This is a genomic window from Archaeoglobus neptunius (genome assembly GCF_016757965.1).
Taxonomy (GTDB): domain Archaea; phylum Halobacteriota; class Archaeoglobi; order Archaeoglobales; family Archaeoglobaceae; genus Archaeoglobus; species Archaeoglobus neptunius.
The window spans coordinates 1-55,124 of record NZ_JAEKIW010000010.1; the positions used below are offsets into that span (position 1 = coordinate 1).

The window sequence follows — 55,124 nt, forward strand, 5'->3', positions numbered from 1 at the left end:
CACAGCGGCTATTTCCTTTACTGGAGTCCCCTTGTCGAGTTGTCTGATTATCCATCTGATCTTCTTGTTCGTTAGCTTTCTCACAAGAGTTGGATGTTGGGTTGTGAAATAATTTTGGGATACTACAACTCGAACCACGTATCAGAAGAAAAAGAGATAGACACGCATTAAATGCCGTCAGAACTTACCTGAGATTCCTTGTGAAGACAGGGAGGATGAAAGCCTCGGAGGTTGAAGACTTCCGAGACGTAATTCCGAGCATAAGAACAAAAGCCAAGAGTGAAACGGAGAAAGCCATCACACCTGTGGAAATCGTGAAAGTCTTTCTTAACGACAATGCCTTTTCCGTGGAAGGTGTTCCGGCCGATGTTTACAGGATCATTGAATTCATGCAGGGAACTACAGGGCCAATGTTCAAGCTGTAAGGCTGTATTATGGCTTTCTGGATAAGTTCAGGGAGACTGTCCACATCCTGTGAGTTGAGATGGTTCAGTGCAGTAAACACCAGAACTGAACCTGAATGACTCTCCTCACTCTTCCAGAAAACCCTCCATTTCACCCTTAGAACTGCTAAGGGTTTTGGTGCAAAACATTTTAAGGTTTCAGACATCAATGGATGTTATGCAAACAATAAAGGAGATAATCTTTCTCGTTGAGGAGACCGATGATGGTTATATAGCCCAAGCTCTTGGACACTCAATATTCACCCAAGCAGATACTCTTGATGAGCTCAAAGAGATGGTAAAGGATGCTGTAGAATGCCATTTCGACGAAGAAGAGAGACCGAAGATAATCCGTCTCCACATCGTCAGGCAAGAGGTCATAACCGTATGAAGCTTCCGAGAGACCTGAGCGGTGAGAAGCTTGCCAAGTTGCTGAGAAAATACGGTTATGAGGTTACGAGGCAGACAGGGAGCCACATTAGACTCACAACCACTTTGAAGGGAGAACATAACATAACAATACCCAGACACAAGGCTTTGAAGCCCGGAACTCTCAACTCCATTCTTAAAGACGTTGCAGAACACCTCGGAATCGATAAAAGGAGGCTGATGGAGGAATTGTTTGGCTGAGTTTATCGTTACAACCCTTAAAGACTTCGTCAAAAATTCGCCACCGTTTAGTTAGACTTCTTTTTGTGGGTAAATTTCTGGAAATACAGTTCAGGCAGTATTTAGCAGTGCTAAAAAACGGAAAGAGGAGTGCGGGGGGAGGGATTCGAACCCTCGAACCCCTACGGGACGGGACCCTGAATCCCGCGCCTTTGTCCGCTCGGCAACCCCCGCCTGAAGGTTCATCGCAAACTGGATTTATGAGGTTTGTGGTTTCCAAAAGTAATAAATTCCACCGGTTCTATGGCTCGGAAGTGAAGGCCGTTGAATGCAGGGATGTATGGATGGTTTACAGGACATTTATGGAGAGGGGAGTCACGGCACTCAAAGGTGTAAGTCTTGAGGTTGATGAAGGGGAGATTTTTGGCATTCTTGGCCCAAATGGGGCTGGAAAAACGACCCTTATATCTGTCCTTTCAACAATACTTATTCCCACCAAAGGTGAGGTCAGAATTGCGGGTATGGATGCATTCAAAAATACAAAAAAAGTTAGAGAGCGGATAAACATCTCCAGCGGTGTCAGGCTCCCGTGGGGCCTGAAAGTCTACGAGTGTCTTAGATTCTACTCTCTCTGCTACGGGATAACCGAGAAAAATGTAATTGAGAGGCTGATAGCAGAATTTGAGCTTGAAGAGCACAGGAACAAGAGGTTTGATGACCTCTCAGCAGGAAACAAACAAAAGCTGAATCTGGCCAGAGCTTTTCTAAATGATCCGGATGTTGTTTTTCTGGATGAGCCGACAGCCAACCTTGATCCGGATATGGCAAAAAAGATCAGGGATATGATCCTGAGGATTCAGCAGGAGAAAAATGTTACCATAATCCTAACTACACACAATATGAGGGAAGCTGAGATGCTCTGTGATAGAATTGCATTTATCAAAGATGGCAGAATCATTGCAGTTGGCACCTCAGAGGAGCTAAAACGTCGCATCAGGGCTAGAGAACGGATAGTGGTAAAGTCTAAGAATGCTGATGTGGATTCGCAGGTATTTTATGTGGATGATGCTGAGAGGGAATTGCCCAGAGTGCTTCTCGAACTGGCAGGGAGGGGAATTGAGATTGAATCCGTCAAGGTGGAGGAGGTTACCCTTGAAGACGTATTCATCGAGCTTGCTGAAGGTTCTCAGTGAGACGATCGCCTTTGCGTACAGGAATTATGCTGTGACCAAGAATGAGTTTTATGCGATATTCGAAATGCTCTTCTGGCCGGTTGTCAGCTTAATTTCCGTTGGTCTGCTTGGAGAATTTCTCTACCTGTCTAAAAACGAAATTGCATTCATTATGATCGGAGTCATTGCCCTGAGCGTCATTCAGATCATCCAGATCGACGTTACCTACGTTATGCTGCTTGATATGTGGAGCATGAGTTTGAAGTACATAATTGTGACACCCATGCCGTTCTACAGGATGGTAATAGGAGCGTGGCTTTTTGGGTCGATGAGAGGCCTTGTTTCATTGGTTCTGCTGGTCATACTCAGTGCGAGACTGTTCGGCTTCACATTCTCGCTTCCATTACTGCCAGCCATTCTTTTTATTGCAGGAATGTTACTCAGTGCGATGCTGATCGGGATTTTCAATTGTGTTTTGATTCTCGTATTTGGGAGAAGGGCTGAGATTTTTGCATGGACTCTGACCGCTATTGTTATGCTTTTCTGCGGAATTTACTACCCTGTTTCAATTCTTCCGGAACCCTTCAAAACAGCCGGTCTTCTGATACCCATAACCCACTACCTGGAGTATTTCAGAACATTTTATGGCTTTCCATCAACTTTTCCAAATCCTTTCCTGATTGGAATTGCTGAAACAGTCGTCTATCTCGCAGTATTGTTAATAGTAGCTGAGTTAAGCATGAAAAGAGCGAGAAAAACCGGGCTGGTGCTTAAGCTCTCAGAGTGATACATCGAAAACATTTTAAATGCATTTTTTGAAAACCACCCAATGAAATTCAAGTGCATTCTCTATACATGGGAGGACATTCATAGGCTGTGTCGAAAACTGTCAGAGGAGATAAGGAAGAGTGGGTTCGAACCGGACGTGGTTGTGGCGATAGCTAGGGGTGGATGGGTACCGGCAAGGATAGTCTGTGACTATCTCGACATCAAAGAACTTTACAGCGTTATGACCGAGCACTGGGGTGTGGCTACGAGAACTGGGGAGGCGAGGATAGTCCAGCCGTTGAACGTTGATATACGTGGTAAAAAAGTTCTGATTGTCGATGACGTCGCAGATACCGGGGATACGATTAACATTGTCTCAAAGCATGTGAGAGAATACTCACCGGCAGAGCTAAAGGTTGCAGTTGTTGATTACAAGAAAACATCCAAGTACGTCCCAGACTTTTATGCTGCCAAGATGGAGGGGTGGAAGTGGATAGTGTACCCGTGGAGCATGAAGGAGGAGCTTAGAGATCTCATTAACAGAACCGGAGCCAAGACTGCCAAGGAGGCAGTGGTAGCTTTGAAGGAAGAATTCGATGTAGACGTTAGTGAGGATATTGTGAGAGATGTCCTCTCTGACTGTTAGCAAGCTGCGGAGAGTTATTGAGGTCGCGAGGGGTGAGAGGAGAGCGGATCTTGTTATTAAAAACGCTCAAATTGTGAACGTTATAACCGAGGAGATTCTGGAGGGGGACATTGCGATATGTGACGATCTGATTGCTGGTGTGGGAAGTTATTCCGGCATCAGGGAGATTAATGCGGACGGCCTTTTTGCAGTGCCGGGACTGATTGATGCGCACACACATATCGAGATGTCAATGCTGACAGTTTCTGAGTTTGCCAGAATAGTTGTACCAGCGGGAACAACCTGCGTTGTTGCCGATCCGCATGAAATTGCGAATGTTCTGGGGAGGAAAGGAGTTGAGTTGATGCTTGAAGAGGCAAAAAGGACACCTTTAAGGCTTTATTGCCAGGTCCCATCCAGCGTTCCGTCTTCACATCTTGAAACGTCGGGAGCTGAAATCAACGTTGAGGATGTGGTATATCTGCAAAAACTTGAAGGTGTGATAGGTCTGGCGGAAATGATGAATTTTCCGGGCGTAATCAATGCTGAAGAGGAAGTTCTTCAGAAAATCGTCTCATCGAGGAGAACTGTTGATGGACACGCTCCCGGTTTGAGAGGAAAAGAACTCAACGCCTACATCTCTGCCGGGATAGGTTCCGACCATGAATGCACCAGTCTTGAAGAGGCCGAGGAGAAGCTGAGGCTTGGGATGTGGGTTATGATACGAGAAGGATCTGCTGCCAGAAATCTGAATTCTCTAAAGGGAATAGCCGGGAACAGACACACAATGCTTGTTACTGATGGCGACAGGAGCGTCAGAGACATTATCGAGCAGGGCTATCTTGACCACGTCTTTAGAAGGGCTGTTGAAGAGGGAATCGATGAGATTAAAGCACTTCAGATGCTGACCATCAATCCTGCAGAATATTTCGGGATAAAAGCTGGAGCAATCACACCATCCAGGTATGCCGACATCATCCTCGTTGAGAATCTGAGGGAATTTAGAGTTAAGAGGGTAATTTCGGGTGGTAAAGAGCCGAAATTCGAGCATTTCAAGTATCCGGAATTTGCAAAAAATACCGTAAGGGCAAGTCGAGTAACCGAGGATGACTTGAGGATTTCCGGTACAGGTTATGCGAGAATTATAGAGGTTTACGATGGGGAGATAGTTACTGGGGAAAGCGTTGAACGTGTGGATGGGGTGGATGTTTCAAGAGACGTTCTCAAGGCAGTTGTTGTGGAAAGGCACAGGGGGAGTGGCCGGATAGGGAAAGCTTACGTGAGGGGGTTTGGATTCAAAAGAGGGGCTGTAGCGCAGACAATAGCTCACGATGCCCACAACATTGTGGCGGTAGGTGCGGAAGATAGGGATATTTGCACGGCGGTAAACAGGGTCATTGAGTTGCAGGGCGGGATAGTTGTCGTCGACGAGCACGTAAAGGCTGAACTGCCGTTACCTGTTGCAGGGATAATGAGTGATGAAAGAGCAGAGATCGTTGCAGAAAAACTTCAGATGGTGGAAGAGGCGATATGGAATCTGGGATGCGAACTCAGAAGCCCCATCATAACCCTTTCCTTCATAGCCCTCCCCGTAATTCCCAAGCTGAAGGTGACGGATTTGGGCCTAATAGATGTTGAAAAGTTTACCGTTGCTGAGGTATACAGTCGATCTCGGGCGAGTACTTCTTGATGTCCAGCACCGGGGAGTTATTCAGGGCATCTAGCCATCTCACCACCAGGATGTTTTCCCTGATTTCGAGTATCTCCACAACGCACAGTCCAACGGGATTTGGTCTGCTTGGCGATCTCGTTGAGAAAACTCCCCTCTCTTTCTTCTCTCCCGGAGGAACCACTTTAAGCTTTTCTCTACTCGCCCTGTCCATCCAGTAAAGAACAATGGCGTATCTGCAGTTTTCAAGGCCATCAAGTCCATCCTTAAATTCACCATAGATGACTATCTCAGATATCCTATCGGAATACCTGCCCTGTCTGGGTGCGTCGCTCATACTTTTGTAGGGAGATCTTACGAATCCGATTGGCCTCAGGACGACCTGCATACAGTCTCTCCACTCAAAAATTTTTTATTCTTGCTGTCCAACAAGCTGTGATGAAAACAATAATAATGGCGGGAGGCTACGCTACGAGGCTTTGGCCGATAACAAAAACAAAAGCGAAGCCTTTGCTTCCCATAGGGACGAAAAAGATAGTGGATGTTGTATATGAGAAAGTTTCAAAGTTTGATGCTGAAATTTTACTCTCCACAAACAAGAGATTTGAGGAGGATTTTAGGAAATGGGCAGAGGGAAAGAACGTAAAAATTATTGTTGAGAACACTACAAGGGAGGAGGAGAAACTTGGTGCAGTTAGAGCGCTTGCGCAGATAGTGGAAAACATTGAAGATGATTTTCTGGTTATTGCTGGAGACAATATTTTCTCTTTCGATCTGGATCCTTTGATAGAGCTTTTCAACTCCAAGAAGAAGCCTGTAACAGCCCTGTATGATGTTGGCGATTTTGAACTGGCAAAGAGATACGGTGTGGCAGAAATTGAGGGAGGTATTGTCAAAAAGTTCTACGAAAAGCCGGAAAGGCCCCCGTCCACACTTGCAGGAATAGCCATTTACGTTTTCCCGTCGGAAGTTGCGGAGATTCTCCAGGAGTATGTTGGCAGCAATGAGATAAGCGATAATCTTGGAGACTTCCTCAGCCATCTCTGTCAGACCATGGATGTTTATGGCTATGCGTTTTCCAACGGCAACTGGTATGATGTTGGAAACCCCGACTCATACATCGAGGCATTCAAATTCTATACAGACAGCTACGTTGACGAGAACGTTGAGATCGCAAAAGCTGCAAAAATAATAGAACCCGTTGTTATTGAAAAAGATGTTGTTATAAGGGGGAGATCGATTATAGGACCTTATGCCTTCATCGGAGAGGGATGTGAGATAGATTCTTCCGACGTCAGTGAAAGCGTCGTTTTCTCAAAGACCGTATTAAAAAAAGTCAGACTCTGGAGGAGTATAATCGATGATGACTGTGAGATAAGGAATATCGAGCTTAGCGGATCCATAATCGGAGGTCATGCAAGGATTCAGAGAGGATGAGAGCTGCGATTATCGATGGGTACGTTGACGAGCCATCCTGTCTGGGAGTACCACCGTACATTTCTCCGTATCCACGCTACATTCATGGAATGCTGAAAGAACTGGGCTACAATCCCCTGTACATTACGATAGACAGCTTAAGGAAGAACTACAAACTGCAAAAGAATCTAAGGGGATTTGATCTGGCAATCATTATTGCGGGCATTGCCGTTCCGGGCAAGTATATTGGTGGAAATCCGATGAGTAAAAAGGAGCTGTTCTCTGCAAATTTTGCTAGAAGGAACATTCTGGTTGGACCGATAACTCTCGAACTTTCGAGAAAAGAGAAGGAAATGCTAGCCGACTGCAATATTGAGGTCGTTGACTTTCCATTCGAAAAGAAGTTGGTTTCGCTGTTCGATGAGAGTGTTGAGTTTAGCATCGACAGGTTTGCAGTAGCCGGGGCTGATGTTGTCAGGCAGCATCCGGATTTTCCAAATGTAATATGTGAGATTGAAACTTACAGGGGATGCTACTGGGGCAGATGCTCCTTCTGCATAGAAAGAATACACAGTTTATGGATCCGAGATCCAAGGTGGATTTTGAGGGAGATAAAAGCCCTTTACGATTCTGGAGTCAGATATTTCAGACTTGGGAGACAGACGGACTTCTTCACGTACCTGGCTGATTTCAGCAGGGAAATTCCGGTTCCAGATCCGGAGAGATTGAAAGGGTTTCACAGAGCGATCTGGAGACTCTGTCCCGGGATCAGAACCCTCCATCTCGACAACGTAAACCCGAAAACCATAGCTGAATATCCCGAGGAATCCAGAGAGATCGTGAAGACAGTAGTTCTGTATCAAACACCGGGGAATGTGGCTGCCATGGGTCTGGAGAGTGCAGATGAAAGAGTTATCAGGAAAAACTCGCTCTGCGCCTCACCTGAGGATGTGATGGAGGCAGTTGAGCTTGTCAACAGATACGGAAGATATCCAGGATATAACGGCCTTCCTTATTTTCTGCCCGGTTTGAACTTCGTAATTGGGCTCAGGGGTGAGACAAAGGAGACGTTTGATGCAAACTATGAATTTCTTGAGGAACTTGTGGAGAAAGGCCTTTTGCTCAGGAGAATCAACATAAGACAGGTTAAGATATTTCCCGGAACACCGATGGAAAAAGAGGGTGGAAAAAGGCTCAGGAAGCACAGAAAATACTTTTTTGCGTTCAAACACAGGGTGAGGGAAAACATTGACAGACCAATGTTCAGAAAAATTCTCCCAAAGGGTAGAAAAATCACAGATTTGAGGGTGGAGGTGGAGGGTGAGAAGGTGAGCTATGCCAGACAGCTCGCAACATATCCGGTTCTCGTGGGCCTTATTGGGAGATACCCCGGAGGTAGTTTTGTTGACGCCAGAGTTGTTGACTACGGCCAGAGAAGTGTAACCGCCATTGAGGCAGGGCTTGATGTGAATGCAGCAACCGTGGAGCAGCTTGAGTATGTGCTTGGAAAATTGAGCCGTGAGGTTTATATTCACAGACCCATTACTTCTGAAAGAGAGTTAGAGGAAATTGCAGGAAGGGAAGCACTCCTTTACTTCACTGTGGGGGCTTGGAAAAATTAGCAGTGTTGGACATTAAACCCTCAGCAGTGAATATGATTCAATTGTAAATAAAAAAAATGGTAAATGGAAAAAGCTTTAAACGGTGGGCTTTAGTAAATTACAGGTGGTTGAATGAATATCTTCGAAAATCTTTTGAGCGTTGTCAATATATTTAAAAATAGGGATGTCTTAAGGCATAGTTACAACCCAGAAAAGCTCCCGCACAGGGAAGAACAGATAAATCAACTGGCTTTGTTGCTCTCACCCCTGCTCAGGGGAGGCACTCCATCAAATATTTTTATCTATGGAAAAACAGGTACGGGAAAGACCGCTACAGTAAAATTTGTAGGGAGACAGCTTGAGGAGGCCAGTAAAAAGGCAAAACAGAATGTTGTTGTCCACTACATTAACTGCGAAATTGTTGATACTGCATATAGGGTTCTTGCAAGCATAGCGAGAAAATTCGGGAGCAACGTTCCCATGACCGGCTGGCCCACCGATCAGGTTTATGACGAGGTGAAAAAGGTTCTTGAAAGGAAGAGGGCCAGAGTTCTTATAATTCTTGACGAGATAGATAAGCTGGTTAAGAAGGCAGAAGAGGCCCTTTATGGTCTGACAAGGATAAATTCGGAGCTCGAAAACTCCAGTATAAGTCTGATCGGCATTTCAAATAATCTCAAGTTCAAAAATTTCCTCGATGCCAGAGTTTTAAGCTCGTTAAGTGAGGAGGAGATAGTTTTCCCTCCCTACAATGCGGGACAGCTTGAGGACATTCTCATGCAGAGAGCAAAAATGGCGTTCGAGGATGGTGTTCTGGAGGAGGGCGTGATACAACTGTGTGCGGCCTACGCTGCTCAGGAACATGGTGATGCCAGAAAAGCTCTGGATCTGCTCAGAGTAAGTGCTGAAATCGCTGAAAGGGAGCGGGATACAAAGGTAAGGGTTGAGCACGTGAAAAAGGCTCGAAGGAAAATTGAAACCGATTATGTGATTGAGACGGTCAGAACCCTTCCGATACACAGCAAGATACTTCTTTACAGTATGGCTTTGATCTCAGAAACGAGCGAGAAGTTCACGACAGGAGAGGTGTACTGTGTTTACAAGAAGCTCTGCAACAGGGTGGGCGTGGATTCACTGACTCAGCGAAGGATCAGTGATCTGATATCAGAATTGGATATGCTCGGTGTTGTGAACTCAGTAATAATCTCAAAGGGAAGATATGGTAGAACAAGGGAAATGAAGCTCGAAACTGATGATAAAGCGCTGAGAAGGGTACTGGAAGAAGACTACAGATTGCAGTCTCTGAAAAATTATGAGGGTGAGCTGAGGAAGTTTGCAAGCCTGAAATTTTTTGAATAACGAAACATTTTTATCTCTTTTAATTAATCTTCATTCACCCGGCGTGCCCGCCAGCCATGCGTCCTCTGATGGGTGATGAGGATTCCACTAGGCGGGCCACACTTTTTTGTGTTTTCCGAAAATTATTTCATGTATCTGTCTCGGCCAATTTAAATTGGGCCGCCAATCTTGAGTAGTCCCTTTCAAGAAAACCACCTATGCTGTGGACCCAAAAGAGAAGGATAAAGAGTCATTCCCTCACTGGGTTCCTCTCCACCCTGTGGTTGTTGAGTGGCTCAGTCCAGTTCTGAAGTTCCGCCATGTTCAGCCTCAGGCACCGGAGAACTCGGTATTTCCATACTGGAAGAAAGATCACTTACTCTCACCTTTTGTTGAGTGTAGCAAAACGGGAGTATATAAATTTGTTCAGTTTAACTTTTTTGCTTCACCCCCCTGCCTCGATATTATCCAGTTTCAAAACTAGTCTCGACCTTCCGTAGGGTCAGAACTTCTCTATATATGAACTCCTTGATTTCTGATAGTCAGGAAAGGCAATGGGTAATATTCCTCTTAGTCCCTTTCAAAATTACCAAAAAAGCTGACCTTCCACATTCAGGACAAGTTATAAAATCTAGTCAGCCTGTTAAACCTGGTCGTTCGAGAAATATTGATAATCCAAAACAGCCATTCACTTGGACTGAATGAAAAAAGAGACACAAAGGCGGGGGTGTACTAAGCTTTATATACTATGCCCCATAAGAGCCTATAGGAGTATAGCAAAATATTAATGGTGTCACTATGAAAAGAGAAGATAAAAGATTGTTAAAGCTGGCAAAATTTGTAAAACTTTTAAAGGAGGCTAAAATTCATGATTTCAAAATAAAGTCATTTGAAAGTAGGCTAAGACTCCAAAAATACGTCTATATAGCCAAAGAATTGTTTGGAATGAGTCTAGACTACCCGTTCAATTTATATTTAAGAGGTCCTTATTCTCCGACCTTAGCTGACGACTATTACAGACTTCCAACATTCGAAGGAGATTTGAGCAAAGTTAGATACGGTAAAGAAAAATTCGAGAAGTTCAAGGAGTTCGTTAAAGATAAGACTTCAACCGAGTTAGAGATCATTGCAACAACACATTTTGTGTGGAAAAGCAATAAACATTTACTTAATTCGGGGACTTACTCCAAAGAGAGACTTGAGGAACTTGTAATCAGGAAAGTCCTTAATTTAAAAGGGGATTTAATTGTAGGATTTAAGAGACCCAGTGAAGATTTGGTGAGAGAGATCCTTAAAGAGATCCAAAACATCTAAGTTTTACCCAACCTTTAGCGGATGCAATCGTTCTCCAGTACTTCGTAGATTTTCTTCAATCTCTTGCAGTAGAGCAGAATTAATTAAAACACTATCAAAAGTATATAATCTTACAGAGTTTTTGTCACATACCGCTTGGGCAAATATAACTGCGTCGGTAGGGTTGAGATAGTTCTCGATCTCTAAACACTTTTTGGCCATCATTAAAGCTTCTTTTGTTGCAGGTTTGATATCTGCACCTATTTTTTTAATTAGCTGTAATAAATTAGCGGTTTTGTCGTAAACTCCGTCAGTATTGTCCTTCTCTTTTTCAAATATCTTATTTATCACCTCGCCGATGACAATAAACGGAATAACTATATTATATGGGACAGAACGTATTTCTTTGGCCACGTAGTATTTGTCCTTTTCTTTGTATATGTATGCAAGCAAGTAATCTGAATCTACATACACTGTGGGTTGCTCAAGGTTCTTTTCTTTTTTCTTTCTCTTTTTCTTGGGCACATAAAATCAGTTTCCATACTAATTATAAATTTTACCAATATTGTAACACACTGCAAAACTCTCTATTAGCATGGTTTAGAAATATATGTATCAAATTAACACCTATTAATGGCAAAACTCATACAGAGAGGTCAAAGACCACGGGGATATAATCCAGATCAGAATCTGGAGGGCACCAAAAGTTTCTGGAGTTCCTGTCCTACGTCCAGCACCCCTTAGCGGCCGAACTAAGGTGGGGCCGCCGAGATTTGAACTCGGGTCACCGGCGCCCCAGGCCGAGAGGCTACCAGGCTACCCCACGGCCCCTGCAAGTTAAATTAAACCGATGGTTTTAAAGGTTTTTGGCATTCTAAAAATCCGAAAGGTTTTGGGTGAATTCCGTAAATTATTTATGCGTAGATGGGAAAGCACTCTAAGACGGAGGTGACGTAATGCCAGAACTAGAGGTAAAGGGAAAGAAGCTCAGGCTTGACGAGGATGGTTTTCTGCAGGATTGGGAAGAATGGGATGAAGAGGTAGCAGAGGCTTTGGCAAAGGACACCAGGTTCAGTCCGGCACCAATTGAGCTGACAGAGGAGCACTGGAAGATTATCAAATATCTGAGAGATTACTTTATAAAATATGGTGTTGCTCCACCTGTGAGAATGCTTGTAAAGCAGTGCAAGAAGGAAGTAAAACCTGACTGCAATCTGCAGTACATCTACAAGCTCTTCCCGCAGGGACCTGCAAAGGATGCCTGTAGAATTGCAGGCCTGCCAAAGCCAACCGGATGTGTCTAATCTCTTCTATATTTTTTAGCCTGCTGAACAAATCTTTTTGCCAGGCTCCTGTCTGAGAGAAAGTGTACGTGAATGTAGTTTCCCATAACGTTTTTTACCATTATTCCGTCTCTTTTTCCGTCTATACCGAAACCCCTCTTCACAGCAAATGCAAAATCTGCTTTTCCGGTAAGAATCGCCTTGGAATAGTGAAACTCGTGCCCGACGACTTTTCTCCCCCGTGTGGTTATTGGGTTACTCTTTACTGCACTGTAAACGGAGTAACCCTGTGCCTGAAATTTCTTGAACATTACTGTTTTTAGTGGTAGAAATCCGACCATTTCGTACTCTGCACTTCCCGTATCTATTTTTTCTCCCAGATACATCAACCCACCGCACTCGGCATATACCGGTCTTCCGGAATCACAGAAACTGTAAATTTCGTCTCTCAGTCTTCTGTTCCTCTCTAACTGTTCCGCAAACACTTCTGGAAAGCCACCACCAATGTAAAGCGCATCCACATCTGGTAGCCTTCTATCTCTAATGGAGTCAATGGTGACGATTTCGGCGTATCTCGAAAGCTGGTCCAGATTATCCTGATAGTAGAAAGAGAAAACTTCATCCCTCAGCACACCTATTTTAATCCCACTTTTTTTATCTTTCTCTTCAAAAAGTTTCACATCGATTGGAGGCGCCTTGTAGGCGAGATCAACAATCTTTTCCACGTCAACATGTTCTTCAATAATCCTAGCAACATTGTCAATTAATTCATCAAAATCTCCTCTCTCGTATGCGGTAACGAGACCGAGATGTCTGTATGGCATCCTGATATCTTTCCTTGGGATCACTCCGTAAACTCTAACTTTGGCGAGCTTTTCCACAGCCTTTCTAACCTTACCTGCATGCCTGTCACTCCCCACCCTGTTGAGAATTACACCTTTCAGATCTACTTCTGGATCAAAGACTTTGTATCCGAGAATTATGGCTGCTGAGGTCCTGTTCAGCCTTTCCACATTTGCAACAAGCAGAACAGGGGCTCTGAGGATCTTACTGACTTCTGCCACACTTCCCCTTTCACTTACAGCGTCTGAAGAGTCGTAGAGTCCGGTTTTACCCTCAATTACGGCTATGTCAGCCCCCTTAAAGTTTCTGACAAAAGTTTCCAGCAGGGCGTCTCTGCTCAGCATGAAACTGTCAAGGTTTCTCGAATATCTCCCGGTGGCGAGGTGGTGAAAGCCAGGATCGATGAAGTCAGGACCAACTTTGTAGGGCTGAACTGTGTAACCTTTGTTCACCAGAACCCTCATTAAACCAATTGCGACCATCGTTTTTCCGACTTTACTGCTTGTTCCTGCGATTACGACCCTTGGGACCTCCATTGATGAAATTTTCACTTCGGAAATTTATCTTTTTACAGAAAAGCTTAAATTAAGCTGCGTGGTTTAGTTTTAGCATGGACGAATTTGAGTACATTATGATGGAGGATGAGGATGAAGAGGTTGAAGGCGAGGACGAAGTAAAGCTTGCCGAGATATATAAACTCGCAACGAAGCTTTTAAAGCTGCTGGATGACATTAAAAGCTTTGAACTGAGGGAATCTGCATCTTTAATGCTCATAAGAGAGATTGTGGGAGATGATAAAGTTCTTGTGGGTCTTGCGACAAAGATGCTTCAGGATATGAGTTATGGATTTGAAGATGATGAAAGCTATGTCAGTTAAAACTCCTCTTTTTTAAAATTCTCGATTTTATAATGCTGTAGTTGACAAACAGCGCCCCGAAAAATATGTTAGTGTGGTATGTGATGAGTCTCCAGAGAGCAACAAGTATCCCCAGAATGTTCGTGTCGACGAAGTTTGAGTAAAGGTAGGCCATGCTAACCTCTGCAATTCCGCTGCTGCCGGGTGTCAGGGGTATAAGGGAAACTATGACGATTATAAGCTGGGCAGTGTAGGAAAAGAGGTAATAAGGGTCATAGCCAAGCGAAATCAGTATGAATGAGGGCACCATAAAACCGGCAGACCATAGAATAAGGGTGATGACGTAAAGCACAAAGATGCTACTCAGAGAATTGGAGAGCATTTTTATTGTAGCTTCCCTGAACCTCCTAAGCTCCCGTGAAAAAGCATTTGAGTATTTTTCTGCCTTTTTTTCATTAAACTTTCGGACAAGCCTGTAAAGGACGTCTGCGAATTTTTCAATACTGCTTTCGTTCCTCAAAACCCTGAAGAGAGCGTAAAGAAAAACCAGAAGGAGAGAAATGAATATCACAGCGATTTTAAAACCAAAGCTGGTTGAAAATCCTGTGATAATCAGGAAAACCGGCAGTGCTGTTGAAAAGTACATCGAGTCGAGAACCCTCTCTGCAAGAACAATGAAGGCTGAGGTACCAACATCAACCCCCCGATCAGACAGCATCTTCACCCTGACCGGCTCTCCACCTGCGGAGGAGGGGGTTATTGCAGCCGTAAACATGCTGGCCATCGTTACCTCCACGGAATACGTGAACGCAATGCTGTACCCAAGATATTTTGAAAGAAGCTGAAGCCTGAATGCCCATAGAATCCAGAACAGGACCTGCATAAAGAAGGCGAGCAGGAGGTATCTCCAGTCAGCCCGCTTTATTACACTCCATGTTATCTCGGTTTCGGTATATTTGAAAATGATCGCAGTAACTACCACGCTTACCAGAATTCCTATCATCGCCGCTCTTGCACTTGAACCGCTACTCAACCTCTCCCCCCGTCTTGTCCAGCCTTGCGTTTAAGACACTTATTATTATCGCTACCAAACAGATTTAAATCAGAAGGAAGCTCGTGCTGATAATGGTCAGGTTTGGCATAGTTGGCGGAGGTCTGTCTGGACTGGCAGTTGGAAACTTTCTGAGAAACTCGATGGTATTTGAAGCGGAAAAAAATGCTGGAGGGTTGCTGAGGAGTGAAAATATTGGAGGATACACATTTGATACCGGAGGATCGCATATAATTTTTTCAAAGAGCAGTGATGTGCTGTCCGAGCTTTTGACACTTATCGGAGACTACGTGGAGCACAGGCGGAGGACCTTTATTTATTACAATAATAAATTTATTAAATATCCTTTTGAAAATGGTATTTCAATGCTGCCAAAGCAGGACAGGTTTGAGATATTGAAGGACTTTGTTGAAAATCTCTTGAAAGAGAAAAAACAGCCTGAAAATCTTCTCGAGTGGTTTTACTTCGTTTTTGGGAGAGAAATAACTGACAGATATCTCAGACCATACAACGAGAAGATCTGGAAAAGAAATCTTGAGGAAATCTCTCTTGAGTGGGTGGGAGGGAGAGTTCCAAACCCGCCGATTGAGGATATTTTAAAATCGGCTGTCGGAATAGAAACAGAGGGTTACATCCATCAGCTCAGATTCTTCTATCCTCTTTACGGGGGAATAGAGACAATTGCCAGAAAACTTTCCGAAAGGGTCGAACTGAGGACAGAGGAGGCTGTGGGAAGGATCAGCAGCTCTGATGGTAAGCTGTACGTTGCCACCGACAGGGGTGATTATGAGTTTGATAAGGTTGTTTACACCGCCCCCCTTACAGATCTTCCGAGAATAATGGATTGCAAAGAGATCAGGGAAGATCTGAAGTCTCTGGATTACAATTCTCTGACCGTGGTTGGTATCGGAGTTAGGGGCAGGGTTCCCAACTATCACTGGCTTTATTTCCCGCAGTCTGAAATTTTATTCCACAGGGTTGCATTTCTTAGCAACTACAGCCCTTCAATGGCTCCTGCAGGGTGTTCTACCATTATAGCCGAGATATCTAGAAAACCCGGAGAGAAACTGAAAAGAGTCTGTGATCGCGTTATCGACGACCTGCGAGAGGTTGGTTTTGAGTTCAACGTGGAGGTTTGCGGGCAGTGGGACTGGGAGCACGCTTATGTTGTTTACAATCACGACTATAGGAAGGCTGTAAGCAGGATCAGGAGCTTTCTTCTCAGAAGGGGTGTAATCCCGTTTGGAAGGTTTGGCGGATGGGAGTACCTGAACATGGATGCCGTTTTCGGCAAAGCAAGGGATCTGGCGTTGAAGGTGGAGAAGGGAATGATATGAAGACTCTGGTTGTGATACTGAACAAGGATAACGCAGAGGGATTGAAAGCCTGCGTCGACTCGCTGATCAGCCAAACGGTTAGGATTTGCGAGGATTTTGACGTTCTTGTTCTGGATGGGGGCTCAAGTGATCTCTCTGAAGAAGTGGTAAGGGAACTGTCGCTTCCGTGTGTAATCTTTAAAGTTCAGGAGAGACTTGGGGGGACGGGTTATGCGAGAGTGGAGGCATGTGATTACGCTTTGAAACGGGGCTATGATGTGGTGATATGGGGGGATTCGGAGAACGTGTATTTTCCTGATTATGTGGAAAAAATGCTTGAAGCTTTGAAATCAGCCGATGCGGTTGGTGGAAAGCCTGTTGTGAGAGGTGGATTTTTTGCCCACGCCTTTGCCTGGTATCATGCAATTCACGCAATAATACCCCGTCTGGTAGAAAAGCACATACCGGGCAACAACAAGGCAGAGAGGGTGGAGGTATTCAGAACAGTAATGTACCCTGAAAGCAGGAGGGCGGAGGATTATGGTTTCTCGCTGGTTCTGATGAAAAGGGGAATAAAACTCAGACAGAAGCTTGCCGATGCTCGAGTATTCGTATCTCTGCCGGAAAGCTGGAGGGGAATTTTTGCGTGGCAGAGAGCAAGGGCTATAGGAGCGAGTGAAGCGGCCCATGAAGCGGGAGTATTTCCTGCGGATGGTCTTATCTGGATGCCTGCCCTTATTCCATTTTTCATTCTTCCGGTCTTTCCGCTGCTTTCCCTTCTGCTCATCTCCTTCGTGTTTATTTTCTCACTTTTCATTTTTTACAGATCTCGGGATTATCTGGAGAGTCCGAAAAAAAGATACTTCTTTGCACCCTTCGTTGGAATTCTCATTCATTCCGCATACACATTTATCTCACTGCTCCACTACATCAAACTGAAAATATTTTAAACTTTTTCGGGAAGGTAAATCAAATGAGGCTACTGACAATCGGTACTGGACTCAGAGGGGCAAAGATCGTCGAGCTTTTGAACAAAAAAGGTGTTAAAGTAAATAGAGTTCCACTGTTTAAGTGTTTTGCAGTTTTGAATAATGAAGAACATCTTAAAAGCATTTCTCTACGTGATGAGAGAAAGTACTATGTGCACGGGCTTAGGGGGGACGTAAGCGGATTTGTAAACTCGATTACTTCTCTGTACGAGATTTTTGAGGGAAGTCTTGTTATAACATCTCTTGAAGATGATTTCGGATTTTTGACTTCGGTGGAGATTTGCGAGAAGCTGAAAAATGTTACTGAGGATACAGTGATCTCCCTTGCTCTTGTTCCTCAACTGGACACATCGAGCATTGGCGAGATTAAAAAGAGAATCAGAGGTTTAAGAGAGGCATCCGACATTCTGATTCTGTTCGAGGGTGGTGTTGGAGTTGAGAGGAAGATCCTTGAGGTAATGAATCTGGTTGCCCTTGCGGGGGAAATAGATCTGAAAAAAAGGATGGCAGGGGAGGTGGTTGTTGATACCTCGGATGTTTTCAACGCTTTAAAGAGTGATGGATTTGCAATAGCTGGGATAGCGGAGAGAAAAATACCTTTCAGTATCAGAAACATTCTGTTCAAGAAAGAAAGCGAATTGAAAGCCCAGAGAACGAAAAGGATGATCGAGCTTACTGAAGAGGCTCTTAATAATGTAAGCATAAACGGCGATATTGAAAACTCCAAGTCGGCTCTGCTTCTTTTTGCCGGAAAGCCTGATGAGATAACGATGGAAGGGCTGTATACTTCAATTAGCATGATTGAGAACATAAACAGGGACATAATTGTGAGGTATGGAGATTATCCCATACCCGGCTCAAGAAAACTTTCAGCCGTGCTCGTTTTTTCAGGCATCAGGAAGTTCAAGTTTGCCTGAACATCGAGAAAAGCTTGAAAAGAGTACCGTGATATATCAACCTCTTTTCTATTCTGGAATGGAGGGTTTTCAGTGCATAGTCGTCAATTTCGAATTCAACATCGTCGTACTTGACATCCTTAAGAATCAGTCCGTATGGTGGGGCCGGTTCAACCCTCTCTTTGTACTTTTCGGGGTTCAGCAGGTCTTTAAACCAGTCTATGCTTCTGTGCTGTTTCCCCACCTCCATTATGGCAGTAACAATGCATCTGACCATGTTCCACGTGAAAGCGTTACCCTCTATCTCGAAAATTATGAACTCCTTATCCGCTCGAATATCGGCCGAATATATTTCCCTAACACAGCTTTCGCCCTCACCAAACTTCTTGGTGAAGTTGGAAAAGTCGTGAACTCCAAGAAGTTCCTTAACGGCCTTTCTCATGCTTGATATGTCGTAACCCGATCCGTACATTATGTAGGTGTATACACGGCTTCTGGCACGTCTCGGATCGAAATTGTCTGGAATCTTTGCCCACGCCCATGAGGTAATGTCCTCTGGAAGTTCGGAGTTCAGAATTCTTGGGAATATCTTTTCCTCCGAATTGAATGCTATGACCTGCCCGTATGCGTGAACGCCTGTGTCGGTCCTTCCGGCACTTCTCAACCTTGGATTCTCGATTCCAAGTTTTTTCAGAGCCTTTAGTATCTCCCCTTCCACCGTTCTCTGGTTGGGCTGATACTGGCTTCCGTGAAAGTTCTCTCCAAAGTAGGCGATTTTGAATGCGAATCTCATGTTTGCAATTCCCGACCTATGAGTGAGGATACGAATTCGTTCAGGGCAGACATTTTCTTCTGCAAAATTTCTCTAACATGCCTCTGACCCTGATACAGGCCCACCGCAGTGCCCACAATGAACAGAAACTCCAGGTCATCAAGCTGGTATTTTTCCTTGATGGCCAGCAGATCGTTGACCCTGCTTTCAGGCAGTCCATCGATTGTCGGCTCCTCCTCTTTCTGTTCGAGAAACCTTTCGTCAACACTCCATTTTGTTTTCAGCTCTTCAAATGCATCCCACAGAATTGATTTTCTCGTCTGCACGTCCATGGTTTTCATTATCAAAAAATTTTAAAAAGCTTTCTGAATCTTCAGCGTTTCGTTCGTTTTCTTTATGCTCTCCTCTCTACTTGCAAGGTCAAACATGGCCCGGATGGCGTCGATATTTTCGGGTACAACAATAGCTTCCTGATGCACTGCCTGCGTGACAAAGAGGTCGCTCCCGTCAATCCCTATGGATTCTCTCCATACCACATTCTCGAACAGGTCATATCTCATTCTGAGTTCTCTGGCAAGCTCCGTTACCTTGGCTGTTGAGGTAAATCCGTCTCCGGCAGAGAGCAGCATAATTCTTGGCTCCTGATCAAGTGCACTTACGACATCTTCCACCTTTGCGTCCTCCTTAAGCTCAATGGAGAGTGAGTGGACGTGCATCAGTGTTGTTGGAAGCTTGAAGGCTGTTGTTACTATATCCACATCTGGGAGAACAGTTTTAACGTCAGGCCCGTGGTGGGATGGAATCGAAACCGGATCTGGCATTATGCCATTAACGAGTCCTTTTTTGTCCTCCTTTGGATCAACGACCCTCCTAAGCATGGTGGCCCTTATTCTCCCTATCCTGAAGTTCTCCTTAATCGTGTAGATCAATCTGGTCAGTCCGGTCGTGTTGCAGCTTACGACTCTCACATAATTCTTTCCCACGGCCTCATCGTAGTTGGCGAGTGCATTGAATGAAACCTCGGCAACATCTTTTTTCTCCCCTCCCTGAAATATTGCTTTGATTCCAGCTTTTTCGTAGTATCTTGCTTTGTTCTCTGCACCCACCTTGCTGGGGCTGCAATCGACTATTATATCCGCTTTTGAGATCAGATCCTCTATTGTTCCCTGAATTTCAATCCCGGCCTCATCAAATAAAGCGACATTTTCAGGTTTGGCAACATAAAGGGGGTACCTCTTCGCTGCAAGCCTCGCCTCAAAGTCCGGGCGGGTTTTCGTCACTCCCACAACTTCCATGTCATCCTGAAGGCTCACCGCATCAGCCACTCTCTTCCCAATTGTTCCGTAACCATTTATCGCCACCTTAACCTTCATCATATCCCTCCAGGATTATTTTGTGCCCGACAAGGTCCATCTCAACAACTCTGCCTTTAACCTCTCTGTAATCTCCAAGTATGTCCCACATTTTTATCTTTTCCCCATCAACCACAACCCTCACAACATCTTCCATCACGGGATTCTCACTCCCTGTCAGAAATACCTTCGACTCACACATGATGAGAACTTTGCTGCAAGATATTTCTGACTTCCCCTCAAAAGTTAAATTCCGGTAAAATGTCATGCTTGCTGTGCTAAAAATTGCAAGGTTTGAGGTTAAAAAGTCAGGGAAAAGGTATGGGAGGGGCAGTGCCACTCTCATCCTGATAGCCATCATCCTGTCGGCTTCGATGAGTTATCTGTCTGTTCTGACTGGTGTAGATTCGGATCGCGGGATTTACACTGTGAATGTTGCCGTCGAAAAAGGTTCCTTCAGCTATTCCGCAAAACCAGACGTTTTGCTGAAGGGAAACGCAGTGTTTGTAACCAGCAGCGACAGAAGTCTTGCTGCGGCAGATGAGCTGATAGGTTATCTCAAGGATAAATACAGAAAGGAGATCGAGGAGAGGTATGGGGAGCTGGCGCATCCTGTTAGGGTAAACGTCATTTATCTGCATCCGGCAAAGGTTTCGGGTAAAATCGAGGAAACGTCGCAAACTGCATCAAAACCTGCAAATACCCCGCCACCCACCACCACCGCTGCCGCACCAACCACCGTGACAGAAACCACACTCACCGTACCCACTTTACCCACACCCACCACCGGGAAAAACCTCAGAAACTATGTTCCTCCGCAGGATATCAGGACACCAAGTCTTGTGGACAGAATGGTGATGGCGTTCCTGTTTGTAATCCCCTCCTACTTTGCCGTTCAGGTTTTCTCATCGTCGCTTCTTGAGGACAAGATGTTGAGAAGACTGGAGGTTTTGCTTTCAGTCACAAGCAGGGTCGACCTGCTTGCCGGCAAAATTCTTCCATATCTGCTGATTTCCATCATTTCAGCAATTGCGGTCTCGGTTTACTTTAAAAGCTATGCCGCCTTCATCTTTGCCCTTCCGGTTGTCTTTCTCCTCTTCTCTGCCCAGGCGTTTGCTGTTATGATTTCGAGAACCTACAGGGAGGCAACATTTCTGCTTCTCGTTGTTTCTCTTCTCATTACAATCTATGCGTTTATCCCTGCAGTCTTCTCCAGTGCCATACCACTATCAAAGATTTCACCAATTACCCTGTTGATCGCATACATTCATAATGGGAGCGTTAATTTAATAGATGCGGCAATTTCCTTTGCCCATTTTGGAGTAATGGCGGTTATGCTGCTTTACTTCACAATGAAAGCCTTCAGCCCGGATATCGCTCAGGGCAAACAGATATTTCAGAAGCTCGTGGAGATTTCGAAGCTTAGCGTTACAAGTGACGCAAGGGCTTTCACCTTCGCTTTTCTGTCAATCTCCTTCGCATTCATGGCTGAGCTATTTGCCATATTAACAGTTTTTATCCTTCCCCGCCAGCTCATGGTTCCGGCGCTTCTGCTGTGCGTCGCTTTTGTTGAAGAATTCATCAAGGGGTTGATTGTGTTTTCCAGTTTGCATTACAGGAGGGCAATTGCCACTGCTCTCGGATTTTTTGCCGGAGAAAAAATCCTCGTGGTGCTCAACGTTCTGAGAGATTACAGCATTGCATTTCTTGGCCAGTATCTTGTTCTTCCACTGATCCTCCATGTGATCACTGTGCTTGTTATCGTGCTAACTGCCCGCAGAGGGTATTTCAGGGCTCTTGGTCTTGCAGCAGCGATTCACTTTGTCTATGATTATGCGGTGGTGGTGCTTCTTGCTTGAAATCGTTCTCAAAGACCTGAAGCTGATGTTTAGGGAAAGAACCTTTGTGAGTATTGTCTTTCTGCTGGTATTCGTGGCCAGCATTTCGTCTGTGATAACCTTTGGGTTGATAATGCTTTACAATCCGGAATACCTGGGTTATGAGGGAAAAGCCAAAGTGGCAGTCGTTGGTGAATGCTCTCTGGGCGACTGCTACGATGAGAAAACAGCAATGGAACTGTTCAGAGAGGGCAAGGTGGATGCCGTACTCATCTTTTCAGAAACTGGTAGGATGAAATACGTTGATGTGGTAGTCCCAGACGACGAGATAAAGGCCATGCAGGTTCTGACATATGTTAAAAAACTGCTAGTCAAGTATGAGGAAGAGCTGAGGAGTAAATTGGGGGTGCCCAACCTGCAAATAAAGGCGTATTACAATGGAAGGGAGATAAAAGTCCCTTCGGGATCCTCTACGGTTTTCAAGTTCATTTATTTGATTCTCATCCCGCTGCTATCTGTAACAACGGCTGTGGTGGCAGCGGGAATGACCATAGATTCTGTTTGCGAGGAAATACAAATGGGGTCTCTGGAAGTTCTGCTGTCCACACCTCTCTCACCTTTCAGGATCTCCATTGCTAAGGTTCTGTCACCGGTTATATTCTCGGCAGGGCTCATCATCCTGTGGCTCTCTCTGTTATCTCTGAACGGCGTTGAGATTCACGATCCCGTTGCCGCTTTTTTGATTTCGCTATCGATAACCGCATTTTTCATTGCAGCAGGGTACATCATGGCGGCAAAGTTGAAGGATAGGGAGAGAACGCAACTGTTTTTCTCCATCATCACCGCAGGCGCTCTCCCCCTAATGGTTACCAAGGCAGCAAGTCCCGCTGTAATGGTTGGAAGGGCTGCTGCAGGGTCGACATTCAACGTACCGATAGCAGCGGGCTTCGCTTTCGTCTCATTCGTGATCCTTGCAATTTCTCCATTTATAGCGAGAATGGACAGATGATAACAGGGGTCGGCAATGGATTTAAAAATTTAGTAGGGGGTCGCCCAGCTTTCATCATCCTTGTAGACTTTCTCGTCTATTATCATTTTTCCCTCAACCAGGGGCTTCGGATCTCTTACAGCCTCAATTCTGTAAAGGCTGGACTTGTACCAGTTGTGATCAACCTTTACATTAAGCTGCTTCACTATCGGGAGCTTTTCCTGGAACCTGAAAAAGTTCTTCTCATCCTCCGGATAGACATTGAACTTTCTTCTTATATCCGTGATTATGAATCCCATTTCGTGGATCATACTCTGTATCTCGTACCATTTCTGGCGGGAGGCTTCGAGGGTGGTTATTCCAAAATAGGCCGAACACCCAACACCTTTCAGTGTTGAAACTCCTCTTGAGAGAAAGAGTTTCAGTCCGGGTATGGTTTCAACAGGATCTGTGACAAAAACGTCGAATTTTTTGCGGAGGTTTTCAGGAAAGGCCTGCTGCACATCGTAAACGAAAGCCTCAACGTTCAGGGAATACTCTTCAGCCGTTCTGTTTATGAAATCGATCAGTCTCTCGTCTATATCTACCACCACTACTCTCTCAGGCATTCCCGTTAGGGCAGATGCTATGCTGAACAGGTCATCATCACCCACAACGAAAATGCTCCCGTTCAGGTCTCCTCTCTCGTAGACGAATTCAACCCTTCTTATAACCCCTTCCGGGCTGATGAACCCCTGATCATATATCTCGACGGTTTCTGGCCTGCTTTTTGCTATTTCTCTGTACTTTTCAAGTATCTGATAAAAATACTGGTTTATCTCATAGCCTGTTCCATCGCATCTTTCACATTTTAACTCTCCGGCATATGTGAGTCTTTCGTTCTCCGCCTCTTCTTTTCCCGCCTCGGTTAAAGAGACTGTCCCTCCGTTTATCTCAATGAACCCACTGCTTCTCAGATTGTTGAGAATTTCAAAAAATTCCCTTAGAGAAGCGTCCTGAGAGTCAATAAGCTCGTAAACACTGACCTCTCCTCCCAGAAGTTTCTGGAATATCTGCCTCTCGATTCTGTCCACTTTATCAACCCCTGTCGAGAACGTAATGGCGATATGATTCCGGTTTGAACCTCTCTAGGAACAGTTTAAAAGCTTTCTCTACCTTGCTCGTGTCGCCACACGTGAAGATATCAAGATTCACAAGCCCGTATTCGGGCCATGTGTGAAGAGAAACGTGACTTTCGGCAATCAAGACGATCCCCGTAACGCCGTGGGGATTGAACTGTTTGTAAATGCTGCCCACTTTGGTCAGTTCAGCCTGCTCCACCACCTCCTCGACAATGGAGCGTACTACCTCCTCCTTTGCGATAAGCTCCTCCTTCACCCCATATAGTTCTGCGATAATATGCCGACCGACTATCATCGCCATCACCCTCCATTTTTATCACCTCCTGACCGGAATATCCTAATTTAGAGCGTTTTCCTCAGTATATGCCAGATTCTGTCAGACCCACTCTAAATATAACGAACTTACACGAATCTGGCTGAAAAGAATTACTGGTGGATTGACTTTTAAATTTTTCGATGATTTTAAAGAGTTTTCAAAGGTGAAAAATCGATCTGAAAAGGTATGATTAAGCTGTTTTTAAAAATTTCAGATAGATTTTAATCAGTTTCACTCTAAAGAGTTGTTTTATCTTCTTTTAAGTCCACTCGGGAGAAAAATATGTATTTTTTTTCAAGATAATATTAGTAGGTCTTGGCAAGGGCAGCCAGTCTACCTCTGCCACCACAAATGATGCAGTTCCCCTCGGCATCCTCTTCGATCCACTCCGGCAACTCCTCGAACCAGCCAAGAAGACTTCCACCAGCTTCCTCTACAGTATGGCCGCATTCAGCATTGTTGCACAGGTGAAAAACAGCAACTCCAGTGCCCACCCACATCCTGACCTCCTCAGCAGATCTGGCAAATTTTATCTTTTCGCTCATGTTCTGCGCAGCTCTTTCAAAAAGTCTTTGCTTAAGTTTCTCTGCCCACATCCTGACGGTTTCCTCATTTATCTCCGAAATGGGGATCTCAAATTTTTTCTTCTCGTCCCTAAACGATACAACTGCAGTACCCTTTTCTGCATCTCTCGGCCCTATTTCAATCCTTACGGGCACTCCCCTCAATTCCCACTTGTAGTATTTTGCTCCCGGCCTTTCTTCGCCGTCGTCCAGTACAACTCTGAAGGAACTTAGGCTCTCCTGTACTTTTTTACATGCCTCCATAACAGCCTCTTCCCTGCCCTTGTACAGTATCGGTATTATTACGATTTGTACGGGTGCCACTTCGAAGGGCAGAATCAGTCCGAGGTCATCCCCATGAACGCTTATCAACGCTGCAATGCATCTCTCGGATATACCGTAGCACGTCTGATGGGCGTAGTGGTGTTCTCCGTTTGGAGCCTCGTACTTTATATCAAATGTTCTGGCGAAGTTATCCGCCAGATGATGAACGGTTCCAATTTGAAGGGTTTTGCCGTCTGGCATTATCGTGTCAAAGGCAATGGTGTATGCGGCACCCGGAAATTTGTCCCATTCCGGGCGGCGTATGATCATGTGTGGTATTGCGAGAAACTCGTAAAACTCCTTGTAAAACCCTATGGCCTTTTTTACATGTTCTGCAGCATCATCAAAGTCTTTGTGGACTGTATGCGCCTCCTTGAAAGATGTAATTTCTCTGAGCCTTATAAGAGGTCGTGTGTGCTTGGTTTCGTATCTGAAGGTGTTTACTATCTGGTAGATTTTCAGGGGCAGATCAGCGTGGTTTCTCACCCAGAGCCTGAACATTGGATACATTGCTGTTTCGCTTGTGGGTCTCAGAGCAAGCTTCACGTCCAGCGGCGTTAGACCACCGTGGGTAATCCAGTACACCTCATCTTCAAACCCTTTGATATGCTCGCCCTCTTTACCAAGCTCCGTTTCGGGAATCAGAGCGGGAAAGTAAACCTCATCATGTTCTCTGTCCATGATCTCTCTGAGCTTTGAGTAGACAAGCTGTCTTATTTTAAAACCGAACGGAAACCACACATAAAGTCCCTTCACCGGGTATCTGACATCCATGATCTCTGCAGTCTGAATGACCTCGTGGTACCATTCTGAGAAGTTCTCCTTTGAGGGAAGGCTCATCAGAATTGGGAAGGGGATGCAATATTTTTGTTTTTCGATATCCAAAAAATTTATGAGGTATCTATCTCAACCGAGTTCTGGAGTTCGTTGTACTTCCTGACGGTGGCGATATTCCTCATCATGTACGCCAGGTCGCCCTGCAGTTTAAGCTTGCCCTGCATGATCATCATGGTCGGATCGAGTTTCTTGAAGACCATCTCCTTGAAGGCCGCATAACTCCCGCTGAGCTTGAACCGCGCATCGTCCTTCTCCCCCGGAGCCACCGGCTCGGCCGCTCTCATTTCACCGTGCCAGAAGTCCAGCCAGATGTAAACAGACGCACCCTTCACGTCATCGGCAGTCAGATCTGCAACTTTGGCAGCCAGATTCTCATAGTCAAGGGACTCGGGGTCCACATCATCGTCCAGCGAGAGACCGAGCTTTGACAGGAGATCTTCAAGTGGAGAACCCTTGTACTTTGTCCTCCTGTCTTTTGGCAGGGTGTAGATCATCGAGAGAAAACCTTTCAGAACCTTTGGTTTCTGGAAGTCCTTCAGGGCCTCTTCGTCCATCTCTATAACAATAAGATAGTCCCCCTCCCAGTTTGCAGCAACCTTCTTGTATTCCTCATCGCTGTTCACGGCCTTCTTAACTTCATCCAACCACTCTTTGGACGGAAAAACAACTGCCATGTTAAATGATTCACAGAAAACGTATTTTAAATTTTTGCAATTTCGTGTCAGGGTAGTTTAAATAACCCCTCACTTACACTCTATGTGGAATTCAACCCCTTTGTCAAGAAGTACCGAAAGGGAATGAGGAGAGTGGCCTTAGTCTATCCGAACAGGTACGTGGGTGGTATAGCCAACACCGGGTTGCAGTACATCTACGCTAAAATTAACGAGCTCGATGCCGTCTGTGAACGCTTCTATTCTGACGTCTTTGACGGTCTAAGAAGTGTTGAAACAGCAACCCCCCTGTCCGAGTTCGATGTTGCCCTCTTCAGCCTTCAGTACGAGACAGACTACTTCAAAGCCGTGGAGATCTCAAGGAATTTCAGGGGTCTGAAGATTGCGGGCGGTCCATGCGTTATGGAGAACCCGAAACCCCTGTTGAGGTACTTTGACGCCTTCTTTATCGGGGAGGTTGAGGGACACGTTGAGGAAATCCTAAACGCGAAAGATGTGGAGGATCTACAGGGTCTGCCGGGCATTTACACCGGAAGGGAAGAAAGTGTTAGGAGGGTTTATGCAAAGCTGGGAAAGCACATGCAGAGGGAGATAATAGGTTACGGGGCGTATGGACGATGCTTTCTGCTCGAAATAGGTAGAGGCTGCATCAGGAGATGTAGATTTTGCATAGTGAGGCAGATCTACTTCCCACCCAGATGGAGGAAGAGGGAAATGCTTCCGGAGGTTGGTGAGGATAAGGTGGCGATAATCGCCCCCTCCCCATCCGACCATCCGGAGTTCAGGGAAATACTCCAGCAGTACGTTGATGAGGGAAAGGAAGTTTCACCATCGAGCATAAGGGCCGACACACTCGACGAGGAGCTCGTCGATCTTCTCAAGCTTGCCGGAGTTAAAACCCTTACAATCGCCCCCGAGGCAGCATCGCCAGAGTTGCAGGAGATTCTGAACAAGGGTATAGATGCTGAGGATGTGTATCATGCTGCGGAGCTTGCGAGGGGTAGATTCGACAAGATAAAATTATACTATATGATAGGATTACCGGGGGAAAATTTCTCGGACGTGGAAGCTATAGTCGAGCAGGCAGTGAAGGTGAAGGGGTACGTGAGGAAGGTTGAGGTGTCCGTCAACCCCCTCGTTCCGAAACCCCACACGCCAATGCAGTGGCTGCCCTTTGGTGGGAAAGAAAACGTAAAGGAAGGTATAAACGAGCTGCGGAAAAAACTGAGTTTAATTGCCGAGAGGTGCAGAAAAGCCGGAATTGAGACAGACGTTTCAGGGGTGAGGGAGTTTATCCTCCAGACCATACTTTCCAGAGGGGATGAGGATGTGGTAGAGGTTATGGAAGGGGCCGGTTACAGAAGGTTTGGAAAGTATCTCGAAGCCATTGACGTGAGCTCTGAGCTCCCGTGGGACTTCATAGACCATGGATACAGGAAGAGTTCGCTTTTGAGAGAGTATGAAAAAATCTTTAATCACTCGACCCAAGATTGAACGATGAAGATAGCGATCTCGGGTAAGGGTGGTGTCGGAAAGACCACACTTGCGGCAATGCTTGCCCATCTTTTCGCCCGGGATGGGTACAGGGTAACTGCGATAGACTGTGATGCTGACATCAATCTTCCATCGGCACTGGGCATCATCGAAAAGCCAAAACCACTCTCAGAGTTACATGAAATCATTGAAAAAAGGGTTGTAGGTCCAATGGGGATGTACAAGTTGAATCCAAAGGTTGACGACGTCTTTGAGGAGCATTCAGTTTACAACGAAGATGGGGTACGTGTTCTGGTACTTGGAACGATTGAAAAAGGTGGAGAGGGGTGTTTCTGTCCGGAAAATGCCTTTCTAAGGGCGATTCTCAGACATGCCATATTCAAGCAGAAGGATGTTCTGATTCTGGATATGGAGGCAGGAATAGAGCATCTGGGTAGAGGAACGGCCAGGGGTGTTGATGTGCTTGTTGCAGTTATTGAGCCCGGAACCAGGGCCGTTGAGACACTTGAGAGAATTGAGAGGTTGGGGAAGGATATTGGAATTGAGAAAATAGCCGTGGTTGTGAACAAGTTCATCGAATCGGAAAAGGCCAGAGAGCTTGTGTCCAGGATAAGATATCCAATTCTGGGGTTCATCCCTTACAGTGAGTGTTTTGTAAAGGCGGATCTGGAAAATTTACCGCCGTATAAGGTCTGCGATACAGCGCCATTTGAGGAAATCAAAAGGAAGATTGAGGCGATGGTAGAATGAAACTCGGTGTGGTGGTGAGAAAAGGGCAGAGAAAGGACGATATTAAAATGTTTTCGAGATTTTTCGACCTGGCTGTTTACGAAATTCCTGCGGATCTTCCGGAGCTAATTGAAGAGCCCGAGAAAGTCATAAAGCTTCCGGATTATTTTGATGTGAACATGATCGTATCGTATGCTGCTCATCCTGATGTGAATCTTGAACTCATAAGGCAAGCTGCGGAAAGGGGGATTGGACTGATAGTCTTTTCTGGTGGAGCGAGGGGGGGAGCCTACAGGCAGCTTAAGGAGGAGGGAGAGAGAAGAGGAGTGAGAGTTGTTTGGGAGGAGATATGCTGTGCAACGCCAAAAATTGACGATCAAAAGTATGCTGAATTCTTTGAGCATTTTGGCAGCCCTGAAATGGAGATTGTGGCGGAGAATGGGATAATTAAGGACGTGAAGGTTAAGAGATCGGCCTTTTGCGGGGCCACATACTTTGTAGCCGAGAAAATAAAGGGACTGAGCGTAGAGGAGGCGCCCACGAAGGCCGGTTACTTCACCCAGATCTTTCCGTGTCTGGCCCCCAGGGGTTTGGAAGGTGGCATTCACAAGGCTGCGAGGGCACACAAAAGGGCTGTGGAGAGAGCCATTGAGGGAAAATGAACACTGAAAAATTTAGATAGATTTATTTTCTAGAGTTCGATAAAAACAACACTGTTCTTCGTCTCCAGCATCTCCACTTCTCTCCCCTCAATGCTCCTCTCAACCTCTATATCAAACCATTCGGCTTTTATTTCTACATTTTCACCATCCAGAGATACTATGATCTTTCCTTCCCTTATGAATCTTTCCTTTTCCCCGTCAGTCAGCCCTTCAACAGCCTCTACAACTTTTCTTGCTTTGCCCCTGAACATTGGACCTAAAATGGCAAACTTGGGCTTAAGCTTCCTGACCCTGTCCCTGACCTCCGGCATCTCGCTCACGACCTCAACTGTGGAGTTCGTGGCCCCTTCAATGTCCCTCGTGTCGATGCCTTCATAGTTTGTAAACAAAACAAGCCTCTTCAATGGAGCGTTGAGGGCTATCCCCCTGTCATGCTTGTACTTTCTCACTGCTGAAACGATCTCCTTTATCTCCTCTCCGATTTTCTCTGCCTCCTCGTCGATCAGCGTTTCGTCAACAACGGGGTAGCTCTGGAGGTGCACACTTCCCTCCCTGAACCTGCTCCAGCACTCCTCTGCCAGGAACGGTGTGATTGGAGCAAGCAACCTCGTCAGCACGTCTAGAGCGTAGTAAAGCACGAACTTCGCAGCCCTCTTTTCCTCTTCGTTACCAGAATACAGTCTGTTTTTCACGATTTCGAGATAATTGTCGGCATATTCGTACCATGTGAACGTCCTGATTGCCTTAATGGCTTCATCGAATCTGTAGCTGTCCATATATCCTCTTACCTCTCCCACCAGTTTGTTGAGTTTGGAGAGTATCCACCTGTCTGCATCTCTCAGAAGTTCTCTGTCTTTGTCACTGGGTCTGTAGTCTGCAATATGCATCAGGGTGAACCTCGTTATGCTCCAGAACTTCTGCTGAAATCTGCTTGCGGCTACAACATCCTTCCAGGTGAATATGATGTCATCCCCGATCACACCACTGGCAGCCCACTGTCTCAGCGCATCCACCCCGTACTTTTCAACAACCTCTTCAGGCGCTATGACATTTCCCAGACTTTTACTCATCTTTCTGCCATCCTCACCGAAAACCATGCCATTGATGACGATCTCGTACCATGGTATCTGATTTTCCAGAGCAATGGACCTCAGAATGGTGTAAAATGCCCAGGTTCTTATTATGTCGTGTCCCTGAGGACGGAGGTGAGTCGGATACTCCCTGAGATCGGGCCAGCCGCATATCATGAGAGATGAAATGCTGGAGTCCATCCACGTGTCAAGAACGTCAGTCTCCCCCCTGAAATCGGTTGATCCGCACCTGGGGCATGGTTCTGGTGGCTGAACAGCCGTGGGGTCCACTGGCAGCCACTCCTCTTTTGCAACGATCGTTTCACCGCAGTTGTTGCAGTACCACACGGGAATGGGGGTGGCGAATATCCTCTGCCTGCTTATCACCCAGTCCCACTCCATCGACTCGACCCAGCTTTCCAGCCTTGAGAGCATGTGTTCGGGAACCCATCTGACCTTTCTCGCCGCCTCCAGAATCTTCTCCTTTTCAACCTTCACAAACCACTGTTCTGCAGGAATTATCTCCACAGGTGTTTTACATCTCCAGCAGACTCCGACACTGTGGTTTATTTCAACCTGTTTTAGCAATCTTCCCTCTTTCTTCAGATCCTCAAGAATAGCTTCTCTTGCCTCAGATATGGTCATTCCGGCATATTTTCCAGCTTTTTCATTCATTTTTCCGTCCTTACCAACAATGTTTCTCAGTTCAAGTTTGTGTTTCTTCCACCACTTCACGTCCTGTCTGTCTCCAAACGTGCAGATCATCACAACTCCCGTTCCGAACTCTGGGTCCACCTCTTCGTCCGTGATTACCTCTGCAAGGTAATCTGTTGTTGGCACCCTTACTTTCTTACCGACTATCTTTTTGTTTCTCTCATCATCCGGGTGAACAGCGATAGCCACACATGCCGGGATCAGTTCGGGCCTCGTTGTGGCGATAATGACGTCTTCGTCAAATTTTATATAGTTCAGTTTTGTTTTACCCTTCGTGTACTCGATCTCGGCCAGGGCAATCGTCGTCTCGCATCTCGGACAGAAAACAACGGGATGATGACCTCTGTAGATCAGTCCTTTGTTGTACATTCTCACGAACGAAAGCTGGGTTTTTGAGTAGTATTCTGGATACATGGTGATGTACTCCTTGCTCCAGTCTATGCTGAAACCCATTCTTCTCGCCGTCTCCCTCATCTTCTCTATGTTCTTTTCCGTGAACTCCACACACAGCCTTTTGAATTCATCCCTGGGTATGTCTCCCTTCTTGATTCCGTGGAGCTCTTCAACCTTTACCTCGGTTGGCAGTCCGTGGCAGTCCCAGCCCTGCGGGAACATAACCTCATAACCATTCATTCTCCTGTATCTTGCTATGAAGTCTATAATGCACCAGTTTAATGCATGACCCAGATGGAAAGAACCTGTCGGATATGGGGGAGGAGTGTCTATAATATAATGTGGTTTTTTGGAGTTCCAGTCAAATCGGTACATCTCGTCCTTCCAGAGACTCAGCCATTTTTTCTCAACTTCCTGAGCGTTGTAGCCCTTCTCCATTTACCTCCGCACCTCCTGGTCAGGTTTTGAACTTGTGAAATATAATTTTTGCTCACAGGTTTCAGCACTCACAGCGGATTTGCCTGTCGATTTTTAGCACGAAATTCCTGAGAACTCCGATTTTTTCGATTTCCACTTCGACAACGTCTCCGCTTTTCAGCATCCCAACTCCAGCCGGGGTACCGGTGGCTATGACGTCCCCCGCTCTGAGCGTCATTATCGAGGATATGTATTCCACGAGCTGAAAAACATCGAATATGAGGTTTGATGTGTTCGATTTCTGCACGACATTTCCGTTAACCCTCGTCTGAATTCCCAGCTTTTTCGGGTTTACCTCGGCAATGTAGGGGCCGAGCGGGGCAAAAGTATCGAAACCCTTCGCTCTTGTCCACTGACCATCCTTTGCCTGCAGGTCTCTTGCAGTAACGTCATTAAAGCAGGTGTACCCCAGGATATAGTCCTCTGCCTCGCTTTCAGAGACGTTTTTGCAGTCCTCGGCGATAACGACTGCAAGTTCTCCCTCGTAGTCCACTCTCTGGGACTGGTTGGGCAGGATTATGCAGTCTTCGTGACCGATAACGGAAGAGGGAGGCTTCATGAATAAAATTGGCTCTTCCGGAACGGGCATATTCAGCTCCTCTGCATGATCAATGTAATTAAGCCCCACAGCGACTATTTTGGTTGGCTCTACCGGAGGCAGGAACTTTACAGATGAGAGCGGTATTTCGTAGGAGTCGAAAAAGATAAATCCATCCGAAATATCAAATCTGCCTTCGTAAATTCTACCGTTTGCAACGAACCTGCCGATCATCTTAACATCTCCTCTGAGCTTTCTCAAATGTTCCTGCAATTCTCATTATTGTTCCGGCATTAACAGTGGTGTCGACGCCAGGACCATTTCGATGTTTCATAGTCTAAGATTCCCATAACGCTAAAAATCTTTACCCCGAGTACAGGGTATGCTACTCATAAAAACCCAGAGAGGGATGGAATACGTTGCAGCATCCTACATTAGAGAAGCTCTTGGAGATGTGAAGATGGAGATAAGGCCCTCAGGCTTCCTCGGTCTGATCATTCTTTACAGCGACTTGGCAGAAAAAATTGATGGAATTCCTGAGATTGAAACAATCATACCGATTAAGGTGGAATGCAGTGCTGAACTCGATGAAATACTTTCAAAGGCAGAGATCATTGCTGAAGAGCTCAAAGGGGCAAGGACATTTGCCATCAGAACAAAGAGAAGGGGAACACATAACTTCACGAGTCTCGATGTAAATCTGGACCTGGGAGACAGGATCAGAGAGCTTACAGGCTGTGAGGTGGACTTAAATTTTCCGGATAAGGCTGTGTACGTTGAGATCATTGGAAAAAGGGCTTTTATTGGAGTAATCAACGGAGAGGAAGAACGTAAAAAGTACACACCTGAAAAATTTGATTCAAGAAAGCTTTTCGGTAAAATAAGTTTCATCCAGATGCCATACCTTGAAGATACAAAGGCCGCACTTGAGATTGGAGAGAGAATAGGTAGAGCTGCACAGGCTTTTGAAATTAAAGAGCTTATTTTGGCCCCCTATGATTATGTAAACGCATTTGAGCTTGAGTATTTTATAAAGGGGGTGAGAAGGGGGCAGATTGCAAGATATAAGGTTCAGGAGAAGGCCTATGCAAGAGAGGTAAGGAAGGTGCCGGTATTTGTGAGGGATCTCTATCAGGTGGCAAGGGACAAGAGAAGAAGGAGGAATATCCTCATAGTTACCGATCCAACAGGTAGGCAGCTTTCGGAGGTAAAAGAGGAGATTGTAAGAAAAATGAAGTTTGCGGATGAGATTGTTGTTTTTGCTGGAAGCAGAAAAGGCATACCGAAAGGTATCTTTCGACTTGCAGACTTTGTTGTTGATTTAACTCCCTACATAACCTTTGCCACCGAGCAGACAATACCCGTCACACTTTCCGCCCTGCTGACTGTGGTTGAAGAGGAGGAAGGCTCTTGACACTCTGGAGAGCGGGTGAGGATTTATGCCATTCATCATAATGGCTGTCATCACTTCTCAGATTGGAGGGAAAGAGCTTTATATTTCTTGAATATCTGCTACTGCTGTGAAGGTTGCTCTTGGGGGAACTTTCGAGCCTCTGCATGAGGGACACAAAAAACTGATAGATGTGGCAGTAAAGCTTGGGGGGAAGGAGATAACAATTGGAATAACAAGTGACAGGATGGCAAGAGCGAGAATGAGGAGTGTTTTGCCCTTCTCAATCAGAGCCGAAAATGTGAGGAGATATGTGAAGAAAAAATACGGTTTTGAGCCTGAAATTGTGAAAATTACCAATCCGTACGGAAAAACTCTTGAGGTCGACTTTGAGTATCTTGTGGTATCTCCTGAAACCTACGAAACGGCGTTGAAAATAAACGAAAAAAGGGCGGAGATGGGAAAGAGGAAAATCACAATTGTGAGGGTCGACTGGGTGATGGCTGAGGATGGCAGACCGATCTCATCCACAAGGATTAAGAGGGGAGAGATCGACAGATATGGCGGAGTTATCTGAATTTGCGTTTTTTAAACTACACGATCCACACTCTCCTTCCCTCCTCCACAAATATCTGCCTCGCAGCAATTTTGGCAAGCAGATCGCCGATTCTCTCAACGTGTCTCGCAGTTAAAGCTGCATTGACATCGCAGTGGTGTTCGATTTCCTCCATTGCCTCAACGTATATCGCATCTATTATGTTGTCTAGCTCAATCATCCTGTCTCTTAAACCGCTGGTATCGTCGTACCCTCTCCTGACCGTATTAAACATCTCTTTCAGGTGTTTTTCAGCCTCAAAAATGATGGTTGGAAGTTTACACTCGTACAGCGATACCTCCTGAGCGAGATCAGCGATCCTCTCGTAGGATGACGAGATCCTCATCATACTGATTGCAAATCTCAGATCTCTCGCAACTGGCTGAAATAGAGCTATGAAAGTCGTACAGGCGTAGTTTATATCGGTATCAAGAACGTCTGTCTGCTGTTCAATTTTGGATATCTCCCTTACGACTCTCTTGTTGCCGTTCATAGCTTCAAAAGCAAGTTTCACACTCCTTTCAGCAAGCTCGTGCATAACGAGAATATCATTTTTTATGGCCGTTTCCTTCTCTATCAACCTCTTCATCCTATCCTCCCCGTAAGGTATCTTTCCGTAAGTTCTTTCTCTGGTTTTTCGAAAACTTTCTCGGTTTTTCCAACCTCTATCAGCTCACCCATATACAGAAAGGCGACGTAATCACTTATTCTCGCAGCCTGAGAGGGAGAGTGAGTTACGATTACGACGGTGTACTCTTTTTTGAGTTCGTATATCAAATCCTCGATTTTTTCAGTGGCTATTGGGTCGAGGTTTGCTGTCGGCTCATCCATCAAAAGCACTTCCGGTTTTAAAGCCAGAGCCCTCGCAATGCACAGCCTTTGCTGCTGTCCACCACTCAGGTTCGTTGGAAAATCGTAGAGTCTGTCTTTTACCTCATCCCAGAGTGCCGCCTTCTCCAGTGCCCACACAACCCTCTCCTTCAGCTTCGATCTGGGTATTCCGTTCAGTCTGAGTCCGACAGCTACATTCTCGTAAATGTTTAGATGCGGGAACGGATTTACCTGCTGAAAAACCATGCCCACACGCCTTCGGACATCTATCGGGTTCATTGAAAAAACACTCTTCCCGTAAAGCTTTATATCTCCCTCGATCCTTACGCTGTCCTGCAACTCGAGAAGCCTATTTATAGCTCTAAGAAGCGTTGACTTTCCGCATCCGCTCGGACCCATTATAGCAAAAACAACATTTTCCGGAATGCGGAAATTTACGGATTTTATCACATGGTTTCTACCGTAATAAATATTAAGATTGCGGATCTCTATGGCGCTCACATCCTCACCTCCCTTATTCTCAGCCTGATAGGAATGAATATTGTCAGAAAGATCAGCATCAAAACGAATGCTGCCCCCCATGCGATCTGGTGATAATTCTCGTAGGGCTGCTGTACAAGATTGTAGATGAGTAGAGGTATCGCTCCAATTGGTCTGTCAAGTCCGGTGAAATACGTTCTGCTTGCTCCTCCGGCGGTAAAGAGTAGTGGTGCAGTCTCTCCAGCAACCTTGGCCATGCCGATAAGAACACCAGTCAGCACACCTTTTCTCGCCATTTTGATCAGAATTCTGAAAACGACTTTGAATCTGGTGAGTCCCAGAGCGAAAGCAGCTTCCCTATAAGCGAAAGGTAATCCTCTCATCGCCTCCTCAGTCGAAATCGCTACATAGGGCATCATAACGATCGCAAGCGCAAAGGCTCCTGCAATTACGGAGTAACTTCCGAGCGGTATTACCACAACCTGCATAACGAACAGTCCTACGAGTATGGTTGGAAATTCAAGCATTATCTGAAGTAGAACCTTGGTGGCCCTTCCGATCAGACTGTCGGGATATTCTGCTGCATAAACGCCGACCATAATTGCAATGGGTAGCCCTATTAAGGATGACAGAAAAACAAGCAAAAACGTGCCGAGTATAGCTGGTCCAATCCCTCCGAGACCATCCGATGGAGATGCAAGAGTCCCCGTCAGAAATCCAATCCCACCCTCAAGCAAAACCGGCAATCCGTGGAGAGTTACGCTTAGCAGGATGTGGAACAGAGGGAATACCGTAAGAACTGAGAGAACGGCCACCGTCACGAGGAATATCTTTTCCTTCAGAAGCCTATTCATATCTGCCCCTCCTTAGAATGTAAATTCCCAGAATGTTTACGGCCAGACCAACAAAGAATAGGGAGAGACCGGCAGCGAACAGTGCCGAGACCATATAGCGGTATATGAAAGCATTTCCAAATTGATTTGCGATAAGGGAGGAGATAGTGTAGCCGGGTGCAAAAATGCTCGGATGGATGTTAAAGGTGTTTCCAACGACGAGACTCACAGCCACAGTCTCTCCTATTGCCCTTCCAAAACCCAAGGTAATTCCTGCAACTATTGCGGGTTTAATGTAGGACAGCAGAATTTTCGTGGCCTCATACTTTGTCGCTCCCACTGCAAAAGCAGCCTCCCTGTACTTGAATGGTATCATCCGATATGCTTCTCTGATTATTGAGGATGAGAATGGCGTGACCATAATTCCGAGCAACACACCGGCGGAAAGGAAGCTGTAACCTGAAACAGGCTCGAAGGAGAAAAGGGGTATGAACGAAAGATGCTCGTAGAGAGGATACATTACGTAATCCTTCAAGAAGGGAACGAGTACAAAAGCGCCCCAGATGCCGTAAATTATCGTGGGCAATCCGGCCATGATATCTGTTGCGATTATGAACCACTCTTTCAGCTTTTTTGGAGCGTAATCTATTACAAATACAGCAAAGGAGATGGATAACGGTAGAGAAATTAGAATGGCAATTATGGATGTGTAGATACTGCCATACAGAGCTGCAAGAACTCCGTAAAATTCCTTGTCGGGTTCTTCCGCTGCAATCCATTTATTTGTTGTGTATATTGCCACCCCCTCCTTCTGGAATATCTGGATGGAGTTCGTAAAGTAAACGAGTAGCATTAACAGGAAAATTCCGAAGATCAGAGCTGAAAAAGAAAGTAGGGAAATTTTAAATCTGTCCACTTTCATTACTCGCCCCCACTCAAGTTCATCTCTTTTATAAGTTTGGCAGCCAGCTCTGTCGGAAGTCCAACATACCCCTGAACGATGTTCTCATCTTTCTGTCCCTCCGTTAGGATCCATCTGACGAAATTTTTGACAGCCCTATCCTTCGCTTCATCGGCATAGTGTGACCATATGATCATGTGGCTGAAAGCAACGATCGGATAAGCGTTCTCTCCGTCGACGTTGAGGAATGACTTAATGTCCTCCCTGTATCCCTCTGCCGGTGCTGGAACGTAGATTTTAGTTGCTGCAGCCTTTATCGTTTCGGGTGTTGCCTTAACGAACTTTCCGGCTTTATTTTTTATTGCTACCGTCTTCAGATTTTCTTTGTAAACGTATGCAAGCTCTGTATAGCATATTGAGTATGGACTGCTTTTCAATGCCGCCACAACTCCCTGATTTCCTTTCCCTCCTACACCTCTGCCGAGTTCATCCACAGGCCAGCTTACGCTCTTTCCGGCTCCGACTTTCTCCTTCCACTCTTCGCTTACAAGGCTCAGGTATGTTGTGAAAATCTGTGTGGTACCACTGCTGTCACTTCTGTGAATAACCACTATTTTTTCATGCGGCAGTTTGACATTCGGGTTCAGTTCTTTTATCCTCGCATCGTCCCAGTATTCTATTTTGCCCATGAAAATATCTGCAAGCGTTTTTCCATCGAGTTTCAGCTCATCAATCCCCGGAATGTTGTAGGCTACAACAACAGCTCCGATTATTATCGGAAATTGCAGTGGCTGACCACTTTTTTCAAGTTCTTTCCACAGACTCTCTTTCAGGGGAGGATCGCTGCATGCAAAATCAACAAGTCTCTGTTTGAAGTCGTTCTGTCCACCTCCGCTGCCCTTACCGATGTACTCTATTTTAACATCCGGATTGTTGGAGGTGTAGGAATCTATCCACTTCTCAACCTGCGGTTGCGGGAAAGTTGCGCCACTTCCACTGATTACAGTTTCCATCTTTTGGTTATGCTCAGCACTGCATCCAAGCAGGAGAGTGGCTGCTACTATGCACAGCACCAGTATCCTTTTCATGATCTCTATTTTGGCCGGTTGAATATAGATTTTGTCTAATTAGAATATAGTTTATGTATACAATCATTGATGTATATATTCTAATTACAGAACAAACGATATATACACCTTTGCAGAGACACGGGATGTGAGGGTCGAGACAAGGAAGATTTACAGAAGTGGTAAAAGCAGCTACATAATCACGCTGCCAAAGGAATGGGTCGAAGGATTGGGTGTGAAGGAGGGTGAAGTACTATTTCTCGAAATAAAGGATGACTCCATTTGCATCAGGCCAAAAGATGGAGAAAGACGCTTGAGAGCCATGATTGATGATGAGACATCCAGTTTCGATCACCTTGTGAGACTTATAATTTCCTACTACCTCGGCGGTTATGATTCCATATTCGTAAAAGTTCACAGCGATGAGCAGAGGAGGGCTGTGGCCTATGCGATGGACTTACTGATTGGTGCGGAGATTATGGAAGATACGGGCAGCGATGTCATCGTAGAGGTTTTTCTCGACCTGAACAGATTCGAAATCTATTCAATTATTGAAAGACTCTTCAACATAGTTCTCAGCATGCTGAAGGACTTTGAAATGGTTTTGGAAAACAGAAGCGGGGAGATATGCAGTTCGATAATGGTAAGGGAGAACGAGGTTGACAAACTGCATTTCCTGGCTTTAAGGCTGTTAAACCATCTGGGAGGAAGGGGAAGGATCTCTACCATGGATGCCACCAACTACAGAAGTGTTGTGAGAACCATAGAGAGGATATCCGACCACATAAGTCACATGAGCGAAGCAATGCTGAACATCGAAACGAACCATCCTGAAATTTCCCCGGAGGTAAAGATTGCACGGGACATCCTCAGAAGGGCTATGGTTGCGTTTTTTAAAAAAGATAGACATCTGGCCGAGGAAGTTCTGGAGAGTGCAGGAGATTTCACAAACAAAATTTTGAAATTTTATGAAAATATACTCAATCTGGACGTGGTTGCCATAATGAACATAAAGACCGTGCTGGATAGTCTCATAAGAGTGGCAAGCTACTCCGCTGATATCGCCGAGATTGCCATTAACATGAGCGTTTACGAAAGGCATCCGTGATTATCTGACCCGGGGTCATAAATGGCTGTTGGTGAAGAATAAAAATAAAAAGATTTAAATCACACCTACAACGATTCTCTTTCAGGTGATAGCATGAAGGTGAATGGTGTAGAAGTTGAGGAAACTTTTGCTGAGGCGTTTGACATAAAAATTGCGAGGGTTTTGATTACGGGCTACGACTATTACTGGGCGTGGGTAGCTGCAAACGAGGCAACCGGTTTTGGAACTTCGGTTATTATGTGTCCTGCCGAGGCCGGAATTGAGCTTAAGGTTAAGCCGTCAGAAACACCCGATGGCAGGCCGGGATACTATGTTCAGATATGCCACATGAGCAAGAAGGGACTGGAAGAGCAGCTTCTGGCGAGGATTGGACAGTGTGTGCTCACAGCTCCAACCGCAGCGGTCTTCAACGGTCTGCCGGATGCTGAGGAGAAGTTTGATACGGGATTCAAGCTCAAGTTCTTTGCTGACGGATACGAGAGGGAAGTTGACGTGGGTGGAAGGAAATGCTGGGCCGTTCCGATGATGGAGGGTGATTTCATAATTGAGAACGACATCGGATACACCAACGGAATTGCAGGTGGAAACTTCTTCATCATGGCCGAAACCCAGCCTTCTGCTCTTGCAGCAGCAAAGGCTGCTGTTGATGCAATCAGCGATGTAGAGGGTGTAATCACTCCGTTCCCCGGCGGTATTGTCGCTTCTGGCTCAAAAGTTGGCGCCAACAAGTACAAGTTCTTAAGAGCATCGACAAACGAGAAGTTTGCTCCGAGCATCAGAGATAAGGTGGAGGGAACACAGATTCCGGAGGGTGTGAAGGCTGTATATGAAATTGTTATAAACGGCCTTAACGTGGAGGCAATCAGAGAGGCCACCAAAGTTGGAATCCTCGCTGCTACAAAGATTCCTGGTGTCGTCAAAATCACTGCCGGAAACTACGGTGGAAAGCTTGGCAAGCACATAATAAACCTGAACGAACTCTTCTAACTTTATTTTTATGCCCAGAACGATTCTCACAATTTCTGGTCTCGATCCCTGCGGTGGTGCAGGGATTCATGCAGATATAAAGACTGCGAGGGCAATTGGCCTCCATTCGGCATCCGTGATTACCGCTCTTACTGTCCAGAATACCTGTGCGGCAAAGTCCGTTTATCCTGTGGACTCAGGGGTGATAAGGGAGCAGATAAGAGACGTTCTGGATGATATTGGAATTGATTGTATCAAAATTGGCCTAGTTCCATCGCTGGATGTTGCGGAGGCAATATCTAATGAAATTGAGAAGCTGGAGGTCCCAAAGGTTCTCGATCCCGTCGTCTTTGCAGGTGCTGGTGGAAAGCTGGGTGAAAGGGATGCTTATGTACATTTGCTGAGGTATGTGGATCTCGTAACTCCCAATCTATCCGAGGCAAGGATTATTACCAGTGCCAGAAGTCCAGAGGAGCTGGCTTTGACCATTTTCAGGAATTATGGATGTAACGTTGTCATAACCGGTGGGGAGATGAACGGGAAGGATATTATTTGTGAGAATGGAAGGATATATACTGTTACGGCCGAATTCTCGCCGGTAAACATCCACGGCACCGGGTGTGTTTACAGCACCTCCCTGGCGTGTTATCTTGGAATGGGTTATGGCATCGAGGATGCGGTAAGGAAAGCGAGAGTTTTTGTTCTGGAGAGTGTGAAAAAGGCTTTGAGGCCGGGAAAGTGTTTTCCAGTAGTAAACCCTTAGAAAAGAATCCTCTCGAGGTCATCGCCTCCGTAAAATATTTCCTGTATGGCGTCGTATATGTCCTCGATTCCGTAGCCGGTTACTGCAGAAACTGGAATCAGGGGACGGAAAAATCCGGCTTCCCTCAGCATTAAAAATAGCTCGAGATTCAGAGTTTTCCTTTCGAGATTCAGACTGTCGTAGAGGCTTTCGGGATCCTGACTCCACTCCACCACTCTTTCGAGTTCACCCTCTGTAAGAATATCGGCCTTTGAAAGGGCCAGTACTTGCGGGATTTCAAGTCTGAAAATTGCTGAAGATGCCATGAAAAGAATTGAAAGGAATCCTGATGGTGTTTTTGAAACAACGGGGTCGAAAAGGTACACCATAACACTCCTTTCGGGGTTGAGGGCATTGATGAGGATCCTGCTGCTCTCCCTCAGGGTGAAAAGCTCAAGCTGTCCTGGAGTATCGATTATAACATACTCGGAAGAGGAAAGCTCTATCTCCTCCTTTATGTCATCCACAAGCGTTGAAACGAGATCCGCCCCTATGATCTGTGCCCCATTGGGCCCTACGTTGTACCTGTTCATTATGTCCTCCAGTGTAAACCATTCTCTGACGTCGAGATCAGCCGAATACGGCACGAAATCCGCCCCGGGATCCAGATTTACAACATAGTGGTCGAGTTTTTTCAAATCAAACCACTCTGCCAGCGCTTTAGTCAGATAGGTTTTTCCAGAACCTGCTGTTCCGGTTACGTATATGAACACCTGATCCATGACTGCATTACGTGTTTGGACTCAAAACTTCTACCCTGAACTTCGTCCTTAACCCTTGCATGTACCTTTTGGCGTCAACAATAAAAGGGCAGTAGTTGGGGCATCCAGTCCCCTTCACTCCCTGGATTTTACACGATGTGGTGTTCGAACACTCGAGAACCTCAATCTTGGTATCGTTGATGTAGACAACCGCAGAGTGTCTTCTGTTCCTAATCTCGAGAATGGCATTTTTTGAGGACATCATTGATTAATCGTTTCGTTCTTATTTAAAAAATTTCTGGTTTTTCTTCGTATTTACGTAAAAATTTTTACTATTTATAGTAATTTGGTCTTAGCTTCTCGTATGTTTCCTCAAGTGCTTCGGGAATTATCTGCACATCTGCAAGCACGGGCATGAAGGAGGTATCTCCGTTCCATCTCGGAACTACATGGATGTGAAGATGCTCGGCTATTCCCGCTCCTGCAACTTTCCCGATATTGACACCTATGTTGAATCCGTCCGGATTCATGGCCTTTTTTATCGCCCCAATGGAAAGATTAACGAGCTTCATAGCCTCAATAAGCTCTTCGTCGAGCATGTCTTCGGTTGAGGAAATATGGCGGTAGGGACATATCATTACATGCCCTGGATTGTACGGATTTCTGTTCATAATTACGTAGCATGTTTTTCCTCTGTACAGTATCAGATTCTCCTCGTCTCTGTCCTCTTCTGGGGCTTTGCAGAACACACACTCTCTGGGCTTGGGTGCGAGAATGTATCTGATTCTCCATGGGGCAAAGATTCTCTCCATGCATCCCTGTACTCGGAGCAGGTATAAGTTTTTTTGTTTGTGCTTAACTATTTATACCCCAAAGTGCGGGAATGTTCATGAGAGACCTAGTCATAGGTATCGTTCTGGGCATCATAGTCGGAGCGATAGCTGTTTACGCTGTAACATCTATGGCACCATCAGGCGAAGAGTTCTGCTCTGCCAATACTCAGGTTCTTGATCAGAAAACCATCGAGAGTGTAACGGCAAAACTGAATAACATCGTTCATAAAAACAATCCCGATGTTAACGTCAGGATTTCAGATTACAAACCTTATGGGGAGCTTTACCTCGTAAACATCGAGTTCTACAACGAAAAGGGGGTTATCGAGCATTATAAGATGTACCTCACAGCCAACGGGTCGTTGCTTTTTACCAATCCGATAAATTTGACTAGAGTAAGTGAAAAGCCTCAGGAGGAGCAGAGAATCAATGTCAGTGTTGATGATGACCCGTATAGGGGTGCTAAAAATGCAAAGGTTGTGATTGTTGAGTTCTCAGATTACGCTTGCCCCTACTGTGCAAAGTTTGCAACTGAGGTTGAACCGAAAATTCTGGAGAATTTTGGAGACAAAGTAAAGATCGTATTCAGAGACTTTCCGATTCACGGAAACACTTCCTACTTTGCTGCAGAAGCGGCAAACTGTGCCGGCGAGCAGGGTAAGTACTGGGAGTTCCACGACCTGCTTTTCAAGAACCAGCGTGAATGGATGTCGAACCATTCAAAGATCTACGACTATGCGAAACAGCTCGGTCTGAATGTTTCGGCCTTCAGGGCCTGTGTTGAATCGGGGAAGTACAGGGAGGAGATCAGCAAGGATTATAAGGATGGAGTTAGCTACGGGGTTACCGGCACTCCAACATTCTTCATCAACGGGAAAAAGTATGTTGGGTACAAGCCGTACGAAGAGTTTGCAAAGCTGATAGAGCAGGAACTTCAGAAAACAAGTTAGTTTTTTATCTTTTTTGTGCTTTCCTGGAGATGAATATGAAAAAAGTTCTGTTTGTCTGCATTCACAACACGGCAAGGAGTGTGATTGCTGAGACCCTGTTCAACTCTCTGGCAGAGGCATGGAGAGCGGAGAGTGCAGGTATTGAGAAAGCGGAAAAGGTTGATGAGAAGGTTGCTGAGCTCTTGAGGGAGAAGGGACTGGTGGCAAAGGAGAAGCCCAGAACACTCGATGAAATCAGCCTCGACGAGTTCGATTTGATAGTTGCGGTCTGCGAAGAAGGCAGTTGCATTGTGGTGCCGGGCAGAGAGATTGAGAGATGGTATATTGAGAATCCGGCTGGAAAGGATGATGAAACATACAGAAGAGTATTCGCTGAAATTGAGGAAATGGTCAGACAGCTTGTGGAAAGGCTGGAGGGCAATTAAATTTATTTATTTTCGTAACATTCTGTCTTCATGAATCTGAGGGATGCCATTGATCACGCAAAACCCGAGATTATAGATGATGAGATAGGGCATGATGAAATAATTTCCTTTCTCAGGAAAAGGGGACTGGACAATAAACCGGTAATTCTCAATGTGGAGGGCAAAAAAGTTGCGAAAAATTTTGTGGCTTCAAGAGAGCTACTTGGAAGGTATCTTGGTGTGGATGCATACAACATTGCTAGAGAGCTGGCTGAAGTTGAGAGGAAAGGGGCCAAGGTTGAAATTGTAGACTTTTCAGAGCTTGATGTGGGGAAAACCGAAGTTAACCTTTACGACTTGCCGGTGTTAAAGTACTTTCCCCGGGATGGTGGCAGGTACATAACTGCCGGAGTCGTTATAGCCAGGTCTGGAGAGACGTATAATGCAAGCATTCACAGAATGATGGTTCTTGACGAAACTTCGGTTGCAACAAGGCTTGTTCCACCAAGACACACGTATCTTCTGTGGAAAGAAGCTGTGGAGAGAGGAGAAGAACTTGAGGTTGCTGTTGTGATAGGGGTACACCCTTTGTTTCTTTTCGCCTCTGCGACAAGACTTCCTGAGGGAGAGGAGTTCAGCTATGCCTCCAGGCTTATGGGCGGGCTCAGACTTTACAGGAAGGACAATTTATTGGTTCCGGATTCGGAGATCATTCTCTTTGGCAGAATAACGGCTGAAAGGGTTAGGGAGGGACCTTTTGTTGACATTACCGGCACGTACGACAGGATCAGGGATGAGCCAAAGCTGGTTTTCGATGAGATGTACGTTAAGGAGGATTTCATTTACTATTCCATAACACCGGGAGGGCGGGAGCATCAGATGCTGATGGGTGTGCCGTATGAACCGGTCATATACAAGTTCGTCTCAAATGTTTGCAAGGTTAAAAACGTCATCACCACTCCGGGAAGCTGCCACTACTTCCACTCGGTTGTTCAGATCGAAAAAAGGTCGGAAGGTGATGCCAAGAATGCAATAATGGCCGCACTGGCAGCAAATCCGAGTATGAAGGGTGTTATCGTTGTTGATGATGATATCGACATCCTGAGCTACGAGGATGTTGAATTTGCAGTAGCTACGAGATTTCAGCCCGATAGAGATTTTGTTGTGGTCAGCGGGGCGAGAGGGAGCAGTCTCGACCCGTCAGCAGGTAAGACAACTTCAAAGTGGGGCATCGATGCTACCAAGCCGATCGGTAGGGAAGATGAATTCAGGAGGATAATTTAATTAAAGTGGGTGAGGAGTAAAGAAAAGGTGGGGCAATGGAGGTGGAAAGAGACCTCGAGATGCTTGAGGATGGAAGGTTTAGGTACATACAGAGGGCTGAGGGTGAAGTAAGAGAGCTTGTCTATGACTACAAATGGTGCAATGGGTGTGGAATCTGCGTTTACGCCTGCCCGGTCAATGCGATAGAGCTCGGCCCGGTTCATGATATTGCATTGGGACTCGACATGCCGCCTGTCATAATCGACCACCTGAAATGTGCTTATTGCGGCATCTGCTATTCGTTCTGCCCATTTAATGCTTACGAATTCTATATAGGTGGGGAGAGAGTGGAGAAGTCAAAGTTAACACTCTCTCCGGTTATGTACACTTACAAGTATGAAACCTGCAGGGAGTGCACACTATGTTATAAGGCATGTCCGACGAAGGCCATCACGAGGAAGGTTTTCATAACCCGTCAGCAAATTGAGGAGAAGAATGTGGATATGGATGGCAGTGTGGAGATTGACAGGGATAAGTGCAATCTCTGCGGAATTTGTGCCGAGTTTTGCGAAGTTTTCAGCATGGTGGAGAAGGAACCAACTCCTGAAGACGTTATGCCGTATACGGACATACTGATCGACGAGGAGAAGTGTGATTACTGCAAACTCTGCGAGGAGGTCTGTCCTGAAGAGGCCATAAAGGTTGAGGGTAAAAGGGTCTCTTTCCAGCTTCCGGAGAAAATTGCTGAAATAAGTGTAAATCAGGATATCTGCTCGCATTGTGGCTATTGTGAAGAGGTATGCCCGTACGATGCGGCAAAAACCATTAAGCCAATAGATGGAAAGCTCGAGCTTTTCGAAGCAAGAATGGCGAGATGCGACCCTGTAGGCTGCGCAGCATGCATTCTCGTCTGCAAGCACAATAAAGTGTGGTACGTTTCGAAGGATAGGGGGAGAGTTCACTTTAACGACAAGTTCTGCATTTACTGCGGGGCCTGTGAGAATGCCTGTCCGTACGATTTAATAAGGGTCTACAGATACAGCTACTTTACCAAAGAGGTCGCTACCGATGCTCCATGGAGGGAGGCATGGGAAGAAGCCGTGACGAGAATTGTTGAGAAGGAGAGGGTGGAAGAGCCATTCAAGTTCTTCGTTGAGGAGACTGAAATTGAGGTGGAGGAAGAAGAGGCAGCGGTTCCGGCAGTGGATGAGAAAAGACTGAAAGTTCTGGAGGAGAAGGTGTCAAAAATTGAGGACATTTTAAAAAAGGCGAGATACAGAAGGGCGATTGAGAGTGGGGATGTGGATATATTCGTGAGAGGTGTTAAGCGTGCATCTGGAAAGGATAAGGGGAAAGAGAAGCAGAAAACTTGAAGGAAAGAAGGTGGTACTTGGAGTTACGGGCAGTATAGCTGCTGTCGAGTGTGTTAAGCTTGCAAGAGAGCTGATAAGAAGGGGGGCTGACGTTACTGCCGTTATGAGCAAGGCGGCAAAAAAGATCATTCATCCATACTCGCTGGAATTTGCAACAGGTAAGAAAGTTATTACAGAAATTACTGGCAGTATTGAGCACGTCAACCTTCTTGGGGTTGACGGTGAGGCAGATCTGTATCTGATAGCTCCCGCTACGGCCAACACTCTGTCCAAGATTGCTCAGGGAATAGACGACACACCCGTAACAACCTTTGCAACAACCGCCCTGGGTTCGGGAAAGCCAATCATCATCGTTCCGGCGATGCACGAGGCGATGATGCGGAACAGAGCCGTTCTTGAAAATCTCCAGAAGCTCGTAAACATGGGCGTGGAATTCGTTCAGCCCAGGGTCGAGGAAGGGAAGGCAAAGTTCCCTGATATCGAGACAATCTGCCTCCATGTGGAGAGGGAGCTTTATCCGAAAGAATTCAGTGGAAAGAGGGTTATAGTTACCTCTGGTCCGACCTATGAGCAGTTGGACCCGATAAGGTTTATCAGCAATAGAAGCTCCGGAAGGATGGGAAAGGAGATAGCACTCGAACTCTGGAGAAGGGGGGCGGATGTTGTTTACATAACCTCAAAACTGACGGGTCTGAGACTTCCGCTGTTCAGAGAGGTATTCGTCTGGTCGGTTGATGATATGATGAACGCTGTTTTGCGGGAAATTGAGAGCGGATGTGACCTCTTCGTCTCTGCGGCTGCGGCATCAGACTTTACAGCGGAGATGGAGGAAAGGAAGATTAAGACGGCTCCCGAACTTGTACTCAGGCTTAAAGAAACTCCAAAAATAATAAAGGAAGTTAGGAAGGTTTACAAAGGAGACATAATAGGGTTTAAGGCAGAGACGGGGTTGAGTGACGAAGAGCTCCTCAGGGTTGCGATGGAAAAAATGGAGTGCGACAAACTCTCAATGGTCGTTGCAAATGATGTGCTGGAGAGAGGTATGGGTACTGAGGACACCAGAGTACTTATCTTAACAGAAAAAAGACAGGATTGGGTTGAAGGACACAAGCTCGGTGTTGCGGAGAAGATAGTTCAGGCATATATTGAAGATTGCCTATGATTTTTGTCCCCGCCAGCATAACCTGTATTTTTTCTCCTCAGGTTTCGGACAGCCCGAGAAACTCGGGCAGCATCGGTGTTGGATTTACAGTAAATCTCGGTGTAAAAGCATACAAATCGGAAAAAACAAGAATAAACGGTGAGGATTGGAGCTTTCCTACAATAGATTATGTTGTGGAGAGGGCAGGACTCGAGGGTGCCGATATCACTGCTGACCTGCCATTTGGATGCGGGTTCGGAATGAGCGGAGCGGCAGCTCTGGCAACTGCTGTTCTGTCCGGCATCCCTTACATACAGGCTGCTGATCTTGCTCATGAAGCGGAGGTGCTGAATCTCACCGGACTTGGAGATGTGGTTACCCAGACCTTTGGTGGCATTGTGGTCAGGAAAAACGCTGCCTGTCCATCGCTTGCGAGTATAGAGAGATTCTGCTTTGATGCCATTCTTGATTTCGTTGTAATGGGTGAGATCTCCACGAGAGACATCATTTCTGATGATATTCACAGGAAAAAGATCGGTGAGTCCGGTAAAAAGTGGGTGAAGGAGTTTCTGAAGAGACCCACTCTCGAGAACCTGTTTTCATGCTCCAGAAACTTTGCTTCTGAGACGGGATTGCTGGATTGTGTATCTGATGCTGTCGAGGCAGTGGAGAGCTCGGGTGGGATGGCAGGGATGGTGATGCTTGGGAAGACGGTTTTCGCAGTTAACGGTTTTGAGGCCCTCAAAGAGTTTGGAGAACCTTTTAAGGCAAAACTGGATGGTTGCGGTGTGAGGAGGATTAAATGAGGAACAGGATAGGAGTTGCTGCAGTTCAGTGCAGAATTGGAGATCTTGACAGTGCTTCCAGAGTTGCAGAAATTGCGGTAGAGAATGGAGCAGAGATCCTGCTGTTTCCCGAATACTTTTCTTACGCCACACTTTCACTCGAAACGCTTGAAGAAACACTCAAATTTCTGAAGAGCATCAGTTCTGAATTTGGAGTAGTTGCTTCTGGAAACGGGGTTGTTGATGATGGGGGATATAGAAACAGATCGTATCTCTACGACGACGGAGAGCTTGTGGGCTGGCAGGACAAGATTCATCCCACAAGGGTGGAGAGGCAGCTTGGAATTTTGAGCGGGACGAAACTGGAGGTTTTTGAAGTTAGAGATGTGAGAATCAGCACACTGGTGTGTGCCGACATCCTCTATCCTGAACTCTGTAGAGTAGCAGCACTCAAAGGCGTTGAAATTGTTCTGAATCCTGTAGTGTCATTCAAACGCTCAGAGCTTCCCGGAACGGAGTACAGATACTGTCTCTATTTCACACGCTCATTTGACAACGCCTATGCCATAGTAAAGGCGGGCGGATTCGGAAGAACCTTTACCGGAAGTGAGGCTGTTGGAAGAAGCCTGATCTCAACGTTTGACGGAATTATTGCGAAATACAAAAATGAGCAGGATGAGGAGGCTGTCGTGGGCGATGTGGAGCTTGACAGGATAAGGGAGTACAAGGAAATAAACTACTCCCTGACAGACAGGAACGTCAAAGCGTATGAGGACTTGCTGAGCTGACGAAAAATTTTTATCATACTTGATAGCAAACTATTCATGGTTGTTGTTAGCAATGGTATTCTCACATCGAGGTACGTGAGGCTTTTAAGGCCTGTTGCCTGGTTCTGCTTTCTTCTACCTTATGCTGCGGGTTTCATGTTTGGAGTAACACCGGAAACGAACTGTTTTAATGTTCTTTTCGGCTTTGCATCCTTTGCATTCTGGATGAGCTTCAGCTTTACCATTAACGCCCTTTATGACAGAGAAGTTGACCGCCTTCATGATGGAAGAGTTAAGGACATGAACCTGTCAGTACAGCCGCTAGTCACAGGTGAGATTTCGGTGAGGGAAGCAAAAATTCTATGTGCTGTGTTTCTCGCCCTTTCTCTGATGTTTGCGTCTCTCATCAACGCTGACTTCTTCTCTGCCATGCTTGGAGCGAATTTGATTGGTTATGTTTATTCGGCTCCACCCCGATTTAAGGCATTGCCCCTGACTGATGTGATATGCAACGCTCTGGCAGCGGTACTTGTTTTCCATGCGGGGCTGAGTATCGGGAATTCAGACGTTCCTCTGGCTGTGTATCCGGCAGCATTCTTTCTTGCCGCTACTTTCTATATTCCCACTGCTGTATCTGACTACGAATTCGATAAAAATGCTGGATTGAGAAATACACCTGTCTTTTTCGGACCCGACAGGGTTCTCAGGTCTCTGTATCCTCTTTCGGCAATAACAGCAGCTATCTGGGCATACATACCATTTGTTACACAGAAAATAGAGATAAAGATCGTTTCTCAGCTTATAATTTTATACACGGTGGCCTTCACAGCGGTTGTTAACTCCAGATGGGATGGCAGAAAGCTGAACGTGACGCCTCATCTTATCCTGACCCCGTTTGGGATGATATCTGCCCTCCTCATTGCAAACGGATTTGCGGTGATGATGGGAGGATAGGGGGATTGGTTTGAAAGATAAAAACAGCAAAAGAATTTAATCTTTAGAAATGTATCTTTTTTCATGGCGCTAAATCCGATGGATATTTACAAGCTTCTTCCAAAAACGAACTGCAAAAAATGTGGGGAAGCAACATGCATGAGCTTCGCATTCAAAATTCTGAACAGGGAGAAAAAGCTTGAAGAATGCATTCCGCTTTACGAGGACAAAAAGTACGAGAGGCAGAGAAAGAAGCTGGAGGAGATGCTAAAACCTTTGGAAGAGGCAACTGAGACCGGGCTCATTGTGGACGAGAGTCTGTGCGTAGGTTGTGGAAACTGTGTCGTTGTCTGCCCAGTTCATGTTGAGAAGGATCCGAAGGGGGCTGCAGTTGGGAGTGGAATAACGATTGACGATCCAATACTCAGGGTCGAGGATGGAGTTGTAAAGGTTGTGAACATGCAGGCATGCAGGAGATACGGTAAGAACAGGGTCTTGTGTGTTGTCTGCAGGGAGAACTGTCCGACAGATGCAATAAGATTTCTGGAGGGATGATTATGATATGTCCGGGTTGTTCGTGTCTTTGTGATGATATTCAGATTAAGAATGGCAGGATTTTCCATGCCTGCAGGAGGGGGGAGGAGATCTTTTCCAGATACGGTGAGAACAGGGCCAGGGCGCTGGTTGATGGTAGAGAGGTTGATGTCGATACGGCGATAGAGAAGGCAGTCGAAATTCTCAAAGATGCCGAGAATCCTGCAATTTACGGATTGGATACAACTGTCATGGAGGTACAGGAAATTGCGGTTGATGTTGCGGAGAAACTGAATGGCTACATAGATGATAACTCATCCTTCTGCCTTGGTGAGCTTGTTGAGGCTGTTTTGAAGGGAGATGTACCAACAACGACACTTGACGAGGTCAGGGACAACGCCTATGTTATTGTTTACTGGGGGGCAAACCCCTTCCACAGCCTTCCGAGGCACATGTCGAGGTACAGCTACTATCCGAGAGGAGCGAAAAGGCCGCGCGGCTATGAGGAGGACAGGTATCTGGTTGTTGTTGACGTAAGAAGGAGTGAAACTGCGAAACTGGCAAAGAAGAATGCAAAATACATCCAGGTTGATAACGACGAGGAGCTCGTGGAGTCCTTCATGAGGGTTGTTGATGGCAAGGCGGCCAAATACGCAAAGGAAGCGGGAGTAATAATTAACGAGATGAAAAAGGCAGATTTCAATGTTATCCTCGGTGGACTCGGATTGAAATATGGACTCAGGGATCTGAACAGATTTGTGGAGTTGGTGAGGAAACTGAACGAGGTGGCAAAGGTTTACTTCATTCCTGCTGGCTTCCATGCAAATATGAGGGGGTTCAACGAAACCCTCTTTGAGAGGACAGGAGCTGTAAACAAATACAGCTTCAGGGATGGCAAGAGCGACAAAGAATTTGCTTTCACAGAACTCCTGAGGAACGATCGGGTTGATGCAGCTCTCATCGTCGGAACCGACCCCGTATACTCCCTGCCGTACGAGATTTCTGCAAAACTCGGCAAAATCAAGACTGTGGTCGTCGATCCAAGGATGAGCTTCACTGCCAGAGTTGCTGATGTCGTCATACCATCGGCCGTTTCTGGAATAGAGATGAGTGGAACTATGGTAAGGAGTGATGGTGTGAGGATTAAGCTTGAAGCGATGGAAGAGAGAGAGATAAACGACCTCTACATTTTCAGGAAGATTAGGGAGGGATTGTGATGATGCGTTTTTCCAAGTTTCTGAAAGTTGAGGCCGAAATCGTTGTTGCAAGGCAGTCACTGGTAATGGATGAAACAAAAAAGTCTGTAGAGCCGGTAATTTTCTTCCATCCAGAGTTTGCCAAGAGGAGCGGAGTGAAAGAAGGGGATGTGGTTGAAGTTGAGGCCAACAGCAGGGTTGTGAGGCTAAAGGCAAAAATTTCAGAAAACGCTCCTGAGAATGGTGCCATTATCCCGAACGGCATATTTGCAAGCTATCTGGCAAGCTTTGATGGCTTCAAGAAGTTCAAGGCAAACATAGAGGTGACTGAGGGTGAGCCGAGCAGTGTTGAAGAGATACTCGGCAAGATAAAATCCTAATTTTTTTCTACAAAAAATTTAAGTGCTTGGTCAGTTAAGGTGGGATTATGATAAATAAGATTCCAATATCTAAACCATTTATAGATGATGAGGAAATCGAAGGAGTTGTGAACGTCCTTAAATCCGGCATGATTGCTCAGGGTGATGTTGTCAGAGAGTTTGAGGAAAAGTTCTCCGGTTATATCGGTTCTGATTTCGCCGTTGCGGTGAGTAACGGAACAGTTGCGCTTGACGTTGCTCTAAAGGCATGGGGTATTGGCGAGGGGGATGAAGTGATAACCACGCCGTTTACCTTCATAGCAACATCCAATTCTATTTTATTTCAGAAAGCCAAGCCCGTTTTTGCGGACATTGAAGCGGACACCTATAACATAAACCCTGATGACGTGCTGGAAAAGATATCCCCGAAGACGAAGGCGATAATAGGGGTACATTTATTTGGTCATCCCTTTGACGTTAAGGCTATAATGGACATCTGTGAGGATCACGATTTGATTCTTATCGAGGATTCTGCACAGGCTCACGGGGCGGAGTTCAGGGGCAAAAAGGTAGGAAGCTTTGGAACCGGATGTTTTTCTTTCTATGCAACGAAAAACATAACCACTGGGGAGGGAGGGATGATTACAACTTCAGACAAAAAAATTGCAGAAAAATGCAGACTGCTACGCAGTCATGGCGAGGCTTCCAAGTACAATCATCTCCTTCTCGGTTACAATTTCAGAATGACCAATATTCAGGCAGCAATCGGTCTGGCACAGCTTGAAAAGCTGGACAGGTTAAACGAAATGCGAAGAAGGAATGCGGAGTTTCTGAACAGGAACATCAAAGTAGAGGGACTGGTAAAACCGGTGGAAATGAAGGGAATGAAGCATGTTTATCACCAGTATGTTGTAAGGGTGGAAGAGGAATTTCCAATGAAGAGAGATGAATTTGCAGAGTTTTTGACGAGTAAAGGTATTGGAAATGCAGTCCACTACCCGGCTCCCATCTACAAGCAACCACTCTACATTAAGCTCGGATTCGGGGATGTGAGATGTCCTGTCGCTGAGGAGGTTTCATCCAGGGTTCTGAGCCTGCCAGTCCATCCCGGAGTCGGTGAAGAACAGCTCAGGTATATTGCGGAAACAATCAACTCAGTTTCTTGAGGTGGTGGTATGGTGATGGCTTCAGTGATCGGGCTGGGAAAGGCTGGATTGCCGCTGGCTGCAACGATAGCCGAGAGCGGGATAAAGGTGGTCGGGATTGACGTCGATGAAGAGAAATGCAGGATGATAAATCAGGGAATGAATCCGATTCCAGAGGAGAAAGGTTTGGACGAACTGATAAAAAAGCACGGGGGTAAAAACCTGATAGCCACCACAGATTACTGGGATGCAGAACGGTGCAATCTTTTCATAGTTATTGTGCCGCTCTTCGTTGATTCACTCCATAATCCAGACTTTTCGATCATGGAATCGGCTTTCAGGTCCGTTGGGAGAGTGATAAAGGAAGGTGACGTGGTGGTGCTGGAGACCACCGTCCCGCCTCTGACAACCGAAACCATCGTCAGGAGATGGCTGGAAGAGGAAAGCGGATTGAAACTTGGCCAGTTTTACCTTGCGCACTCTCCAGAAAGGATAATGACGGGATACAGTTTATCCAGACTCAGAGAGTTTCCGAAAGTAATCGGAGGTGTGGACAGAAAGAGTGGAGAAATGGCGTACGATCTGTATAAGAAGTTCATTCCCAATCTCCATCTGGTCTCCAATGCGAGAACAGCGGAATTCATAAAGGTGATCGAAGGCTGTTACAGAGATGTGAATATCGCTCTGGCGAATGAGCTTCTTAAGATAGCAGAGGAAATCGGTGTTGACTTTTACGAGGC

61 protein-coding genes and 2 tRNA genes (1 of these 63 running past the window's edge) are annotated in these 55,124 nt (G+C 45.8%); 39 read left to right on the forward strand and 24 right to left on the reverse strand.

Features of this window, described 5'->3' with window-relative positions:
* Positions 1 to 215 precede the first annotated feature (215 nt).
* From JFQ59_RS08450 to JFQ59_RS08460, 3 genes are all read left to right on the forward strand, one after another.
* The gene (locus JFQ59_RS08450; protein ID WP_202319994.1) at positions 216 to 425 is read left to right on the forward strand and encodes a hypothetical protein; all 210 of its coding nucleotides are present in this window, start codon (positions 216 to 218) and stop codon (positions 423 to 425) included.
* Positions 426 to 621: 196 nt separating this feature from the next.
* Positions 622 to 834: a type II toxin-antitoxin system HicB family antitoxin gene (locus JFQ59_RS08455; protein WP_230972416.1), complete on the forward strand. Its 213-nt coding sequence runs from the start codon at positions 622 to 624 to the stop codon at positions 832 to 834.
* Positions 831 to 1,073 (forward strand): type II toxin-antitoxin system HicA family toxin, encoded by a 243-nt coding sequence (locus JFQ59_RS08460; RefSeq protein WP_202319996.1) that lies wholly within the window; start codon positions 831 to 833, stop codon positions 1,071 to 1,073. Before JFQ59_RS08455 ends, JFQ59_RS08460 begins: the two co-directional genes overlap by 4 nt.
* 130 nt (positions 1,074 to 1,203) lie before the next feature.
* Here the strand turns inward: JFQ59_RS08460 and JFQ59_RS08465 are convergent.
* Positions 1,204 to 1,286 (reverse strand) — tRNA-Leu (locus JFQ59_RS08465).
* 80 nt (positions 1,287 to 1,366) lie between these two features.
* On the opposite strand from JFQ59_RS08465, the gene JFQ59_RS08470 reads away from it, so the two are divergent.
* The 4 genes from JFQ59_RS08470 to ade are packed head-to-tail and all read left to right on the forward strand — an operon-like array spanning position 1,367 to position 5,307.
* Positions 1,367 to 2,245, forward strand: coding sequence for an ABC transporter ATP-binding protein (locus tag JFQ59_RS08470; protein ID WP_202319997.1), 879 nt, complete (start codon positions 1,367 to 1,369; stop codon positions 2,243 to 2,245).
* Complete coding sequence (locus JFQ59_RS08475; RefSeq protein ID WP_202319998.1) at positions 2,205 to 3,011, forward strand: ABC transporter permease; 807 nt, start codon at positions 2,205 to 2,207, stop codon at positions 3,009 to 3,011. The genes JFQ59_RS08470 and JFQ59_RS08475 overlap by 41 nt, the downstream gene beginning before the upstream one ends.
* Before the next feature lie 42 nt (positions 3,012 to 3,053).
* Positions 3,054 to 3,638, forward strand: a complete 585-nt coding sequence (locus tag JFQ59_RS08480; RefSeq protein WP_202319999.1) for a phosphoribosyltransferase — start codon at positions 3,054 to 3,056, stop codon at positions 3,636 to 3,638.
* Complete coding sequence (gene ade / locus JFQ59_RS08485) at positions 3,619 to 5,307, forward strand: adenine deaminase (RefSeq protein ID WP_202320000.1); 1,689 nt, start codon at positions 3,619 to 3,621, stop codon at positions 5,305 to 5,307. The genes JFQ59_RS08480 and ade overlap by 20 nt, the downstream gene beginning before the upstream one ends.
* Here ade and tsaA read toward each other — a convergent pair.
* Positions 5,261 to 5,674 (reverse strand): tRNA (N6-threonylcarbamoyladenosine(37)-N6)-methyltransferase TrmO, encoded by a 414-nt coding sequence (gene tsaA / locus JFQ59_RS08490; RefSeq protein ID WP_202320001.1) that lies wholly within the window; start codon positions 5,672 to 5,674, stop codon positions 5,261 to 5,263. The genes ade and tsaA overlap by 47 nt on opposite strands.
* A 50-nt stretch (positions 5,675 to 5,724) precedes the next feature.
* Here tsaA and JFQ59_RS08495 point away from each other — a divergent pair, with 50 nt between their 5' ends.
* The 4 genes from JFQ59_RS08495 (at position 5,725) to JFQ59_RS08510 (ending at position 10,955) form a co-directional block, all read left to right on the forward strand.
* A complete protein-coding gene (locus tag JFQ59_RS08495) occupies positions 5,725 to 6,723 on the forward strand; it encodes a nucleotidyltransferase family protein (protein ID WP_202320002.1) in 999 nt (332 codons plus the stop codon).
* Positions 6,720 to 8,324 carry a radical SAM protein gene (locus tag JFQ59_RS08500; RefSeq protein WP_202320003.1) on the forward strand — a complete coding sequence of 535 codons (1,605 nt, stop codon included), beginning with the start codon at positions 6,720 to 6,722 and terminating at the stop codon, positions 8,322 to 8,324. The genes JFQ59_RS08495 and JFQ59_RS08500 overlap by 4 nt, the downstream gene beginning before the upstream one ends.
* Before the next feature lie 111 nt (positions 8,325 to 8,435).
* Entirely contained in the window at positions 8,436 to 9,662 is a 1,227-nt protein-coding gene (locus JFQ59_RS08505; protein WP_202320004.1) for an ORC1-type DNA replication protein, read from the forward strand.
* Positions 9,663 to 10,439: 777 nt separating this feature from the next.
* Positions 10,440 to 10,955 (forward strand): hypothetical protein, encoded by a 516-nt coding sequence (locus JFQ59_RS08510; protein ID WP_202320005.1) that lies wholly within the window; start codon positions 10,440 to 10,442, stop codon positions 10,953 to 10,955.
* 3 nt (positions 10,956 to 10,958) lie between these two features.
* Here the strand turns inward: JFQ59_RS08510 and JFQ59_RS08515 are convergent, their stop codons facing one another.
* Both JFQ59_RS08515 and JFQ59_RS08520 read right to left on the reverse strand, forming a co-directional pair.
* Entirely contained in the window at positions 10,959 to 11,459 is a 501-nt protein-coding gene (locus tag JFQ59_RS08515; RefSeq protein WP_202320006.1) for a type II toxin-antitoxin system VapC family toxin, read from the reverse strand.
* Between the two features lie 233 nt (positions 11,460 to 11,692).
* Positions 11,693 to 11,765, reverse strand: a tRNA-Pro gene (locus JFQ59_RS08520).
* A gap of 125 nt (positions 11,766 to 11,890) precedes the next feature.
* Between JFQ59_RS08520 and JFQ59_RS08525 the strand changes: the two genes are divergently transcribed.
* Positions 11,891 to 12,238 carry a TusE/DsrC/DsvC family sulfur relay protein gene (locus tag JFQ59_RS08525; RefSeq protein WP_202320007.1) on the forward strand — a complete coding sequence of 116 codons (348 nt, stop codon included), beginning with the start codon at positions 11,891 to 11,893 and terminating at the stop codon, positions 12,236 to 12,238.
* On the opposite strand, the gene JFQ59_RS08530 is transcribed toward JFQ59_RS08525, so the two are convergent.
* Positions 12,235 to 13,596: a cobyrinate a,c-diamide synthase gene (locus tag JFQ59_RS08530; protein WP_202320008.1), complete on the reverse strand. Its 1,362-nt coding sequence runs from the start codon at positions 13,594 to 13,596 to the stop codon at positions 12,235 to 12,237. The two genes, JFQ59_RS08525 and JFQ59_RS08530, sit on opposite strands and share 4 nt — an antisense overlap.
* A gap of 74 nt (positions 13,597 to 13,670) precedes the next feature.
* Between JFQ59_RS08530 and JFQ59_RS08535 the strand changes: the two genes are divergently transcribed.
* Positions 13,671 to 13,937 carry a hypothetical protein gene (locus JFQ59_RS08535; protein ID WP_202320009.1) on the forward strand — a complete coding sequence of 89 codons (267 nt, stop codon included), beginning with the start codon at positions 13,671 to 13,673 and terminating at the stop codon, positions 13,935 to 13,937.
* Here the strand turns inward: JFQ59_RS08535 and JFQ59_RS08540 are convergent.
* Complete coding sequence (locus JFQ59_RS08540) at positions 13,930 to 14,949, reverse strand: UPF0104 family protein (protein ID WP_230972417.1); 1,020 nt, start codon at positions 14,947 to 14,949, stop codon at positions 13,930 to 13,932. The genes JFQ59_RS08535 and JFQ59_RS08540 overlap by 8 nt on opposite strands.
* Positions 14,950 to 15,041: 92 nt before the next feature.
* Between JFQ59_RS08540 and JFQ59_RS08545 the strand changes: the two genes are divergently transcribed.
* Genes JFQ59_RS08545 through JFQ59_RS08555 form a run of 3 tightly spaced genes read left to right on the forward strand, consistent with a single transcriptional unit; the run spans position 15,042 to position 18,189 of the window.
* Complete coding sequence (locus JFQ59_RS08545) at positions 15,042 to 16,304, forward strand: protoporphyrinogen/coproporphyrinogen oxidase (RefSeq protein WP_202320010.1); 1,263 nt, start codon at positions 15,042 to 15,044, stop codon at positions 16,302 to 16,304.
* On the forward strand, positions 16,301 to 17,233 hold the full coding sequence (locus tag JFQ59_RS08550; protein ID WP_202320011.1) for a glycosyltransferase: 933 nt from the start codon (positions 16,301 to 16,303) through the stop codon (positions 17,231 to 17,233). Before JFQ59_RS08545 ends, JFQ59_RS08550 begins: the two co-directional genes overlap by 4 nt.
* A 23-nt stretch (positions 17,234 to 17,256) precedes the next feature.
* Positions 17,257 to 18,189: an FtsZ/tubulin family protein gene (locus JFQ59_RS08555; RefSeq protein ID WP_202320012.1), complete on the forward strand. Its 933-nt coding sequence runs from the start codon at positions 17,257 to 17,259 to the stop codon at positions 18,187 to 18,189.
* Here JFQ59_RS08555 and truA read toward each other — a convergent pair.
* The 4 genes from truA to JFQ59_RS08575 are packed head-to-tail and all read right to left on the reverse strand — an operon-like array spanning position 18,176 to position 20,494.
* Positions 18,176 to 18,961, reverse strand: a complete 786-nt coding sequence (gene truA, locus JFQ59_RS08560) for a tRNA pseudouridine(38-40) synthase TruA (RefSeq protein ID WP_202320013.1) — start codon at positions 18,959 to 18,961, stop codon at positions 18,176 to 18,178. The two genes, JFQ59_RS08555 and truA, sit on opposite strands and share 14 nt — an antisense overlap.
* Positions 18,958 to 19,272: a hypothetical protein gene (locus tag JFQ59_RS08565; RefSeq protein ID WP_202320014.1), complete on the reverse strand. Its 315-nt coding sequence runs from the start codon at positions 19,270 to 19,272 to the stop codon at positions 18,958 to 18,960. The genes truA and JFQ59_RS08565 overlap by 4 nt, the downstream gene beginning before the upstream one ends.
* Positions 19,273 to 19,293: 21 nt before the next feature.
* Positions 19,294 to 20,316, reverse strand: a complete 1,023-nt coding sequence (locus JFQ59_RS08570) for a type II glyceraldehyde-3-phosphate dehydrogenase (RefSeq protein ID WP_230972418.1) — start codon at positions 20,314 to 20,316, stop codon at positions 19,294 to 19,296.
* Positions 20,303 to 20,494 carry a CooT family nickel-binding protein gene (locus tag JFQ59_RS08575; protein ID WP_202320015.1) on the reverse strand — a complete coding sequence of 64 codons (192 nt, stop codon included), beginning with the start codon at positions 20,492 to 20,494 and terminating at the stop codon, positions 20,303 to 20,305. Before JFQ59_RS08575 ends, JFQ59_RS08570 begins: the two co-directional genes overlap by 14 nt.
* A 64-nt stretch (positions 20,495 to 20,558) precedes the next feature.
* Between JFQ59_RS08575 and JFQ59_RS08580 the strand changes: the two genes are divergently transcribed.
* Both JFQ59_RS08580 and JFQ59_RS08585 read left to right on the forward strand, forming a co-directional pair.
* Complete coding sequence (locus JFQ59_RS08580; RefSeq protein ID WP_202320016.1) at positions 20,559 to 22,151, forward strand: ABC transporter permease; 1,593 nt, start codon at positions 20,559 to 20,561, stop codon at positions 22,149 to 22,151.
* A complete protein-coding gene (locus tag JFQ59_RS08585; RefSeq protein ID WP_202320017.1) occupies positions 22,144 to 23,139 on the forward strand; it encodes an ABC transporter permease family protein in 996 nt (331 codons plus the stop codon). The genes JFQ59_RS08580 and JFQ59_RS08585 overlap by 8 nt, the downstream gene beginning before the upstream one ends.
* 29 nt (positions 23,140 to 23,168) lie before the next feature.
* On the opposite strand, the gene JFQ59_RS08590 is transcribed toward JFQ59_RS08585, so the two are convergent.
* From JFQ59_RS08590 to JFQ59_RS08605, 4 genes are all read right to left on the reverse strand, one after another.
* Positions 23,169 to 24,191: a bis-aminopropyl spermidine synthase family protein gene (locus tag JFQ59_RS08590; protein WP_202320018.1), complete on the reverse strand. Its 1,023-nt coding sequence runs from the start codon at positions 24,189 to 24,191 to the stop codon at positions 23,169 to 23,171.
* A gap of 4 nt (positions 24,192 to 24,195) precedes the next feature.
* Positions 24,196 to 24,534 (reverse strand): adenosylmethionine decarboxylase, encoded by a 339-nt coding sequence (speD, locus tag JFQ59_RS08595; protein WP_202320019.1) that lies wholly within the window; start codon positions 24,532 to 24,534, stop codon positions 24,196 to 24,198.
* 326 nt (positions 24,535 to 24,860) lie between these two features.
* Positions 24,861 to 26,282 (reverse strand): proline--tRNA ligase, encoded by a 1,422-nt coding sequence (gene proS / locus JFQ59_RS08600; RefSeq protein ID WP_202320020.1) that lies wholly within the window; start codon positions 26,280 to 26,282, stop codon positions 24,861 to 24,863.
* 50 nt (positions 26,283 to 26,332) lie between these two features.
* Positions 26,333 to 26,953, reverse strand: a complete 621-nt coding sequence (locus JFQ59_RS08605; protein WP_202320021.1) for an SCP2 sterol-binding domain-containing protein — start codon at positions 26,951 to 26,953, stop codon at positions 26,333 to 26,335.
* Positions 26,954 to 27,037: 84 nt separating this feature from the next.
* On the opposite strand from JFQ59_RS08605, the gene JFQ59_RS08610 reads away from it, so the two are divergent.
* From JFQ59_RS08610 to JFQ59_RS08620, 3 genes are read left to right on the forward strand one after another with little or no spacing between them, the layout of a single operon-like run.
* Positions 27,038 to 28,444 carry a B12-binding domain-containing radical SAM protein gene (locus JFQ59_RS08610; protein ID WP_330999869.1) on the forward strand — a complete coding sequence of 469 codons (1,407 nt, stop codon included), beginning with the start codon at positions 27,038 to 27,040 and terminating at the stop codon, positions 28,442 to 28,444.
* 3 nt (positions 28,445 to 28,447) lie between these two features.
* Complete coding sequence (locus JFQ59_RS08615) at positions 28,448 to 29,194, forward strand: ATP-binding protein (protein ID WP_202320022.1); 747 nt, start codon at positions 28,448 to 28,450, stop codon at positions 29,192 to 29,194.
* A complete protein-coding gene (locus JFQ59_RS08620; protein ID WP_202320023.1) occupies positions 29,191 to 29,835 on the forward strand; it encodes a DUF166 domain-containing protein in 645 nt (214 codons plus the stop codon). The genes JFQ59_RS08615 and JFQ59_RS08620 overlap by 4 nt, the downstream gene beginning before the upstream one ends.
* 29 nt (positions 29,836 to 29,864) lie before the next feature.
* Here the strand turns inward: JFQ59_RS08620 and JFQ59_RS08625 are convergent, their stop codons facing one another.
* Together JFQ59_RS08625 and JFQ59_RS08630 are read right to left on the reverse strand one after the other, a co-directional pair.
* Positions 29,865 to 32,450, reverse strand: a complete 2,586-nt coding sequence (locus JFQ59_RS08625) for a valine--tRNA ligase (protein WP_202320024.1) — start codon at positions 32,448 to 32,450, stop codon at positions 29,865 to 29,867.
* A gap of 61 nt (positions 32,451 to 32,511) precedes the next feature.
* On the reverse strand, positions 32,512 to 33,261 hold the full coding sequence (locus JFQ59_RS08630; RefSeq protein WP_202320025.1) for a fumarylacetoacetate hydrolase family protein: 750 nt from the start codon (positions 33,259 to 33,261) through the stop codon (positions 32,512 to 32,514).
* A gap of 148 nt (positions 33,262 to 33,409) precedes the next feature.
* Here JFQ59_RS08630 and JFQ59_RS08635 point away from each other — a divergent pair, with 148 nt between their 5' ends.
* Together JFQ59_RS08635 and JFQ59_RS08640 are read left to right on the forward strand one after the other, a co-directional pair.
* Complete coding sequence (locus tag JFQ59_RS08635; RefSeq protein WP_202320026.1) at positions 33,410 to 34,441, forward strand: SPOUT family RNA methylase; 1,032 nt, start codon at positions 33,410 to 33,412, stop codon at positions 34,439 to 34,441.
* Between the two features lie 106 nt (positions 34,442 to 34,547).
* A complete protein-coding gene (locus JFQ59_RS08640; protein WP_202320027.1) occupies positions 34,548 to 34,994 on the forward strand; it encodes a phosphopantetheine adenylyltransferase in 447 nt (148 codons plus the stop codon).
* Between the two features lie 16 nt (positions 34,995 to 35,010).
* Here JFQ59_RS08640 and JFQ59_RS08645 read toward each other — a convergent pair whose 3' ends face one another.
* Genes JFQ59_RS08645 through pstS form a run of 5 tightly spaced genes read right to left on the reverse strand, consistent with a single transcriptional unit; the run spans position 35,011 to position 39,145 of the window.
* The gene (locus tag JFQ59_RS08645; RefSeq protein WP_202320028.1) at positions 35,011 to 35,601 is read right to left on the reverse strand and encodes a PhoU domain-containing protein; all 591 of its coding nucleotides are present in this window, start codon (positions 35,599 to 35,601) and stop codon (positions 35,011 to 35,013) included.
* Positions 35,598 to 36,344, reverse strand: coding sequence for a phosphate ABC transporter ATP-binding protein (locus tag JFQ59_RS08650; RefSeq protein ID WP_202320029.1), 747 nt, complete (start codon positions 36,342 to 36,344; stop codon positions 35,598 to 35,600). Before JFQ59_RS08650 ends, JFQ59_RS08645 begins: the two co-directional genes overlap by 4 nt.
* Positions 36,341 to 37,177 carry a phosphate ABC transporter permease PstA gene (pstA, locus tag JFQ59_RS08655; RefSeq protein ID WP_202320030.1) on the reverse strand — a complete coding sequence of 279 codons (837 nt, stop codon included), beginning with the start codon at positions 37,175 to 37,177 and terminating at the stop codon, positions 36,341 to 36,343. Before pstA ends, JFQ59_RS08650 begins: the two co-directional genes overlap by 4 nt.
* Entirely contained in the window at positions 37,170 to 38,078 is a 909-nt protein-coding gene (gene pstC / locus JFQ59_RS08660; RefSeq protein WP_202320031.1) for a phosphate ABC transporter permease subunit PstC, read from the reverse strand. The genes pstA and pstC overlap by 8 nt, the downstream gene beginning before the upstream one ends.
* Positions 38,078 to 39,145: a phosphate ABC transporter substrate-binding protein PstS gene (gene pstS, locus JFQ59_RS08665; protein ID WP_202320032.1), complete on the reverse strand. Its 1,068-nt coding sequence runs from the start codon at positions 39,143 to 39,145 to the stop codon at positions 38,078 to 38,080. The genes pstC and pstS overlap by 1 nt, the downstream gene beginning before the upstream one ends.
* Positions 39,146 to 39,272: 127 nt before the next feature.
* Here pstS and JFQ59_RS08670 point away from each other — a divergent pair, with 127 nt between their 5' ends.
* The 3 genes from JFQ59_RS08670 to thiD all read left to right on the forward strand — a co-directional run bounded on the left by JFQ59_RS08670 (position 39,273) and on the right by thiD (position 41,961).
* Complete coding sequence (locus JFQ59_RS08670; protein WP_202320033.1) at positions 39,273 to 40,232, forward strand: PhoU domain-containing protein; 960 nt, start codon at positions 39,273 to 39,275, stop codon at positions 40,230 to 40,232.
* A gap of 93 nt (positions 40,233 to 40,325) precedes the next feature.
* On the forward strand, positions 40,326 to 41,219 hold the full coding sequence (fhcD, locus tag JFQ59_RS08675) for a formylmethanofuran--tetrahydromethanopterin N-formyltransferase (protein WP_202320034.1): 894 nt from the start codon (positions 40,326 to 40,328) through the stop codon (positions 41,217 to 41,219).
* Positions 41,220 to 41,229: 10 nt separating this feature from the next.
* On the forward strand, positions 41,230 to 41,961 hold the full coding sequence (thiD, locus tag JFQ59_RS08680; RefSeq protein WP_202320035.1) for a bifunctional hydroxymethylpyrimidine kinase/phosphomethylpyrimidine kinase: 732 nt from the start codon (positions 41,230 to 41,232) through the stop codon (positions 41,959 to 41,961).
* On the opposite strand, the gene JFQ59_RS08685 is transcribed toward thiD, so the two are convergent.
* The 3 genes from JFQ59_RS08685 to JFQ59_RS08695 form a co-directional block, all read right to left on the reverse strand.
* The gene (locus tag JFQ59_RS08685; RefSeq protein ID WP_202320036.1) at positions 41,958 to 42,722 is read right to left on the reverse strand and encodes an ATP/GTP-binding protein; all 765 of its coding nucleotides are present in this window, start codon (positions 42,720 to 42,722) and stop codon (positions 41,958 to 41,960) included. The genes thiD and JFQ59_RS08685 overlap by 4 nt on opposite strands.
* 7 nt (positions 42,723 to 42,729) lie before the next feature.
* On the reverse strand, positions 42,730 to 42,966 hold the full coding sequence (locus JFQ59_RS08690; protein WP_202320037.1) for a hypothetical protein: 237 nt from the start codon (positions 42,964 to 42,966) through the stop codon (positions 42,730 to 42,732).
* A gap of 67 nt (positions 42,967 to 43,033) precedes the next feature.
* Positions 43,034 to 43,513 carry an HIT family protein gene (locus tag JFQ59_RS08695; RefSeq protein ID WP_202320038.1) on the reverse strand — a complete coding sequence of 160 codons (480 nt, stop codon included), beginning with the start codon at positions 43,511 to 43,513 and terminating at the stop codon, positions 43,034 to 43,036.
* 77 nt (positions 43,514 to 43,590) lie between these two features.
* Between JFQ59_RS08695 and JFQ59_RS08700 the strand changes: the two genes are divergently transcribed.
* The 13 genes from JFQ59_RS08700 to JFQ59_RS08760 all read left to right on the forward strand — a co-directional run.
* Positions 43,591 to 44,484: a DsbA family protein gene (locus JFQ59_RS08700; RefSeq protein WP_230972420.1), complete on the forward strand. Its 894-nt coding sequence runs from the start codon at positions 43,591 to 43,593 to the stop codon at positions 44,482 to 44,484.
* A gap of 29 nt (positions 44,485 to 44,513) precedes the next feature.
* A complete protein-coding gene (locus JFQ59_RS08705; RefSeq protein ID WP_230972421.1) occupies positions 44,514 to 44,909 on the forward strand; it encodes an arsenate-mycothiol transferase ArsC in 396 nt (131 codons plus the stop codon).
* Between the two features lie 30 nt (positions 44,910 to 44,939).
* Positions 44,940 to 46,172, forward strand: coding sequence for a UbiD family decarboxylase (locus tag JFQ59_RS08710; RefSeq protein ID WP_202320041.1), 1,233 nt, complete (start codon positions 44,940 to 44,942; stop codon positions 46,170 to 46,172).
* 35 nt (positions 46,173 to 46,207) lie between these two features.
* Complete coding sequence (locus tag JFQ59_RS08715; protein ID WP_202320042.1) at positions 46,208 to 47,524, forward strand: 4Fe-4S binding protein; 1,317 nt, start codon at positions 46,208 to 46,210, stop codon at positions 47,522 to 47,524.
* Entirely contained in the window at positions 47,481 to 48,686 is a 1,206-nt protein-coding gene (gene coaBC, locus JFQ59_RS08720; protein ID WP_202320043.1) for a bifunctional phosphopantothenoylcysteine decarboxylase/phosphopantothenate--cysteine ligase CoaBC, read from the forward strand. Before JFQ59_RS08715 ends, coaBC begins: the two co-directional genes overlap by 44 nt.
* Positions 48,683 to 49,471, forward strand: coding sequence for a pantoate kinase (locus JFQ59_RS08725; protein WP_202320044.1), 789 nt, complete (start codon positions 48,683 to 48,685; stop codon positions 49,469 to 49,471). Before coaBC ends, JFQ59_RS08725 begins: the two co-directional genes overlap by 4 nt.
* Entirely contained in the window at positions 49,468 to 50,238 is a 771-nt protein-coding gene (locus JFQ59_RS08730; RefSeq protein WP_202320045.1) for a carbon-nitrogen hydrolase family protein, read from the forward strand. Before JFQ59_RS08725 ends, JFQ59_RS08730 begins: the two co-directional genes overlap by 4 nt.
* Positions 50,239 to 50,274: 36 nt before the next feature.
* Positions 50,275 to 51,171: a UbiA prenyltransferase family protein gene (locus JFQ59_RS08735; RefSeq protein ID WP_202320046.1), complete on the forward strand. Its 897-nt coding sequence runs from the start codon at positions 50,275 to 50,277 to the stop codon at positions 51,169 to 51,171.
* Positions 51,172 to 51,234: 63 nt separating this feature from the next.
* Positions 51,235 to 51,705: a (Fe-S)-binding protein gene (locus tag JFQ59_RS08740; protein ID WP_202320047.1), complete on the forward strand. Its 471-nt coding sequence runs from the start codon at positions 51,235 to 51,237 to the stop codon at positions 51,703 to 51,705.
* 2 nt (positions 51,706 to 51,707) lie between these two features.
* The gene (locus JFQ59_RS08745) at positions 51,708 to 52,901 is read left to right on the forward strand and encodes a formylmethanofuran dehydrogenase subunit B (protein ID WP_230972422.1); all 1,194 of its coding nucleotides are present in this window, start codon (positions 51,708 to 51,710) and stop codon (positions 52,899 to 52,901) included.
* Positions 52,901 to 53,260: a molybdopterin dinucleotide binding domain-containing protein gene (locus tag JFQ59_RS08750; RefSeq protein WP_230972431.1), complete on the forward strand. Its 360-nt coding sequence runs from the start codon at positions 52,901 to 52,903 to the stop codon at positions 53,258 to 53,260. Before JFQ59_RS08745 ends, JFQ59_RS08750 begins: the two co-directional genes overlap by 1 nt.
* Positions 53,261 to 53,307: 47 nt before the next feature.
* The gene (locus JFQ59_RS08755; RefSeq protein WP_202320050.1) at positions 53,308 to 54,405 is read left to right on the forward strand and encodes a DegT/DnrJ/EryC1/StrS family aminotransferase; all 1,098 of its coding nucleotides are present in this window, start codon (positions 53,308 to 53,310) and stop codon (positions 54,403 to 54,405) included.
* 9 nt (positions 54,406 to 54,414) lie between these two features.
* Positions 54,415 to 55,124, forward strand: partial view of a nucleotide sugar dehydrogenase gene (locus JFQ59_RS08760; protein WP_230972423.1) — the 5' portion only. It continues 463 nt past the right edge of the window; only the first 710 of its 1,173 coding nucleotides appear in the window; the start codon lies at positions 54,415 to 54,417; its stop codon lies off the right edge, out of view.

Coding starts and splice junctions, on each gene's coding strand:
- JFQ59_RS08450 (WP_202319994.1), top strand. CDS start 216: ATGAAAGCCTCGGAGGTTGAAGACTTCCGAGACGTAATTCCGAGCATA.
- JFQ59_RS08455 (WP_230972416.1), top strand. CDS start 622: ATGCAAACAATAAAGGAGATAATCTTTCTCGTTGAGGAGACCGATGAT.
- JFQ59_RS08460 (WP_202319996.1), top strand. CDS start 831: ATGAAGCTTCCGAGAGACCTGAGCGGTGAGAAGCTTGCCAAGTTGCTG.
- JFQ59_RS08480 (WP_202319999.1), top strand. CDS start 3,054: ATGAAATTCAAGTGCATTCTCTATACATGGGAGGACATTCATAGGCTG.
- ade (WP_202320000.1), top strand. CDS start 3,619: ATGTCCTCTCTGACTGTTAGCAAGCTGCGGAGAGTTATTGAGGTCGCG.
- tsaA (WP_202320001.1), bottom strand. CDS start 5,674: ATGCAGGTCGTCCTGAGGCCAATCGGATTCGTAAGATCTCCCTACAAA.
- JFQ59_RS08495 (WP_202320002.1), top strand. CDS start 5,725: ATGAAAACAATAATAATGGCGGGAGGCTACGCTACGAGGCTTTGGCCG.
- JFQ59_RS08500 (WP_202320003.1), top strand. CDS start 6,720: ATGAGAGCTGCGATTATCGATGGGTACGTTGACGAGCCATCCTGTCTG.
- JFQ59_RS08505 (WP_202320004.1), top strand. CDS start 8,436: ATGAATATCTTCGAAAATCTTTTGAGCGTTGTCAATATATTTAAAAAT.
- JFQ59_RS08510 (WP_202320005.1), top strand. CDS start 10,440: ATGAAAAGAGAAGATAAAAGATTGTTAAAGCTGGCAAAATTTGTAAAA.
- JFQ59_RS08525 (WP_202320007.1), top strand. CDS start 11,891: ATGCCAGAACTAGAGGTAAAGGGAAAGAAGCTCAGGCTTGACGAGGAT.
- JFQ59_RS08530 (WP_202320008.1), bottom strand. CDS start 13,596: ATGGAGGTCCCAAGGGTCGTAATCGCAGGAACAAGCAGTAAAGTCGGA.
- JFQ59_RS08535 (WP_202320009.1), top strand. CDS start 13,671: ATGGACGAATTTGAGTACATTATGATGGAGGATGAGGATGAAGAGGTT.
- JFQ59_RS08545 (WP_202320010.1), top strand. CDS start 15,042: ATGGTCAGGTTTGGCATAGTTGGCGGAGGTCTGTCTGGACTGGCAGTT.
- JFQ59_RS08550 (WP_202320011.1), top strand. CDS start 16,301: ATGAAGACTCTGGTTGTGATACTGAACAAGGATAACGCAGAGGGATTG.
- JFQ59_RS08555 (WP_202320012.1), top strand. CDS start 17,257: ATGAGGCTACTGACAATCGGTACTGGACTCAGAGGGGCAAAGATCGTC.
- truA (WP_202320013.1), bottom strand. CDS start 18,961: ATGAGATTCGCATTCAAAATCGCCTACTTTGGAGAGAACTTTCACGGA.
- JFQ59_RS08565 (WP_202320014.1), bottom strand. CDS start 19,272: ATGGACGTGCAGACGAGAAAATCAATTCTGTGGGATGCATTTGAAGAG.
- JFQ59_RS08570 (WP_230972418.1), bottom strand. CDS start 20,316: ATGATGAAGGTTAAGGTGGCGATAAATGGTTACGGAACAATTGGGAAG.
- JFQ59_RS08575 (WP_202320015.1), bottom strand. CDS start 20,494: ATGTGTGAGTCGAAGGTATTTCTGACAGGGAGTGAGAATCCCGTGATG.
- JFQ59_RS08580 (WP_202320016.1), top strand. CDS start 20,559: ATGCTTGCTGTGCTAAAAATTGCAAGGTTTGAGGTTAAAAAGTCAGGG.
- speD (WP_202320019.1), bottom strand. CDS start 24,534: ATGATAGTCGGTCGGCATATTATCGCAGAACTATATGGGGTGAAGGAG.
- proS (WP_202320020.1), bottom strand. CDS start 26,282: ATGAGCCTTCCCTCAAAGGAGAACTTCTCAGAATGGTACCACGAGGTC.
- JFQ59_RS08605 (WP_202320021.1), bottom strand. CDS start 26,953: ATGGCAGTTGTTTTTCCGTCCAAAGAGTGGTTGGATGAAGTTAAGAAG.
- JFQ59_RS08615 (WP_202320022.1), top strand. CDS start 28,448: ATGAAGATAGCGATCTCGGGTAAGGGTGGTGTCGGAAAGACCACACTT.
- JFQ59_RS08620 (WP_202320023.1), top strand. CDS start 29,191: ATGAAACTCGGTGTGGTGGTGAGAAAAGGGCAGAGAAAGGACGATATT.
- JFQ59_RS08625 (WP_202320024.1), bottom strand. CDS start 32,450: ATGGAGAAGGGCTACAACGCTCAGGAAGTTGAGAAAAAATGGCTGAGT.
- JFQ59_RS08630 (WP_202320025.1), bottom strand. CDS start 33,261: ATGATCGGCAGGTTCGTTGCAAACGGTAGAATTTACGAAGGCAGATTT.
- JFQ59_RS08635 (WP_202320026.1), top strand. CDS start 33,410: ATGCTACTCATAAAAACCCAGAGAGGGATGGAATACGTTGCAGCATCC.
- JFQ59_RS08645 (WP_202320028.1), bottom strand. CDS start 35,601: ATGAAGAGGTTGATAGAGAAGGAAACGGCCATAAAAAATGATATTCTC.
- pstA (WP_202320030.1), bottom strand. CDS start 37,177: ATGAATAGGCTTCTGAAGGAAAAGATATTCCTCGTGACGGTGGCCGTT.
- pstC (WP_202320031.1), bottom strand. CDS start 38,078: ATGAAAGTGGACAGATTTAAAATTTCCCTACTTTCTTTTTCAGCTCTG.
- pstS (WP_202320032.1), bottom strand. CDS start 39,145: ATGAAAAGGATACTGGTGCTGTGCATAGTAGCAGCCACTCTCCTGCTT.
- fhcD (WP_202320034.1), top strand. CDS start 40,326: ATGAAGGTGAATGGTGTAGAAGTTGAGGAAACTTTTGCTGAGGCGTTT.
- thiD (WP_202320035.1), top strand. CDS start 41,230: ATGCCCAGAACGATTCTCACAATTTCTGGTCTCGATCCCTGCGGTGGT.
- JFQ59_RS08685 (WP_202320036.1), bottom strand. CDS start 42,722: ATGGATCAGGTGTTCATATACGTAACCGGAACAGCAGGTTCTGGAAAA.
- JFQ59_RS08690 (WP_202320037.1), bottom strand. CDS start 42,966: ATGATGTCCTCAAAAAATGCCATTCTCGAGATTAGGAACAGAAGACAC.
- JFQ59_RS08695 (WP_202320038.1), bottom strand. CDS start 43,513: ATGGAGAGAATCTTTGCCCCATGGAGAATCAGATACATTCTCGCACCC.
- JFQ59_RS08700 (WP_230972420.1), top strand. CDS start 43,591: ATGAGAGACCTAGTCATAGGTATCGTTCTGGGCATCATAGTCGGAGCG.
- JFQ59_RS08705 (WP_230972421.1), top strand. CDS start 44,514: ATGAATATGAAAAAAGTTCTGTTTGTCTGCATTCACAACACGGCAAGG.
- JFQ59_RS08710 (WP_202320041.1), top strand. CDS start 44,940: ATGAATCTGAGGGATGCCATTGATCACGCAAAACCCGAGATTATAGAT.
- JFQ59_RS08715 (WP_202320042.1), top strand. CDS start 46,208: ATGGAGGTGGAAAGAGACCTCGAGATGCTTGAGGATGGAAGGTTTAGG.
- JFQ59_RS08725 (WP_202320044.1), top strand. CDS start 48,683: ATGATTTTTGTCCCCGCCAGCATAACCTGTATTTTTTCTCCTCAGGTT.
- JFQ59_RS08730 (WP_202320045.1), top strand. CDS start 49,468: ATGAGGAACAGGATAGGAGTTGCTGCAGTTCAGTGCAGAATTGGAGAT.
- JFQ59_RS08735 (WP_202320046.1), top strand. CDS start 50,275: ATGGTTGTTGTTAGCAATGGTATTCTCACATCGAGGTACGTGAGGCTT.
- JFQ59_RS08740 (WP_202320047.1), top strand. CDS start 51,235: ATGGCGCTAAATCCGATGGATATTTACAAGCTTCTTCCAAAAACGAAC.
- JFQ59_RS08745 (WP_230972422.1), top strand. CDS start 51,708: ATGATATGTCCGGGTTGTTCGTGTCTTTGTGATGATATTCAGATTAAG.
- JFQ59_RS08750 (WP_230972431.1), top strand. CDS start 52,901: ATGATGCGTTTTTCCAAGTTTCTGAAAGTTGAGGCCGAAATCGTTGTT.
- JFQ59_RS08755 (WP_202320050.1), top strand. CDS start 53,308: ATGATAAATAAGATTCCAATATCTAAACCATTTATAGATGATGAGGAA.